Raw genomic sequence first — 57,671 nt, forward strand, 5'->3', positions numbered from 1 at the left:
CCATCCGCGTATCTCACACACTCCGGGATACCTCCACCACACCGGAGCCATCAGGCATTCCAGGACACTTCACCCTGACGAGCCGAAGTCAGTAAAGACCCCGTAGACCGGGCGGCAGCCGCGCCGCTGCGCCGGGGCCGCGCCTGCCAGAACGATCGGCTCAGAACGGGAGACGTACTGCGCGGCCCGTACACCCGGGCGGCTTGCCTCCGCATCCGGCACGAGGCGCCGACAGGAGAACACGTCGCGCGCCCTGGCATTTCGACGCTGCGCGCAGCGACCTCCGCGTCGCGTCCCGGACACCTCTATCGAAGGCGACCAACTGCAGGTGCCAGCCTGAGCCAGGTGCGGGGGGCAGCGGGTAGTTCTCGGGGATGGCGAAGAAGTCGAGGAAGAGGCCGGGCCGGTCGGTCGGGCTGGCTGGCGCGGCTGACGGGGCAGCAGGTGGTCGACGGTTTACCCGGGCCGGACGGTGTGCGGATCCGGTACGCGCGGCCGCAGGACGCGGACATCTATCCGTGCCCAGGGCCCAAGTCGAGGCCCCCAGGAGGGCGTCGTCCACGACGCGTCACCATCGCGCTTCCGGTGACGCTCAGCGGCTCCGGCACGGGAAAGCGATCCGGGACCAACATTCGCGGAGTGTTGCCCCGCGGACTTTCCGACGGCGGGTTGCCGCGACCCCATTGTTGGTTAGGGTGGCCAGTGGGGAGTGATTCCGATGCCCTTGGCCAGGGTGATGGGCAGGCTGGCGAGTTCGGGGCTGCACAGACTGCCAACTCCCGAGCGGGCCAGCCCGTACGTCTGACGATCCCGGCCATGTCGGCGGCCGGCAGCGGGCAGTTCTCCGGGGCGCGGCATCGCGCTGGCGGCGGTTGACATGGCGTCGGTCCCGACGGGAGGGGGAGGTGCATCGCATCCGCCGGATGGTCTGCGACCGTGTGCGCGCCTTTCCCCGTCTTGGCCATGAGCGGGGTGTCCGGTTTGACCACCACCGGGTAGAGGGCCGCGGCGCGGTCGACTTCGGCGATGAAGTGCGGTCTTCCGCTGGGGTTGTAGGCGCGGATGGCGACCGGAGCTCGAATCGCGAAGCGCGCGGCGCGGGCCCGGACCACCAGGTGGGCGGCCAGTTGGCCTTCGGCACGAAACGCCGGCAGAGCACCGCAGGCCGACCGGACGCGGTGGGCGTGTGACCGGGCGGTCGGCGCCAGAGGCGCTGCCCCCGTCGCTGCGCGTGTGGCTCGGGCCGACTGCGGTCCTCGCCGCGCTGGTGGTCGTCGTGCTCGGGGTCCTGTATGCCGACGACAGCAAGCCCGGCACGGTGGACGCGCGGATCTGGGCGGCGGTGTACGGTGTCGGGCCTCCGTGGCAGCACGTCGCTCTGGCCATGGACTTCTTGGGGGAGCCCGTGGGAGCGGCGACGCTGGTCGTGGCCGCGATGACGGGCTGCCTGCTGCTTCGGCGTCCTCGCGCAGCGGTGCTCGTCGTTGCCGGGATCGGCATGACCGTGGGGACGGCGACGCTGCTCAAGTCCCTGGTGGGACGCACCATCCACGACGGGAACCTGTCCTACCCGAGCGGGCACACCGCCTTTGCCACCGCGCTCGCCCTCGTCGTGGCGGTGCTCGCGACCAGCCGGCTCGGCCTCGGCAGGACGGCCGGCACGCTATTCGTGCTCGCCGCGGCGCTGATTGCCGGCACCGCCATGGGCTGGGCGCAGGTCGCCCTGGGCGCGCACTACCCGACCGACGTCCTCGGTGGCTGGTGCACCGCGCTGGCGGTGATACCGGCGACCGCGTGGCTGGTCGACCGAGTGGCTGAACGGCTGGTCGGTCGCATGGCCGACGCCGGTCGGCGGGAGCGTCACTGACGTCACGTCAGGCCAAGCGGCGGAATACGGGCTTCACCGGTCGCCCGACCAACCAAGGGGTGGGGTCAGCGGCGTCCAGTGCCTTCCGGTACACCGCGCAGGCCTGGGCCACCACGTCGACGGTGTGATCGATGTCGGCGTCGTCGAGCGCGCTGCTCACCACGAACGACGGGGCCAGCACCCCGCCCGCGAGGAGTCGGCTCAGGAACAGGGTGCGGTACCGCTGCGACGGCTGACGGTTCTCGTCGAGGGTGGCGAAGACCAGGTTGCTGGCCCGGCCCCGGACGACGATGTGGTCGCCGACGCCCATGGCCGACGCGGCGTCGCGGACCCCGGCGGCCAGCCGCTCGCCGAGGGCGTGCAGCCGCGCGGTGACGCCCTCCTCGGCATAGGTGGTCTGCACGGCCATCGCGGCTGCCAGGGAGTGCGTTTCCGCACCGTGCGTGGTGGACAGCAGGAACACCCGGTCGCCGGAGTGGCGCAACCCGCCCAGCTCCATCAGATCGCGGCACCCGGCCAGGGCGGAGACGGCGAATCCGTTGCCCAGCGCCTTGCCGAACGTGGAGAGGTCGGGGACGACGCCGTACAGGCCCTGGGCGCCCGCTTCCGACCAGCGGAACCCGGTGATCATCTCGTCGAAGATCAGTACGCAGCCGTGCCGGTCGGCCAGCTCGCGCAGGCCGGCGAGGTACCCGGGCGGCGGTTCGGTGTGGGTGGCGGGTTCGAGGATCAGGCAGGCGACCTCGTCCTGGTACCGGGTGAGCAATTCCTCCGTGGCGGCCAGATCCCCGTACGGGAACGTCACAGTGAGCTCGTTGGTCGCCGCCGGGACACCGGCGGACATCGGCGTGGTGCCGATGAACCAGTCGTCGACGGAGAAGAACGGATGGTCGGCGCAGATGGCCACCCGCGGGCGTCCGGTGGCGGCGCGGGCGAGGCGCACCGCGGCCGTGGTGGCGTCGGAGCCGTTCTTCGCGAACTTCACCATCTCGGCGGTCGGCACCGTGGCCAGGAAGCGTTCCGCTGCCTCGACCTCCACGATGGACGGCCGGACGAAGTTGCTGCCGCGGTCGAGTTGCCGCCGCACCGCCTCGATCACGCGTGGGTGGGCGTGGCCGAGGCTGACCGACCGCAGGCCGGAGCCGTACTCGATGTAGCGGTTGCCGTCGATGTCCCACACGTGGGCACCGCGGCCGTGGCTGATGACCGGGGCCAGGTTGTCGGGGTACTGGTCGTCGCCCTTGGCATAGGTGTGCGCGCCCCCCGGGATCATGGCGTGCAGCCGCTCGTTCGCCATCCGCGAGCGGGGGAGGAGGAGTTCTTGGGTGTCTTCGGTGGGCACGCAGACCTCAGCTTTCTCTGTGCTGCAGGACCTTGGCGAGGCTCGGCGCCTCCCGGTCCCGTTGGGACATCGAGGTGACCGGCAGCGGCCAGGGAACGGCGAGCTCCGGGTCGTCGAAGGCGATCGTCACGTCCTCGGCCGGATCGTGCGGGCGGTCGATCTTGTACGAGGTGTCGGCGGTCGCGGTCAGCGCCTGGAAGCCGTGCGCGCACCCCGCCGGGATGTACAGGGTCGCCTGCGTCTCGCCGGACAGCTCGAAGAAGGCCCGGTTGCGGTACGTCGGCGACCCGGGCCTGAGGTCCACGACGACGTCGAAGATCCTCCCGTACGAGCACCGCACCAGCTTGGCCTCGCCGGCCCCGGAGCGCAGGTGCAGGCCGCGCAGCACGCCCCCGGCCGAGCGGGACAGGCTGTCCTGGATGAAGGCGTCCGGGTCGAGGCCCACCGAGCGGACCACGTCGGCGTCGAACGTGCGGCAGAAGAAGCCGCGTTCGTCGGCGTACGGCGTCGGCTCGAAGAGGTACGCGCCGGTGATCTCCGGGACTTCGGTCGCTTTCATGGAGCCTTCCGCGAGGTGTGGGCGTGGCCGGCCGCCGGGAACAGGGCCGCCGTCAAGGAGTTGAACTGGTGGTCGAGTCGCCGGGCGGCGGCCAGGTTCCGCTCGGTGAGCGTCCGCCTCAGGTCGGCCGAACTCTTCTCCAGAGCACGGAACTGTTCGAGCAGCCGGTCGGCGTCGACCTCGCGCGCCGGGTGGCGGTACGCGCCGAGGCCCATCTCCGCCATGAGCGAGTCGCTCTTCGCCGCGTAGCAGAGAGCGAGCACCGGCGTACCGGTCTTCAGCGCGCAGATCAGGTTGTGGTACCGGACCGCCACCACGGTGTCGGCAGCCGCCATCTCCTTCATCAGGTCGGCCAGCGAGGACGGCTCGGCGGCGGTGACCAGCGGCGAGTCCACCGCGCCGAGGATCGCGGCGACCACCGACGCGTCGCACTCGTCACCGGTGAGCAGCCGGACGGTCCTGCCCTCCTCGACCAGCGCGCGGACGAACCGGATCGTCCCGTCGAGGTAGCGCCGGTGTATCTCGTCGGCCCGGGCGCGATCGTCGTTGCCGCCGTGGAAGTCCATGACGCCGACGCAGACCGGGCCCGGCGGGGCCGACGGATCCCAGGCCGCGCTCGCCGGCGGCGTCGGCAGGGAGAACGCGAGGTCCGGGTAGACCTCGTCGCGCGCGGTGTCCACGCCCATCGCCCGCATCGCGTCGCGGGACTGCGCGTCCCGGTACGACCGGTACGCGGCCAGCCGCGCCGACCAGCGCACCAGGGCACGGGTCGGCCGGTTCCCGATCGGCGCGGCCCCGACGCTGACCAGCGCCACCCGGGTGCCCAGCAGCCGGCCACTCGCGCAGAGCAGGAACAGCGAGTACGGGAAGCCCCACGGCCGCAGCGGCAGTGTCGCCTCCAGGACGCCCATGCCCGGCACGATCACCACGTCGTGCCGGCGCACCCAGGCAGCGGTGCGGAAGACGTCGACGAGTTTGCCCAGCCCCTTCGCCGCGACGGCGCCCGCACGGGACGCGGTCCGGTACTCCCCGCGGTACCAGTGGAGCCGCGTCGCGGGGATCCCGAACCGGGTCGTCACGGCCTCGGGTCCGCCGCACAGCGCGTCCACGACCGCTTCCGGGTGTTCGGCGCGGAGGTAGCCGAGCACGGCTTCGAGTGATCCGTCGTTGCCGAGGTTGCCGGAGCCGAGCAGGCCGAACACCCCGACACGCACCGGGGCCCTGTCCGCGGCCGTCACGTCTGCCTCCCCTCACGGCCGGCGACCAGGGCGTCGACCGAGACGGTGACCCGGTCCGGGTCGACCGGGGCGCGGTCCTCGACCCGCTCTCCGGCGCCCGGCCGGACCCGGCTGGTCATCCACGCGGACAGGTGGCGATAGCACGCGCGCCGGTCGGCGGGGGACAACGGCGCCCGCCGGATCGCCGCGACGAAGCCCCACATGTACTCGGCGAGCAGCCGCGGCGTCGGGTGCAGCGGGCCCGCCCGGCGCGGGTCCAGGTTGACGCACCGGGCGCGCTTGCCGGGATTCGCCCGCTCGGCGCGCGTGGGGTGGTCGCGGCGGAAGTACAGCAGCTCCGGCACCTGATGGAAGGCCCCGTGCAGGGTGATCTCGGCGACGAACGTACGGTCCGCGTGGTGGTAGCTGTCGAGCGGCTTCACCCGGCGCAGCATGTCGGCCCGCATCACCCCGTAGAAGTCGTCGCCACCCGGCTCGAACAGCAGACTGCGGAAGCGCTCGGGCGCGTGCGGGGAGTCGGTGGCGAGCGTGTACTCGTAGGGGACCTTCACCTTGCCGTCGCCGTCGATGACCGCCTGGCCGGTGTGCGCGAGGATGATGTCCGGCCGCTCGTCCAGCGCCTGGACGCAGCGCAGCAGCAGGTCCCGGCCGTACAGGTCGTCGTGCGAGGCCCACTTGAACAGTTCGCCGCGGGACTCGGCGAACACATGGTTGTGGTTCGGCGTGGCGCCGATGTTCCGGGGCAGCCGGAGGTACCGGACGCGCGAGTCCCGTGCGGCGTACTTGCGGCAGATCTCCTCGGTCCCGTCGGTCGAGGCGTTGTCGGAGACGACCAGCTCGAAGTCCTCGTACGTCTGGCCGAGCAGGGCGTCGAGCGACTCGGCCAGATACTCCTCGCCGTTGTACACGGGCAGGCCGATGCTCAGCCTGGGTCGGGCGTTCATGAGGTCCTCACTTCGGGGATGGGAGTGCGGTGGCGCTCGTTCAGGGCGGACCGCAGTTGCAGCCACCACACGGCCGAGCCGCTGATGGTCGCGCAGGCGACTCCCCAGGCCGAGCCGACCGTGCCGGCGGCGACCGCCCCGCCGAGCCCCCCGCTGACATAGCAGGCGGAGGCGAACAGTTGGCAGCGCAGGCTGCGCCGGGCCGCGCCGAGCGCGCGCAGCCCGGCCGCCGCGCCGGTGCCGAGGCCCGCGCCCGCGACGCCGAGGGTGATCGGCACGATGAGCTCCGAGGCGGAGTGCCAGACGCCGCCGAGCACCGCCTCGCCGAACCGGCCGGGCATCAGCAGCAGCGCCGCGCCCCAGAGCAGCGCGCCGGCGGCCTGCCCCCCGCCGAGGAGCAGGCAGAACCTGCCCAGTTGATGCGGGGCCTGCCGCAGCACCCGTGCCGCCTCCGGGACGGTGACCAGCGAGAGCCCCATGAGCACCGCCAGGAACGGCCCGAGCAGGAGCTCGGCGCCCCGGACCGCGCCCACCGCGCTCACCCCGACGATCGCGCCGAGCCCGTACGCCCGTAGCTGGCTCGCGCCACTGAGGCTGACGTTCTCGACCAGGTACCGGTAGCCGAGGTCGCGTTGTTCGCGAAGCCAACCGCGCGCCTCGGTCGTCCGGGGCCGGATGCCGGACTGGATGTAGCCGTACCCCGCCGCCACCGTGGCGGACGCGCCCCAGGCGAGCACGAAGGCGGCCACGCTGCCCACCCGGGCCGCCACCACCAGGGCCGGGACGAGTGCGACACCCCACACGACGTCGTTGACGAACGCCTTCCGCCCGGCGCCGGCGGCGAAGAACGAGAACCGCCAGGCGTCCTGGAGCAGCAGCCCCGGCAACATGACACCCAGGGCGGCGAACGCGGGCCCCACGCGGCCGCCGAGGCCGAGCCCGGCCGTGAGACACACCGCGCCGAGGGCGGTACCGACGCCGAGCGCGGTACCCGTCGACCGGCCCACCGCCCCGCGCCAGGAGGCGCCCGGCACGCCGCTGAAGCGCACCACGAGCGGATCGGTGGCCAGCCCGCGGGAGACGTTGAGCACGACGCCGTACGTCACCCAGGCGAGGCTGAACACGCCGAACGCGGTCACCCCCAGCGAGCGGGCCACGTAGATGCCCACCGCGAAGTTGCTCACGCTGGAGGCCGCCTGGTCGGCCAGTCCCCAGGACAGCCGGCCGACCATGGCCCGCTTGGCCGCCCTCCGGGTGTGTCCTGGCGGGGCCGCCGATGCCGTCGTCTTCTCCCCCTCGGTGGTCATCGGCGTCATGCCTTGATCAGTTCGGCGCCGCACAGGGCGTCGGCCGCGGCGGCGACGGTGTCGAACGGCAGCCCGGACCGCTCGGCGACGTCCAGCAGACTGTGTTCGCCGTCGGAGAGGCTGAGCACCCAGAGCATGGCCATCTGGGCCTGCTTGGTGTCGCTGCGGCCGCCGAGAGCGTCGTACAGCCCGCGCCGGCCGAGCTGCGGTTCGCCGTAGGGGCTGAGGTTGACGTACCGCCGGTTGCGGTCGAGGACGGCGAACGCCTCACGGCAGAGGGCGAGCGTGTCCGCCATCGCCTCCGGGGAGACGAAGTCCGGATTGTCCGCCGAGGTGTGGTACTCGGGGTAGCCGGCGTAAGGGGTCCGGCTGAGCGAGCCCACGCCGAGGTCGAACCCGGGTGAGCAGAACTGCCGCTCGTCGTAGCCGTACGGAGTGAACTCGACGACGCGGTGCGGGCGTTCGGAGGCGTCCAGCACATGCCGCAGCACCCGGTCGATCTCCGCGTCGCCGCGCCTGCTCTGCTTGTACGTCAGTTGGCCCGGGTCGCCGGCGCAGGCCAGCACGAGACCGTGCTTGACCCGTTCGATCCGCTCGGCGTTGCGTGCCAGCCAGGTGATCGCCCCGATGGTGCCCGGCGCGTAGATGAACCGGTAGGTGTAGTACGGGGTCTCCCGCGCCAGCGCGTGGGCCAGGAACGTCGCCACCGCGATGCCCGCCAGGTTGTCGTTGGCCAGCGACGGGTGACAGACGTGACAGGAGACGATCACCTCGTCGGCGACCTGTCCGGGGACCACGTGCTCGGCGTAGGTGAGGTGGCCGTCGGCGAGTGTGGAGTCGATCCGCACCTCGTACTCGCCGTCCGGCATGGCGTCCAGGGTCTCCTGGGCCAGGCAGAACCCCCACTCCGGCTTGTAGTAGCTGGTGCGGTACGGCACCCACGACGGCTGGTCCGGCAGGGTGTACAGGTGCGAGCCCAGCTCGGACAGCGGCATGGTCGCCGACACCGGCACGCTGTAGCCGAGCACGTGAAGACTGGACGCGGCGAAGTCGACGACCCGGTTGCCGGCGGGGTCGGCGATGTACGCGTCGCGGATGTTCCACTCCTGCGGCACCGTCCAGTCGAGCACCTGGGTCCCGGTCGGCACCTCGTGCACCTGGAGCGGGATGTACTCGCCGACGATCTCCAGGGTGGCGCGCACACCGTCGCCGGTGATGCTCCGGCACAGCGGGTACAGCCGCTCCACCAGCGCGTGCATCTCATCGCCGGCCGTGGTCATCGGCGCCACCGCAGGGTGTCGTCGACGGTGCCGGCCTCGGTCGCCGCGCGCAGCACGGCAAGGCGGGTGAAGCGTCGCTCGAAGTCCTCCCGGGTCAGCCCGTGCTTCCGGTAGGCGTCGGCGAGTTCGAGCGCGCCCTGCTTCACCGTCCACTCGCAGTCGAAGCCGGGGATCGCCGTGCGGAAGCGGGAGAAGTCCACGCGGTACGACCGGGAGTCGGCACCGTTCTCGCCGGTGATCACCACCTTCGCGCCGGACACCGCCTCTGCGACCTGCTCGGCGATCTCGGCGACCGTGACGTTGTTGACCTCGCTGCCGATGTTGAACGCCCGGTCGTGTACCGCCTCGTGCGGCGCGGTCAGCGCGGCCGTGAAGGCCCGTGCGATGTCGGCGGCGTGCACCAGCGGGCGCCAGGGCGTGCCGTCGGAGAGCACGAGGACCTCGCCGGACAGCAGGGCGTGCCCCACCAGGTTGTTGAGCACGATGTCGGCGCGCAGCCGGGGCGAGAAGCCGAAGGCGGTGGCGTTGCGCATGTACACCGGGGTGAAGTCGTCGTCGGCCAGCGCGTGCAGGTCGTCCTCCACCCGCACCTTGGATTCCGCGTACGGCGTCACCGGGCGCAGCGGAGCGTCCTCGGCCACCAGGTCGCCGCCGCCGGCGGCGCCGTAGACGGAGCAGGTCGACGCGTACAGGAAGCGCCGCACTCCGGCGTCGCGGGCCAGCCGGGCCAGCCGCACGGAGGCGTGGTGGTTGATGTCGTAGGTGAGGTCCGGCGCCAGCGATCCCAGCGGGTCGTTGGACAGCGCGGCCAGGTGGATCACGGCGTCCACCCCGGCCACGTGCTCGGCCGTGACGTCGCGCAGGTCCACCTGCGGCCCGGGCGGGTCCGCGGGCAGCGGGCCAAGGACGCAGTCGGCGAACAGGCCGGCGTCAAGACCGACGACCTCGTGCCCGGCGGCGGCGAGGACCGGGGCCATCACGGTGCCCAGATAGCCCTGGTGTCCGGTCAGCAGTACGCGCAAGGTTCATTCCCCCAGGTCGAGAGTGAGTTTGGTGACGGCGAACGCCTCGGCGTAGCGCGCGTTGCTTTCGATGCCGCGGATCCGGGCCAGCCCGAGGAAGGCCTCCCGGTCGTACCAGGGCCGGTGCTGCTGCGAGGGGTAGTGCTCCTGCAGCAGCCGCACCTTCTGTTCGGCGATCTCCGGCGACAGCGGCTGGTACGCCGCCGGACGACCGAGATCGCCGTCCCACTTGACGATCTCGTAGCCGAGCACGAGATGGTCGCGGAACGCGGTGGTCACCAGCTTCGCCAGACCGCGGTGATCCTGGTGCGCGTCATCGGTACGCGGGGCAAGGACGAGATCCGGATCGGCTTGCCCGCGCAGCTCCTCGACCGCGGCCTTGGCCTCGTCCCAGTGCGCGGGCATCCGGCCGTCCGGCAGCTTGAGCACGGTCAGCCGCAGATCGGCGCCCGGGCAGAAGGCGGTGAGCGCGGCCTGCTCCTCCTGCTCCCGCTCGCCGCCACCGCCGGAGAGCACCAGCGCGTCGACGCGGATGCCCGGCCGCGCGAGGCAGAGCGTCAGCAGCGTGCCACCGGCGCCGATGGCGATGTCGTCGCAGTGCGCGCCCACCGCGACGATCCGGTCCAGGCGCCCCGCGCCGAGCCGGATCACGCCCTCGCTCCGGCGCCGCTCCTGCTGCCGGTCGCGCTCGCCCCCGCGCCGTCCCGTTCCCACACGGCCCACGGCCGGTCGCCCCGGGCGTAGGCGTCGTCGAGCGCGGCCCGCTCCTTCACGGTGTCGGTCGGCTTCCAGAAGCCGCGGTGCTGATGGGCCACCAGCCGTCCGCGCTTGGCCAGTTGGGCACATCCGTCGGCGACCAGGTCCCCGTTCTCCGGTATGTGGTCGAAGACCTCCTGGCGGAGCACGAAATAGCCGCCGTTCTCCCACAGCGGCATGTCGCTCACCGCGGTGATGCCCCCCACCAGGCCGTCCTCGCCCAGGTCCACGCAGTGGAACGAGGACTGCGGCGGCACCACCATCATCGACGCACCGGCGTCACGCCGGGCGAACCGGTCGATCATCTCCGGCAGCGGGGCGTCGGTGAGCACGTCGGCGTAGTTCGCGAGGAACATCTCGTCGCCGTCCAGGTGGTGCCGCACCCGGCGCAGCCGCTCCCCGATCGGCGACTCGATACCGGTCTGCGCGAACGTGATCGTCCAGTCGGCGATGTCGGTGGACAGCAACTCGGTCCGCCCGCCCCGCAGCACGAAGTCGTTGGACGTCGTCTCCTCGTAGTTGAGGAAGAAGTTCTTGATGTGGTCGGCCCCGTACCCGAGGCACAGGATGAACTCCGTGTGCCCGAAGTACGCGTAATAGCGCATGACATGCCAGATCAGCGGGCGCGGGCCGACCATCGCCATCGGCTTGGGCACGTCGTCGGAGGCCCCGTTGCGCATACGTAGCCCGTAACCGCCGCAGAACAGAACGACCTTCACGATGTGACCTCGACAATGCTCAGTTCCGGGATGGGAAAGACCAGTCGGCCGCCCCACTCGTTCACGAAGGACAACTGCTCGGTCAGCTCGGCCCGCAGGTTCCACGGGAGGACGAGGACGTAGTCCGGTTTGTCTGCGGCGATCTGCTCGGGCGGCAGGATCGGGATGCGGGTGCCGGGGGTGAACCTGCCGTGCTTGTAGGGGTTGCGGTCGACCGTGTACGGGAGCAGGTCGGGCCGGATGCCGCAGTGGTTGAGCAGGGTGTTGCCCTTGCCCGGGGCGCCGTAGCCGACGACCGTCTCGCCGCGCTCGGCCGCGTCGATGAGGAACCGCAGCAGGTCCCGGCGCACCTTGGCGACCCGGGCGGAGAACTCGGTGTACCCGGACAGTTCCTGGAGCCCGGCGGCCTTCTCCCGGTCCAGCACGTCGGCCACGCGACCGCTCGGCTCCCCGGCGACCTCGGCAGGCCGGGCCCACAGCCGGATGGAGCCGCCGTGCGTGGGCAGTAACTCGACGTCCACGAGCGTGAGTCCGCCGCTCGCCAGCGCCCGGGCCGCGGACGCGACCGTGTAGTACTGGAAGTGCTCGTGGTAGATCGTGTCGTACTGGTTCTCCTCGATCAGGGTCAGCAGGTGCTGCACCTCGATGGAGACCCAGCCGTCGTCGGCGACCAGGGCGCGCAGCCCCTGCGTGAACCCGACCACGTCGGGGATGTGCGCGTACACGTTGTTGGCCACGACCAGGTCCGCCGGGCCGTGCTCGGCGCGGACGGCCGAGCCGGTGTCGGGGGACAGGAACTCCGTGAGCGTGGGCACACCCGCGTCCCGCGCCGAGGCGCCGACGTTCACCGACGGTTCGATGCCGAGGCAGCGGATCCCGCGGTCCACCACGTGCCTCAGCAGGTACCCGTCGTTGCTCGCGACCTCGACCACGAAGGCGTCGGGGCCGAGCCCCACCCGCTGTACGGCGTCGGCGACGAACGTGCGCGCGTGCTCCACCCAGGAGGTCGAGAAGGAGGAGAAGTACGCGTACTCGCTGAACGTCTCCTCCGGCGTGATCAGCGGAGGGATCTGCGCGAGCCAGCAGTCGGTGCAGACCCGCAGGTGCAGCGGGTACGCCGGTTCCGGCCGGTCCAGTTGGTCCGCGGCGAGAAAGCTCTCGCACGGCGGGGTCGCCCCCAGATCGACGACGCTCGCAAGCGTCGCCGAGCCGCAGAGTCGGCATCGTGTCATCTACTGCCCCCATCCCGCTCGCGCGGTTCTTCCCGCAGCGAGCCAGTGCTGTTGTCCCCCACCGGCGACGGGCCATCCCCGCCGCCGGACCGACCCGCGATCGCGGTGCGGTACCCCTCCACCAGGCGTTCGAGGCCGACGGCCGGGCTGAACCCCTGCTCGTAACGGCGCCGGGCCGCCTGGCCCATTTCCCGGTTGCGGTCCTGTCCGGCCGCGATCCGGCGTATGCAGGACGCGAGCGACGCGGACTCGCCCGGCCGGTGCAGCAGCCCGGTCACCCCGTCCTCGACGAGTTCGACGAAGGCGCCGTGACCGGCGGCGACGACCGGGACCCCCGCCGCCATCGCCTCCACGACCACCAGGCCGAACGCCTCCAGCCACGTGGAGGGAGCCACCACGGCGACCGACCGCGCGATGGCCTGCCGGCACTCCGCCGTGTCATAGAGCCCGACGTACCGGATGTCGTCCCGGCCCGCCGCCCAGGCGGTCACCTCAGGCTCCAGCGGCCCCGTACCGGCGATCACGAGCGGGACGCCCACCCCACCGTCGGCGGCGAGTTCGTCCCAAGCGGCCATGAGCAGCCGCACGCCCTTGGCCTCCGCGAGTCGGCCCAGATAGAGCAGATGCTCGCCCGCGCCCGCACGGCGGGCGCCCGGTTCGGGCACGAAGTTGTGCTTCACCGCCAGGCGCTCGGGCGGCATCCCCGACCGCACCAGGACGTCGCGCTGCGCCGCGGAGATGCAGAAGAACCGCTCCACGCCGGACCACCACCGCCGTCGGTTGACCGACATGCTGACCGCGAGCGGCACCGTCGCCAGCCGGGAGTTCCGGTAGCAGCCGTGCCGGACGGCGGGCAGCGGCGCGGACCCGACGCACTCGGTGCACGGCCGGCCGTCCCGCTGCAGCGTGCCGGGCGGGCAGACCTGGGTGTAGTTGTGCAGTGTGGCGACGGCGGGCACACCGGCGTCGGCGCAGGCGGCCAGCACCGCCGGCGACAGGAGCGGGAAGACGTTGTGGACGTGCACCACGTCCGGGCGCTCGGTGCGAAGGACGGCGGCGAGCTCCGCGCGGACCGCCGGGTTCCACGGCACGAGCAGCGGTATCGCGGCCTTGCCCAGCAGGGACCGGGCGGCGATGTCGTCGCTGCGCCGCTCGAACACCTCGACCTGGTGGCCGGCCCCGCGCAGCAGCGCCACCTCCTGGTCGACGACCTTGTTCTCCCCGCTCGGCTGCGCCGAGGCGTAGCGGTTGTGCACCACGAGGACGCGCATGCTCAGGTCACCTCCGATCTCCGGGCCCAGCGCGGGACGCCTTGTCGGGGGACTTCCGGCGTCGAGAGGGGAGTGGCCGCGGCCGGGGCCGCCAGCAGCGAGGCGGCCACGGCCAGATGCAGCAGATACGGCGAGGCGTCGCCGAGCCCGGCCTCGGTGTACGACGCGATCGCGCAGTAGCTGATCAGGAAGATCGCGCAGGCCCGCGACAGCGACGGCGGCCGCAGCAACGCGACACCGCCCAGCACGATGACGATCGCCGCCACCAGGGCGACGCCGGTCATACCCTGCTCGTTGAACACCGCCAGCCAGCTGTTGTCGATCGGCAGCCCGCCGAACGACTTGTCGCCCAGGCCCACGCCGAGCAGGTACTCCGAGGTCGTTCGGGGTGCTGCCAGCAGGGCGTCCCAGACCTTGGCCCGACCGGTGAGGCTGGAGAAATTCTCCTGGCTCTGTCCGCGCAGGAACCACGCCTGCAGCGCTGAGGCGAACCCCACCGCGGCCACGGCGGCGGACAGCACCGCCCAGGTGAAGAACCGGCGGGCGGCGGCGCTGGTCAGGATGAGCGAGCCGATCGCCAACGCCAGCCCGACGAGCAGGCCGAGCGTGGCCGTCCGGGTATGGGTCAGCGCGAGCAGGACGAGTGACGGCACGATGATCACCGCCGCGCTGGTCCTGTCGGTCCGGCGGCCCAGAACGAGCAGCACGGTAAGCCCGATGATCACCGCGGCGTACTGTCCGATCTGCGGCGGGGTGAGCGGCCACAACGCGCCGACCAGCCGCCCGCCGTAGAGGTCGGGCAGGGCCGCGCCCGGTGAGATGACCAGACCGGCGGCCACCGACCCGAGCACCGCGAAGTACATCCGGATGTGGTGCCGGACGAACGTCGGGCCGCCGTCCCACCAGCGGCTGAGCAGCCACAGCGTGCCGACGAAGAGAGCCAGCCGGGCGCAGCGGAACAGCGCGCCGAACCCGGACTCCAGGTTGGCGCTGGAGATCACGCTCAGCCCCAGCAGCAGGGTGAGCAGGAACAAGAAGGCGCTGGCTCGGATGTGCAGACGGAGATTGACCGCGAGCGCCAGCGTGAACGCGGCGACCAGCGCGCCCATGGTGACCATCTGGATGAGGGAGCGGGGCAGCGGGACGATGGTCCTGGCCCCGGCGGAGCCGAGCGTGTTGAGGATCAGCAGCCCCCAGACTGTCGCGACGATCTTCGACGGGTGGTCCGCGCCCATCTCAATCACCGTCCTGCGCGCGGAAGGCGCTGCCCGCGTCCTGCTGGTACGGCGTGCCCTGCCACTGCCCGGAGTCGAGGATCCGGCTCGGGTCGTGGGCGACGAACATCCATGGTCCGACGTAGACGTTGTCGTGCCAGCGGTTGTGCTGCTCGCGGGTGATCGCCTCGGCCACCCGCTCGCCCTGGTACGGCGACCAGTCCGGATAGGTGCCGTAGTTGGCCAGCACCGCCATTCGGTCGCACTTCACCGTGCAGTCGACGACGGACTTGTCCAGCACGAAGCGGTTGCCGTGGATGTCCACCCGCTGGGTCTTCCACCGGCAGTCGGAGTAGAGCGGTGCGGTGGCGATCGCCGGCTGTACGCAGCGGTCGGTCTTCTTCACCAGCAGCGTGCATTCACCGGACGAGGTGTTGGCCGGGCTGTTGCAGAACCGGTCGGCGTTCTCCCACAGCGTGATCCCGGACCAGTTGTTCTCCAGCACGTTCCGATAGATCTCGATCTTGTCCGTGCGGGCCGGGATCCGTGGTTCGCCGCCGGACTCGGACAGGTAGATGGTCGCGAACGGGAAGTTGTCGCCGCGGTCGGCGTACTTGCGGCCCTCGACCCAGTTGTTCCGCCGGATCGTGTTCTTCCGGATGACCGCGTTGTAGCTGGTCTCGTAGATCAGCGCGGCACCGTCGTTGTCCTCGAGCACGTTGTCCTCGATGAGGAAGTCGTTGTTGTCGGTGTCCGCCCACAACCCGGTTCCGCGGTTGTCGTGCACCCAGTTGCCGCGTACGTCGGCGCCGTTGACGTCCCAGAACTTGACGCCTCCGGTGCAGCCGCAGCCCGGCCGCCGCCGCTCCCAGTCGTCCCTGTTGTTGCCCACGATCTCGTTGCCCTCGACCACCAGACCGGTGATACGGCCGGTGGCCTGGTAAGCGTTCATGCCGTACTGGCCGTTGCCGCGCAGGCAGTCGGCGAGGACCCGCTGGCGGGCACCGGCCATCAGCCCGGCGCCGGAGTTGTTCTGGATCGTCGCGTGCTCGATCACCCACCCGTCGGCCGAGTCGTGGTTGACCACCCCTTCGTCGCGCGGCGCGACGAAACCCTGCACGGTCAGGTAGCGGATGGTGACATCGCGGGCGCTGCCTCCGAACGCGTACTGGTTGGTCTTCCGGCCGTCGAGTACCGCGCCCGGCGCGCCGAGGTAGACGTTCCCCTGCTTGGGGACGACCTGGGCGTAGCGGTCCGGTTCGAGCCTGTGCTTGCCCGGTCGAAGCCAGAACGTGGTGTTCGGGGGGTGGCTCTTGGTTTTCGCGGCCAGGTCGCCGGTCACCGCGGGGTCGACCGTCACCGCGCCCGCCGGCGCCTTCGCCGGCCCGGCCGCGGGCTTGGCGCACACGCGGGCCACGGGCGTGGATGGCGCGGCGGTCGGCTTCGGACGCGCGCTCGGCATGCTCTCACAGCCGGTCGCCGCCAGCAGGGCCAGCGCCAGCAGTGCCGTCGGCAACGCCTGATGCCGCCACTTGATCCCCAAGCGTCCTCCCTAGCCGTGGAACCTGAGTACGGTGGTGAACCCCTGCGTGCCGTCGGCGAAGCCGGTGCCGACGAGCGTTGTGGTGGGTTCCTTGCGCCCGAAGCCGGCGGAGTACCAGCCCAGTGGCGGGTCACTCTCGCCGCGATGGGCCGTCCAGCACAGCTTTTCGGGCAGGTCGAGCGCCGCGGAGCGGTCCTCGCCGTCCCGGGTCCAGATGAGGAGGGCCCGGTTCCCCACCAGGTCCGCGGTGATCGCCGGGCCGAGGTGGAAGGCCAGCTGTACGGCCCGGCGCGGGCCGCGCACCTCGTCGACCACCCTCAGTTCTTGGCTCGCGGCCGTCAGCTCCACTCGGCGGCGGTGCACGGAGTGCTGGTAACCGTCGTGCTCGGCACACCAGCGGGCCGTCCCCCCGTCGGAGGCGTCGGACGGGTCCGCGGTCAGGACGCGGCTGCGGGCTTGCCGGGTCCACAGGAACGGGCCGCCGGAGACGGACTGGTCACCGCCGTCCAGCCGCAGGGTGTTGTGGCCGAGGGTCGACCGGAAGTATTGCCGCCACTCGGGCTGCCCGTGGTAGCAGTACGTCCCCGGGTCGGCGAGCACGTCGACCCCGTCGTGCCGGACTTCCACGGACAGCGCGTCCGCGTGAGCGTGCGCGGCGATGGACAGGAATCCGTGCGGCCCACCGTCGCAGCGGCACCAGATCTCCGCCGGACCGCGCAGGATGCTCATGCCCGCGTCGGGGAAATGCGCCGGTCGGCTTGCCGGACGGGACACGGCCGGTGCCGTTCCGTTCTTCGAGTACGGCCGGATGAGCGCGGCCAGCAGTGGGGTGCGTACATCGGTGCCGGTCACCGTCGGCCACCAGGCGAGCCGGCCGAACACGGCGTCCCCGGTGGCCAGCAGCGAGGCCCAGCGGTCGGTGCCCGCGCCGTCCACGATCAGGCCGTGTCCGTCGTCCGCGTCCCCCTGGCGCGGCGGCCGTAACCGGTTGTCCACGACGGCCGCGAGCGCGTCGGTCATCCGCAGCAGTACCAGCCGGATCGCCGCGGGCACCGGCACGCCGGCGGCATCCGCCTCGGCCACCGCGGCCAGGCCGAGCTCCAGCACCAGTCCGTGATACTCGGTGGCCAGCTCGCGGTTGAGGCCGGAGTCGAAGGTGTTGCCGCGCAGATGCCGCTCCAGCGACCGCAGCGCGCCGGCTCGCCAGCGCGCCGAGGAGGGGAACCACCCGAACGCGCAGGCGGCGGCGAACTGTCCGGCGGCCTCGGCGATGACGTGGTTGTTCGCCGAGGACCCCCGGCTGGGGAAGGCGGCCAGCCAGCGCTGGTGGTGCCAGATCTGGTTCAGCGCCGCCGGGTTGCCCTCGAACAGCCCGGTCGCGCCCGGCCAGTCGTCGAGCAGCCGGCGGATCCACACCCAGGACAGCAGCCGGATGCCCAGCTCGATGCCGCTGATCCAGTGCACGCCGCGCAGCGGTGGGTTGGCCGTCCACCAGGAACGCAGGTGCTCGGCCACTCGCTCGGCGTACCGCTCCTCCCCGGTGATCGCGTAGGCGGCGGCGAGCACGGTGAGGTACTGATGCCGGGACAGCTCCCAGATCTGCTTGATGTCCCCGACCGCGTCCTCGTTCCGGTACGGCACGTCGAAGGCGTAGCCCCAGGGAGCGCGGCGCCCGGTCTTCGGGTCGCACCACCAGTCCGGGTCGTCCAGGTCGTCGCGGACCACCCCGAAATACTCGGCGTGCCCGTACATCAGCCGGTCCGCCTCGGCGATGAGACGTTTCGCGGCGTCCGGAGGTATCGCGGCGATCGCCTGGGCGGGCAGTACCGCGGTGAACCGGGCACCGGTCACGCTCGGGCAGTCCGGCCGCGCCGACCGCCACCGCCGCCTGCGCACCGCGTCGCCCACCCGGCCGCCGACCTCCCGCGGTCCCATCCTGGACAGCCGCCGCAGGTACCAGCCCGCGCTCATGGTCATCGCGCCCTCGCCAACGTCACCGGCACGCCGCCGGCCAGGCCGGCCTGCACGGCGAGGGTGGCCGACGTCGTGGCGACCAGCGACTCCAGCGGCACCGGCATCGGCCCGCCGGTCCGTACGGCCTTGACGAACGCGGCCAGTTCGGCGGACTGGCCCTTGTCCCGGGCCTTGGGCAGCCGCGAACTGACCCACCGCTTGCGGTCGGCCCCGCCGTCGGAATACACGGAGGCGCGGACGAAGTCGTCGAGCCGCAGCACCTTGCCGTCCGCGACGAGGTCCAGCGTCTCCTTGGGGAATCCGGCCGCGCCGTTGGTGACGTAGCTGATGGCGGCGGTGGATCCGTCCGGGTAGCGGAGCACGACCTGGAGGTCCTCGTTGCCGGACGGGGCGACCGCGTACACGGACACCGGGTCGGCCCCGAGCAGCCAGCTCGCCGTGTCGATGAAGTGCCCGCCCTCGCCGGCGAAGCGCGAGCCCTCGGTGCCCTGCTGGAGGTACCAACTGCCGTGTCCAAGACGGCCCGCGTTGACCAGGTAGCGAAGGCTCGCCGGACCGGTCCGGGCGCCGAACCGCTTCCTGGCCTCCTGCAACAGCGGCGCGAACCGGCGGTTGAAGCCCACCTGCAGCCGGTCGTTGCCGGACTCCTCCACCGCCGCGAGCACGCCGGCCAGCTCGTCCTCGCTGAGCGCCAACGGCTTCTCGACGAACACCGTCTTGCCGGCCAGCAGCGCCTTCCGGGTCAGTTCGGCGTGCGAGCTGTGCCGGGTGACGACGAACACCGCGTCGATGGACTTGTCGCCGAGCACGGCGTCGAGATCGGTGGTCGCCTCGGTGAAGCCGAACTTCCGCTGCGCGTTGGCCGCGGACAGCGCCGTCGTGGTGACGACCGTGGCCAACTCGACGCCGTCGCGCTGTCCCAGGTGCGGCAGCAGCATCGACGTCGCGTAGTTTCCCGCACCGACGAACGCCAGCCGCACCGGCGCATGGGCGGACCGGGCCGGGGCGGACGCTCCGCCGCCGCGTCGCACCGCGGGCACGGCCACCGCCGGGGCCTCCGCTTCCCCCGCTTCCGCCTTCTGCTGGGGATACCGGAACAGCACGGCCACGGCCTTCAGTTCACCGTCCTTCATGTGCTGGTACGTCTCGACGGCGTCGTCGAAGTCGGCGACGTGGGAGACCAGGGGCTCCACGTCGACGCGGCCGCGGGCCAGGAGATCGAGGAAACACGCCAGATTGCGGCGCTCCGTCCAGCGCACGTAGCCGATCGGGTAGTCCCGTCCCTCGAGCTCGTACTCCGGGTCGTAGCGCCCGGGGCCGTACGAGCGCGAGAACCGGACGTCGAGCTCCTTCTCGTAGTACGCGTTCCACGGCAGGTCCAGGCGGCACTTGCCGATGTCGACGACCCGGCCTCGGTCCCGGCAGAGCCGCGCGGCCAGCTCGACGGGCTGGTTGCTGCCGCCACCGGCGGCCAGGTACACCTGGTCCACGCCGTGCCCGCCGGTGAGTTCGGCGACGGCGGCCTCCACGGCCGCGGACGCGGGATCGCCGCAGGCCACAGCACCCAGGCTCTCGGCGAGCTTGCAGCGCACCGGGTCGGGGTCGGCCCCGACGACGCGGACCCCCGAGGCGGCAAGCAGTTGCGCCACGAGCTGCCCGATCAGCCCGAGGCCGATGACCAGCGCCACCTCGCCGAGCTGCGGCTCGCCTTGGCGCACGCCCTGCATCGCGATCGACCCGACGGTGCCGAAGGCCGCGTGCCGCGGCGCGAGGCCGTCCGGCACCGGGGCGTAGAGGTTCCTCGGTACCCAGTTCAGCTCGGCGTGCAACGCGTGCTCGTTGCCGGCGCAGGCCACGAGGTCGCCGACCGCCACGTCGTCGATCCCGGTGCCTACCTGCTCGACCACCCCGCACAGCGAGTAGCCCAGCGGCGTGTAGGAGTCCAGCTTGCCCATCACCTTGCGGTAGGTGGCGGGCACCCCGTTGGTGGCCACGCTCTGCATGACCTTGGCCACCTGGTCCGGACGGGAGCGGGCCTTGCCCAGCATCGACATGCCGGCCTCGGACACCTTCATGAGCTCGGTCCCGGTGGATATCAGCGAGTAGGCGCTGCGGACCAGCACGCCGCCCGGCTTGCAGCCCGGCACCGGCACGTCGAGCACCGCCAGCTCGCCGCTCTTGTAGTTCTGAACAACCTGTTTCACCCGAGCTCCTCTTGTTTCAACGCTGTCAAGCCGCTTGGCTCTGGCCGGAGCCGGAGGTCGCGCCGCGATACCAGTACTCGAGCGTCAGCACATGCCACAGATGCTTGGAGAAGTCCCGCTGCCCGGCGGCGTCCTCGGCGACCATGCGCGCCAGCGCGTCGCGGCGCAGGATCCCGGAACGGACGAGCACGCCGTCGTTGACCACCTCACGCACCAGCGGTGCCAGATCCCGGCTCATCCAGGCCCGCAGCGGCGCGCTGAACAGGCCCTTCGGCCGGTACACGATCTCCCGGGGCAGGACCGAGGAGGCCGCCTCCTTGAGGACGGCCTTGCCCTGCCGTCCGACGATCTTGCGATCACCGGGCACGGCGAACGCCGCCCTGACCACCTCGACGTCCACGTACGGCACCCGCACCTCGGTCGAGGCGGCCATGCTCGACCGGTCCGTGTAGGCGAGGTTCAGGCCAGGCAGGAACATCCGGGCGTCGCCCAGGCACATACGGTTGACGAAGTCGTCGAGGTCGTTGTCCTCGTAGATGTCCGCGTGCTCGGTCAGCACGTCCTCGACCGTCCCGGCCAGGTCCGGATCGACCAGGGCGAGCAGCTCGTCCTGGTCGTACATGGTGTAGCTGCGCCGGAACGCGGTCTCCTCCGGCAGATCGGCGAAGGAGAGGAACCGCTTCGCGAAGCGCACCGACCGGTACCCCCGGCGGGCCGTGGCGACCGGCAGCCGGTCCACGGCCGCGGACAGTCCGCGTCGCAGCGGCCGCGGGACGCGCTGGTAGCGCAGCGCGATCAGGTTGGCCAGGTGCTTGCGGTAACCGGCGAACAGCTCGTCGGCACCCATCCCCGAGAGCATCACCTTGACCCCGGCTTCCCGGGCGGCCGAGCAGATCAGGAACGTGTTGATCGCGGCGGGGTCACCGATCGGCTCGTCCAGGTGGTAGGTCATCCGCGGCAGCAGGTCGAGTACGTTCGGAGCGATCTCGATCTCGTGCAGGTCCACGCCGAACCGCTCGGCCACCTGCCGGGCATAGCGCAGGTCGTCCGGCATCGCCTCGAACCTGGCGTCCTCGGCGCGGAACCCGATCGTGTAAGCCGAGATCCCGGGGCGGTCGCGGGCCGCCAGCGCGGTCAGGTAGCTGGAGTCGAGACCGCCGGAGAGGAAGGTCGCCACGGGGACGTCGGAGAGCAGGTGGCGCCGGGTCGACTCCTCGACGACGGCAGCGATATCCGGCTGCTCGCCGTCCTGGGCCCGCTGCCGGCCCTCGGCGGCGACGTCCCTCAGGTTCCAGTACTGGCCCCGCTCCACCCGGCCGTCGGGCCGGCACCGCAGCCAGCTTCCCGGCGGCAGCTTCTCCGCCTCGCGGAACGCGCACCGTGAGTCCGGCACCCAGTAGTACAGCAGCGAGGCCACCAGCGCCGCATGGTCCACCTGGAGCGACCCACCGGTCACGGCGGCGAGCGCCTTGAGTTCGGAGGCGAACACCAGACCTTCGCCGCGTCGGAGCAGGAACAGTGGCTTGATGCCGAGTTGGTCGCGGGCGAGCACCAGCTCACCGGTTCGCTCGTCGAAGATGCCGAACGCGAACATGCCGCGCAGCCGGGGCAAACAGTCCGTGCCCCAGCGCCGCCAGGCCTCCAGCAGCACCTCGGTGTCGGAGGTACCGCGGAAGCGCACCCCGGCGGCTGCCAGCTCGGCACGCAGCTCGGGCGCGTTGTACAGCTCGCCGTTGTACGTCAGGACGAGGCCGCCCGAGGCCATCGGCTGGGCGCCGGTCTCGGACAGGTCGATGATGGCCAGCCGGCGGTGTCCGAGGTGCACTTCGCCGTCACCGACGGGGTGGCTGTACCGGCCCGCCCCGTCCGGACCGCGGTGGGCGAGGGTATCGGTGAGCCGGTCGGCCACGGCCTTTCCGTCCGGCCACCGGTAGGTTCCTGCGATGCCACACATGTCTACCGCGCCTCCTGGTCGCTGTCCGGGACGCGTGCCGCCCACGTCGGCAGCCGCTCAGCCCGCCGCCGGCCCGTCCCGTTCTGCCGGGCCGGCAGCTCGTTCTGGCCGCGCAGCGCGGTGTGCGGCCCGTCCCACAGCGTGCCGTCGGTCCGGTCACGCGGATCGGGGTCGATCAGCACCACACCGATCACCGGAACGCGCTGGTCGGCGAGCTGCCGCGCCACGGTGTGCAGCCATGCGGCACTGCCGTGCCCGGCACGCACGACGAGCACGGTCTGTGTGCCGAGGTACTGGAGGTCGGTCCACGCCGTGCCGGGCGCCACCGAGCCGACGCCGAGCCGGCGCTCCTGATGGGACACGGCCGCGGCATGCCCGGCGCTTACCACGGCCGGGTCTCCTGGTTTCGGGCGGCGCTTGGCGAGCTGCTGGCCGGGCAGATCATCGACGATGACCACCGGCCCGTCCGCCGCCAGTGCCCTGGCGAGGTCCAGGGCGATCACGCTCGCGTTGCGCGCACAGCCCAGTTCCAGCAGTGACACCGGTTCCGTGGAGCTGTGCACGCGGGCCAGTGACGCGGTGAGCCGTTCGCGTGCCGCCCGGATCCGTCGGCGTCGCCACAGCCTGGCCGGCCGACGGGGCAGCTCTGCGATGACCGAGGCGCCGAGGTTCGCCGCGATGTCCCGGCGGAGCACGGGGCGGTCCGCCACCACCGTGCCGACCGCGGCCACCGCGAGCCCGAGGACGAGCCCGAGGACGAGCCCGATCGCGGCGTTGGCGGCAGCGGTTCTGGGCAGAGAGTGCCGCACCGCGCGCGGTGCGTCCACGACCTGCGTGCCGACGATGAGCTGGGGTGTGCCGATGCGCGCCTCCGCGGCGCGCTGGCTGAAATCGGTGATCCGCGAGGTGAGTTCGGCCCGGCTGGCGAAGAGGGACTCCAGGTCCGCCGACGCCTTCGGCCCGCTCTGCGACGATCCGTCCCCGATCGCCTTGTTGACCTGGGCGAGTTCGGCCTGCATCCGGTCACGCTGGTCGAGCAGGGCCTTGGCCTCGGCGTTGGTGGTGTTCTTTATCCGCGTCACATGGTCGGCGACGAACGCGTCGGCCAGCGCCTTCGCGCGGGCCACCGCCTCCGCGTCGCTTTTACCGGTCACAGTGATCTGCAGCAGGTTGTTGGTCAGGCCGACAGCCCCGTACTCCCGCAGGAAGTCCTGAGGGTCTTCCGGGGACCCGAGGGACCGCAGGGCTTCGGCGGCGATCCGCGTGGTCTGCAGCAGTCCGACGTCGGTGCGGATCAGCGTTCCGGGATCGTTCGGCTGGTCCTCCTGATGCGCGACCAGCACTTTGGCCACGGCGGTCGGCGGTGGCGGCAGCAGGACCGCCGCCGCGGTGCCGACGAGCAGCCCCAGCAGTGCCATGGAGCACCAGAGACGGCGCCGCCTCCGCACCGCCACCACCAGCGCCTGCAGGTCGAGCAGCGGAGCGGCGGCCGACGACTCCGGAGTCGTACTCGTCGTCACCCTGCACTTCCCTTCGCGTCGTTGCGCACCGCGAGCACCGGCGTGGCGGCATCCCGAGGACGGTCGGCGGATTTCGTCGCACGGGCCCGGACCGGGCCGGCGAGGACGATGCCGACGACCTCGTGCTTGGCGTCCGTACAGGCCTCGGCGATGCCGGCGAGCTCAACTGCGGTCCAGGCGCCCGCGCTGAGCACGACCAGGACACCGGACTCGTTGTCGCGGTCCGGCACCAGCGGTTGGGACGCCGAGACCCCCGCCACCCGCAGCATCGGATCGTTCCCGGCCTCGGCGACGAGCTGCCCGGCGGCCCGGCGGGCGATCTCGTCGCCGTCCGGGACGACGACCAACAGCCGTCGAGGGGAGGGCAGTTGGTCCCGGAGACGGGTGGAAACCCGCCGGTAGCGGATCTGTCTGCTGGCCTCGTCGCCGGATGTCAGCGGGGTCGGCATGTCCCACCGGGTGTCGACGCCCAGCAGCCGGCGGATCCGGGCCCGAGTGCCACGGCGCTCCGGCCGGTGCCCGGAGCGTTCACCAGGTACGTCGACGGTGCCCAACAGCGTCGAGCCCAGCGCCGCGGCGATCTCCGGTTCGGTGCGCAGTCGGCGGCTCATCCGTGCGGCGCTGAGATGTCCGACGACCGCGAGCAGGAAGGAGAGCAGCGCCCCGCCTACGATGAGCTGAATCCTCGTCGGCGGTGCCTCGCCGGTCGGTCGGGCGGCCGACCCCATGACGACCATGTTGGCCTTGTTCGCGGCCGGGCCGGCCTGGTCCAGCTTGGTGATGGCCTCCTGCAGCGAGGTGCGCAGCTTCTCGAGTTCGGTGCGGGTCTGCACGCTCTCCACGGTCTGGCCCGGATCGGTCGCATCGGCGAGGTCGGTGATGCGGCGGTTGGTCTGCACCACCATCTGCTGCAGTGCCTCGAGCTGAGCCGCCGCCTCGGGGTCGGTGTTGTCGTCCACGATCCGCGCGGCGAACGCGACGAACTGCTGGGCCACCTGGTCCGAGAGCTGCTGTGCGCGCTCGGGGGTGTCGGCCGTGCCCGAGATCTTGATGATGTTCGCGTCGGCGGCCTTGGCACTCACCTGATCCCGCAGCTCGCTGCCGCTGACCCCATGCCAGTGAAGCGTGGCGGCCGCGCGGTCGACCACCACCGAACTGGTCGCGATCTCCGCCTGGGTCAGCAGCTCGCGCTCCTCCCACGCACCTGGCAGCAGTACCGATGCCGACGTCGTGTAGCGCGGCGGAAACAGCAGGGAGGCGCCGTACCCGATGAGCGCTCCCACCAAGGCGAGGATGGTGAGAAGCCGCCAGCGCCGACGGATGATCCGCCCGATCGTGGCCAGCCGTATCGTGTCATCGCTCAACGGTGCGGCCTCCGTCTTGCACGGTCCGGGTCGCCCTCCGACACCGGAGCGTCGTCATGGCAGGCGGCGGTGTAGGCGGCGAGCAGCGATCGCTGGGAGTTCCGCCAGGAGAGCGCCCCGCTGATCCGCTCCTGGCCGATCTTGCCCATCAGGGCCCGTTTCTCCGGATCGTCCAGCAGCAGCGCGATGAGCCCCGCGAACTCGGCCTCGTCGTTGGCGGGTGCGTAGAGGGCGGCGTCACCGGCGGAGACTCGCGCCTCCCGGAGGTCGAACGAGACGATCGGCCGGCCCATCACCATGTACTCCAGGACCTTGTTCATGGTCGACACGTCGTTGAGCGGATTGCGCGGGTCGGGGGAGAGGCACACGTCCGCGGTGGACAGGTAGCGCACCAGATCGGCGTCCGGAATCCGCCCCGTGAACTGCACCTGCTCCGAGAGCCCGAGTTCCCGGGACAGCTCCACCATCGCGTCGAAGGTGTCGCCGGCGCCGACGAACACCGCGTGCCAGTCGGTCCGTCCGAGCTCGTCGCGCAGTTTCGTGAGGGCCCGCAAGGCGTAGTCGACGCCGTCCTGTGGGCCCATGACGCCGAGGTAGCACAGCAGATGAGGCTTGCCGCGCTTCAGCTCCGGCTCGGGCGGTACGGGGTGGAACCGGTCGATGTCGGGCGCGCTGCGGACCACGAACACGTCCGACGGCCGCCGACCGCCACGGCGCACCGCGACATCCCGGTAGCTCTCGTTCGTGGCGAGCACGACGTCCGCGGCCCGGTAGGTCCGCCGTTCGAGCGCGCACACGGCGCGGTAGAGCAGATCCTCGCCGCGGCCGAAGCGGGAGAGGTACAGCTCGGGTACCAGGTCGTGCTGGTCGAAGACGAACCGCGCTCCGCGCCGCTTCAGCCACAGCGCCGGCAGGAACAGCAGGTCAGGCGGGTTGCAGGCGTGGACCACGTCGACCGGCCCGACCTTCCGGGCCAGCCGGACCGTATGCCACAACGCCGATCCGTACTCCCGCAGATAGCCGGCCGGACCTCCGGTGGCCGCACGTAAGGGATAGCGGTGGATCCGCACCCCGTCGATCTCCGCCTCCGGCTCGGTGTCCCGCTTACTGCCCTGGGGACAGATGACGTGCACCTTCCAGCCCGCGTCGCGCAGTGTCGTGCACTCCTGCCACACCCGTCGGTCGAAGGGCACCGACAGGTTCTCCACAAGGATCAGCGCACGCCGGTCCGGCCGGTCGCCGCTGGTCGTGTTACCAAGCAAGGCCCATGTATCCCGGTTCGGCCCGGCGCGCATCGGCGTCGGGAAGGTGGATGAGGTCGACAATCACCGGGCCGGCGCCGCCATGGGGCAGGGCCGACAGCACGGCCGGATCCCTGGTCCCGACGAGGCACACCTCGGCGTGATCGAGTACCTCCTCGACGGAATCCGCGAGCAGCTGCGCGAGGTGCGGCAGCCGGGTCTCGATGTACTCGCGGTTCGCGCCGAGCAGTCGGGAGAGGCTCACGTTGGCGTCGTGGATCCGCAGGTCGTAACCCTTGCCGAAGAGCCTCTCCGCCAGCTCGACGAGCGGGCTCTCGCGGAGGTCGTCGGTGCCGGGTTTGAAGGACAACCCGAACAGGCCCACCCGGCGCTTGCCGGTGCGCTCGACCAGTTCCACCGCGCGCTGCAGATGATCGGAGTTGGAGGGGAGCACATGGGCGAGGATGGGCACCGAGACATCGGCCCGCTGCGCCGCGTGGACCAGGCTGCGCAGGTCCTTGGGCAGGCAGGAACCACCGAAGGCGAAGCCGGGCCGCAGGTAGGCGGGGCTGATGTTCAGCTTGCGGTCGGCCAGGAACACGTCCATCACCTGGTGCGAGTCCACCCCGAGCGCCTGGCACACCGCGCCCAGCTCGTTCGCGAAGCCGATCTTGAGGCCGTGGAACGCGTTGTCCGCGTATTTGATGGCCTCGGCCGTCGGGACCGGAACCCGGAACACCTCGCCGGGCAAGCCGTCGTACAGCGCTCCCACCACATCGCCGCTTGCCGGGTCGAGTTCGCCGATGACTGTCTTGGGCGGGTCGAAGAAGTCACGCACGCTCGTGCCCTCGCGCAGGAACTCCGGGTTGACCGCGACCCCGATGTCCACCCCGGCTGTTCCGCCGACGTACTTCTCCAGGATCGGTACCAGCAGGTTGAGGCAGGTGCCCGGGAGCATGGTGCTGCGGAACACGACGGTGTGCCGCCCGCCCCGCTCGGCCAGCGCGGCGCCGATCTGCTCGGTGACCCGCTCCAAGTACGTGGTGCACAGGCTGCCGTTGGGCTCCGACGGTGTACCCACGCAGACCAGCGACACCTCGCTGCCGCGGATCGCCTCGCGGACGTCGTCGGTGGCGCGTAACGCTCCCGTCCCCACGACCTCGGCGATGAGCTCGCCGATCCCCTCCTCGACCACCGGGGCCTTGCCTTCGTTGACCAGGTCGACCTTCACCTGGTTCACGTCCACCCCGATGATCTCGTGACCCATGCTGGCCAGGCACGCGGCCGACACACAGCCCACGTAGCCGAGCCCGAAAACGCTGACTCTCATGACCCGTTCCTCCCCCCAGGCAGGCCCTGCCGGCCCGCGGTCCGCGCGTCGGCCGGACGACGACTTCCTCGCATCAGTAGGCCCCCTGCCCGTAGAGCACCGCACGCAGCGTCTTCCACAAGATCACTGTGTCCAGGGCGAGCGACCAGTCCTCCACGTACCGCAGGTCCAGCCGGACCGCCTCCTCCCACGACAGGTCGCTGCGTCCGCTGATCTGCCACAGGCCGGTGAGCCCGGGCTTGACCAGCAGTCGCCGACGGATCTCCGGGCCGTACGCGGCGGACTCCTCCGGTAACGGAGGCCGCGGACCGACGAGCGACATCGATCCGGTGAGCACGTTGAACAGTTGCGGGAGCTCATCGACCGAGTACCGGCGCAACACTGCTCCCACCCGGGTCACCCGTGGATCCCGGCGGAGCTTGAACAGCAGGCCGGCGCCCTCGTTGCGGTCGGCCAGTTCGGCACGTGCCCCGTCGGCCCCGGTGACCATGGTGCGGAACTTGAGAATCGTGAACTCGCGGCCGTCCTTGCCGACCCTGCGCTGGCGATAGAACGCCCCACCCCGACTGTCCGCCAGCACGAGCAGCCCGACGAACACCATCAGCGGCGCGAACAGCATCAGCAGAATCGTTGCGCCTATGCGGTCGACGACCCCTTTGATCGCCCGGCGGCCCCCGGTGAAGGTCGGCATACTGACCCGCAGCAGCGGGATCCCGAGCACCGCGTCGATGTGCAGCCGCGGGCCGGCCACCTCCATCAGCACGGGGGCCACGACCATCTCGGCGTCGCTGCCTTCGAGGTTCCAGGCCAGCCGCTGCAGCCGGTCCGGTGACCAGTGCGGGTCCGGTGTGACCGCGACGACACGGTAGCCCTCGCGCTGGACATGCCCCGCGACGTCCGACAGCCGGCCGACGACCGGCACTCCGTCCAGGTGGTCACCGTCGAGCCCGAGACCGTCCGTCGTGCACACCGCGTCCACCCGCCAGCCGAGGTGCGGGAACTTACGGGTTCGGGTGATCAGGTCGCGCACGGTGGCCACGCTTCCGGCAGCGAGCACAGGTCGCAGGCACCGGCCTTCCTTTCGCTGCTTGTGCAGCCGGAGGCGCAGCAGATACCGCGCGGTCATGGTGGTGAGCGCGATCGCGGGGATCGCGACGAAGATCCATAACTTGATGTTGCGCGAGGTGAGGGCGATCCCGCCGAGCGCCAGTACGACGGTCGCCGCGAACAGCGAGCGTCCGAGCCGGCGGAATTCCTCGGCGCCCTGGCCGAGCACGGCCGGAGCCCATGACCGGCTCACCGCGAGCGCGCCCAGCACCAGCAGTTCGGTGCCGAACGCGAGAATCCCCCACTTCTCGTGCCAGTTGGCCGCGTCACGGGCCCCGAAGAAGTTGCCGATCGCCGCCACCACGAACGCGGTCGCCACCGTATCGCTGGTGATCACGGCACGGCGATACCGCTGCTCCCACTCGATCGCGGGCTGGTTGATCGCCCCGCTCGCCAGACGCTCGCGCGCAGACGGAAACGGGCTGACTAGTCCCCCTTGCCGCACAGAACCCCCCAGGTTCCCAGTGGTTCGACGTGGTCGCCTAACACTGTTCCGGGAGGTCCCCGCCTCCCGCGCCGCGCTGTTCCTCCCCCGGGAGGCCCCGCCTCCCGCGCATGGCATATCGGCTATTTCAGATCAACTCGAACAACTCAACCTGGCGACAGCGGACTCGAATGCCCTGCCAGACTCTCGAAGTGCGCGGGAACCCGTCGAAACCTCGGGTGCTCCCCGCACCCAGGGCCACCTTCGGAGTCCAGGAACTGATCACCCCCACGTCTGGCGCCGGAAACGCGAATGGCCGCTTCCCGCAGCACCGGACCTATAGATCATTAACGGTCGCCTCGTGTCCGAACAGCTGAAGCACGGTCAATCTAGACCATCGGGGCCAGTATGAAGAGAGGGATGTGTGTAATTTGTGATCGAGCTTTGAGGCTGGATGCACCGATCGGTGACCGACTATGGATGCCTTCACGCCATCGCGCGATCCAGCAGCGCACTCGGCCTTCCGGGTGCGGCTTCGACGCGGCAGTGATCGGCGGGCTGCGGCGGGCCTTCCGCTGCGCCCGGTTCGGCAACAGCTTCCCGCTGTTCACACATTCCTCACCAACGCCTACCAGGAGGCGACGAACACCCCTGACTGCGCCGCAGTCAGAACTACAACAGCGCCTCCGGTCCGTCCCCAGGGCACCTTCTTCCCGCCGTCGTAGGCCGCGTGCGGCGACCAACACCTTCGCGGTGGCTTGAACCCTGCGCGTCGATGACTCCCACGGTGGGCGCGGCCTCACGGCCTCACCAAGGCCGGGATGCCACGGAGTCCGAAGCCGCCCATCGCGACGGTGGCGCCGCCGGGGATGTCTGCCACGGTAGCGGCAGCCGAACCCGCGACCTTGTCCGTCAGCTTTCTCCTTCGGCGAGCATTTCGTCGAGCGGAAACGGCGGGGACGGATGCCATTCGCGATCAGCCTGCGGGCCCGGGTGCGGCACCACGAAGCGATGCCTGCCGCATTCGATCTCCCTGGGTTCGAGACCCGGCAGGACGACTGTCGCGACCGACCCGGTCGGCACGGTGACGTCGACGCGGAGTTCGCCCTCGGCTCGCTCCCACGCGACCTCGGCCAGGCCGTAGGGAGTGCGGTGCGCCGTGCGGGCCCACGAGATCCGTCCCCCGGGTCGCGGCTCGATCCGCAGCGACCGGTACCCCGGCGAGCCGGGCCGGAGCCCGGCGACCACGCGATGCATCCAGTCGGCCACCGAGCCCAGGGCGTAGTGGTTGAACGACGTCATCTCCCCGGGGTTGACCGAACCGTCGGGGAGCATGGAGTCCCAGCGTTCCCAGATCGTGGTGGCCCCCATCGTCACCGGATACAGCCAGGAGGGGCACTCGGTCTGGAGCAGCATCTGGTAGGCGTCGTCGATCGCCCCCGCGGACGTGAGGGCGTCGCAGATCACCGGGGTACCGAGGAAGCCCGTGGCGACCTTGTGGCCCTTCTCCCGTACCAGCCGGACCAGTTGCCGGGCCGCCCGCGCGCGTTGCCCGGCGTCGGGCAGCAAGGCGAACTCGAGCGCCAGGGCATAGCCGGTCTGCCCGGAGTCGGCGATCCGGCCCCCCGGTGTCACGAACTCGTCGTGGAACGCCTGGCGGACCCCGTTGGCGAGGTCGGCGTACTTGGCGGCGTCCGCTTCCTCGCCGATCACCGCGGCGATCCGGGACAGCAGGCCGGCGACGTGCGCACGGTAGGCGGTGGCCACCAGGTGCGCGTCGGTCTCGGCCTGCCAGGGCGCGTCCGGAGGTGCCGCCGGGTCGAGCCAGTCGCCGAGCTGCAACGCCGGCTCGTCGAAGAGGCCGGCCGGCCCAAGCGACGCGGTCACGCCGTCGACCCAGGCCCGCATGCTCGCGTACTGGCGACGGAGCAGCCCCGCATCGCCGAACCGCTGGTAGAGCACCCAGGGGACGATCACCGCGGCGTCACTCCAGCCGGCCGTCGGAGACGGTTCCGCGAACGGGCCCGGGAAGTCGATCCTTGGCACGAACAGCGGGACGACGCCCTCCGCGGTCTGGTCCGCGGCCAGATCGGCCAGCCAGGAGGTGAGCAGGCCGGCGCAGTCGAAGAGGTAGGCGGCCGTGGGCGCGAAGATCTGGATGTCACCGGTCCAGCCCAGGCGCTCGTCACGTTGCGGGCAGTCGGTGGGGACGTCGACGAAGTTGCCGCGCATCCCCCACACGACGTTCTCGTGCAGACGGTTGAGCAAGGGGTCGGAGCATTCGAACCAGCCGGTGCGGCGCATGTCCGAGTGGTAGACGACCGCCGTCGCCTCCAGTTCGTCGTAGTCGCCGCTCACCTCGGCGTAGCGAAAGCCGTGACAGGTGAAGGACGGCTCCCAGCCCTCGCCGACGGCGTCCCCGGCGAGCACGTACCGGTCCGTGGCCGTGGCCGTGCGCAGCGGCCGCACCCCGAGCTCGCCGCCCTCCAGCACCTCTGCATGGCGCAGGGTGACGGTCGCGCCGCGGCGGCCGCGCACCCGGATGCGGAGTCGTCCCACCAGGTTCTGGCCGAAGTCGAGGACGGTACGGCCCGAGGGGGTGGTGATCGTGTCGACCGGCACGCGCTCCTCGACCGCCCGGACGGGCGGCCCCGACGGCGCCACCAGGGTGGCGGGGTCGCGCTCGCCGCGGTGCACACCGCCCCACTCCTGGTCGTCGAATCGGGGACTCGACCAGCCGGGTACGGCCATCGTCGCGTCGTGGGTCTCGCCCTCGTAGAGATCCGCGGACCGGATCGGCCCGGTCGAGGAGCGCCAGCCCTCGTCGGTGGGGATGACCTGACGCCTGCCGTCGGCGTAGTCGATCTCGAGTTGGGCGAGCAGGCCCAGCGAGCTGCCGTAGGTGTCGCGCCACCCGGGCACGAACCCGAGCCGGCCTCGCCACCAGCCGTCGGCGACCTGCACCCCGATCGCGTTCTCACCGGCGCGCACCTGCCCGGTGACGTCGTAGGTCTGGTAGCGCAGCCGGTGGTGGTAGCTGGTCCATCCCGGGGCGAGGGTGTCGTCGCCGACCCGCTCGCCGTTGAGTTCGGCCACGTAGAGCCCGTGCGCCGTGATGTAGAGGCGGGCGCGGGCGATCTCGCCGTCGGCGAGGAAGGAGCGTCGCAGCAGTGCCGCCGGCCCCCGCTCGTCCCCGGCCGGCTCGATCAGCGCGGCCTCCCAGTCGTCGGCGATGAGACCGCGTTCCACGCCGACCGGGTCGCTCCAGTCGGAGACCTCGCCGTCGGTGCCGATGACACGGACCCTGACCTCGCGCGCTTCGCGGGACGCCAGCGGTCTCGCGGGCCACGGCACCAGCACGGAGTCGGCCGAGTCGACGTGGAAGAACTCGTCGCCGATGGTCAGCTCGTAGGCGGCCTGGCGTCTGCCGTGCCGGCTCGCGACCTGCCAGGAGAGTCGCGGGCGGTCCTCCCCGACGCCGAGCGGATCGTCGCGATGTTCGAAGCGGACGGCGGAGACCTCATCCACGGCGCAGCTCCGCGACCAGGTCGCCGTAGCGGCCCGCGCTCGGTTTCGGCGTGCGCTCGAAGGTGACGGGGTCGAAGCTGTGCAGCCCGAGCTTGGGCCCGAAGCCGAAGATCCACTCGAAGTTGTCCACAAGAGTCCAGTGGAAGTAGCCGAGCACCGGGACGCCGCCGTCCATCGCCTGCTGCAGACCTGCCAGCGACGGCTCGATGAAAGCGGCGCGCTTCGTGTCGTCGTCCGCCTGCATGCCGTGCTCGGTGACCAGGACCGGCACGCCGCTCACCGAATGGGCGTACTCCGCGCAACTGCCGAGCGACGCCGGGTCGGTACGGTTCATCACCCCGCCCTCGGCAGGCGTGCCGTCGGCGTTCACCGCACGCTTCGCGTCGTAGTGGTGCCGCTCGTAGTTCTGGACGCCGATGAAGTCGTCCTCGCGGGCGAGTTCGAGCCAGGGCTGGTAGACCTCGGCGCGCTTGCGGTCGCGCAGGGTGGGGTCCGGGCCGTGGACGAGGTCGTCCACGACCGCGATCGACAGGCCGACGGGAAGATCCGCGCGACGCGCCTTGATCGCCGCACGGGCCGCACGGTGCCCCGCGGCCTGGCCCGCGAGCAGGGCGCCGGACTCCTCGGCGAGCGTGATGTTGGTGAGGCGGTAGCGCTCGACGCCGGCCGCCCGGGTGCAGGCCTCCAGCGTCGCGCGCTCCAGGTCCCGGACGAAGTCGGGCAGCCCGGCCCAGGCGAGCATCGGCGGCAGGTTGGGTTCGTTCATCGTCACCGCCACCGCGATCCGGTCACCGAAGGCCGTCATGATCCGGTCGCAGAAGCGCGCGAACCGTTCCGGGGCCTCGGCGTCGAGCCACCCGCCGCGCGCGGCGAACCAGTGCGGGGCGACGAAGTGGTGGAACGTGACGACCGGCGCCAGACCCCGCTCGACGCAGTGGTCGACGATCGCCTCGTAGTGGGCCAGCGCGGTGGCGGAGAACTCGCCTTCCACGGGCTCGACGCGCGCCCACTCGACGGAGAAGCGGTAGGCGTTGAGGTTCAGGGCGGCGGCCAGGTCGACGTCCTCGCGCCAGCGTTCCCAGCCGTCGCAGGCCTTGCCCGACCGCTCCTTGAAGACGGTCGGTGTCACGTTCTCGGCGAACCAGCAGTCACTGTCGACGTTGTCGCCCTCGGTCTGGTGGCCGGCGCTGGCCACCCCCCAGAGGAAGTCGGCGGGGAACTGGTGCATGGGATCTCCCTAGGTGGTGCGGGGGTCAGCGGGTTTCAGTGGGTCGCACGAAGCGCGGCGACCTCGTCGAGGCGGTGGCAGGCCGCAGAGGTGTCACCGGTGCGGGTGAGCGGCGGGCGCTCGGTGCGGCAGAGGTCCCCCGCGAGCGGGCACCGGTTCACGAACGGACAGCCCGTCGGCGCCGCCGCGGCCGTCCCGGCCGCGCCGATGCCCAGTGCTTCGCGCGCGGCGCGACGGCGCGCCTGCTCGGCCGGATCGGGCACGGGTGCCGCCGCGGTCAGCGCCACGGTGTACGGGTGACGCGGTTCCTGGGTCACCGACTCGACAGCGCCCTGCTCCATCACCTGGCCGCGGTAGAGGACGACGACCCGCTGGGAGAGGAACCGGACGACACCCAAGTCGTGGGCGATGAAGAGCAGGGCGAGTTGCCGCTGGTCACGCAGATCGGCCAGCAGGTTCAGCACATGCGCCTGGGTCGAGAGATCGAGGGCGCTGACCGGCTCGTCGAGCACGATCACCCTCGGGTCGCAGACCAGGGCTCGGGCGATCGCCACTCGCTGACGCTGACCACCGGAGAACTGCGCCGGAGAGCGGTCGATCGCGTCGCTCGGGAGCCCGACCGCCTCAAGGGCGTCCCGGGCGCGCTGCCCCTGCTCCTGCTTCGGTACGCGCAGCACCCGGAGCGGCTCCACCAGGGTCTGGCCGATGGTCTGGGCCGGGTTGAGGGAGGAGTAGGGGTCCTGGAAGACCGCGCGCAGGTCGATCGCGCTGACCCGCCGCTGTCGCAGCGAGGCCGTGGTGATGTCCGTCCCGTTCAGCGTGATCGACCCGGAGCTCGCCGCCTGGAGTCCCAGGATCGCCTTGCCGATGGTCGACTTGCCGGAGCCGGACTCACCGACCAGCCCGAGCGTCTCGCCCGGCGCGATGTCGAAGCCGACCCCGTTCACGGCGGGAGGGGTCCTGTGACGACGTCCGTAGTGAACGACGAGATCCCGCACACGGAGCGCTGACTGGTTCATCGGACGACTCCGGATTCGTTCGGCGTGGCCGTGCTCGGCGCCAGGGCCAGTGGATGGATACAGCGCGCGGTTCCCGCGCCGTGCGCCGGCGCCGCGGCGATCGGCTCGTGGCATTCGGGGGTGACCAGAGGGCACCGGCTCGCGAACCGGCAGCCGGTGGGCCAGTCCTTCGGCGCCGGCACCGTGCCGGGAATCGAGGGCAGCCGGTCCGGGACCGCCTCCCCCTGCGGGATGTGGGGGTTCGCGCCCAGCAGCGCGCCCGTGTAGGGATGCGCGGCCTGGCCCAGGACCTCGGACACGGTCCCGGACTCGACCACTTGACCGGCGTACATGACGGCGACGTCGTCGCACAGGTCCGCCACCACCCCGAGGTCGTGACTGACCAGGACGACCGACAGGCCGGTGCCGCGCACCAGTGAACGCAGCAGGCTGAGGATCTCCGCCTGCACCGTCACGTCCAGAGCGGTGGTCGGCTCGTCGGCGATCAGGAGCTTCGGCGAGCCGGTGAGCGCGAGGGCGATGCAGACGCGCTGGGCCATGCCGCCGGACAGTGTGTGAGCGTGGCTGCGCAGAATCCGCTCGGGGTCGACGATGCCGACCTGGGCGAGCAGGTCGAGCGCGATGCGGCGGGCCTCGGTGCGGCCGACTCCGCGGAAGCGGCGGATGGGCCGGGTGAGCTGGTGGCCGATGGAGAACATCGGGTCGAGCGCGACCATCGGCTCCTGCGAGATCATCGCGATGTCCCGCCCGCGGACGGCCTGGTACTGCTTGTCGGGGAGCCCGACGAGCTCTCGCCCCTCGAAGAGGATGGAGCCGCCGCTGACCTCGACGCCGTCGGGCAGCAGTCCCATCAGTGACCGCGCGGTCATCGTCTTGCCGCACCCGGACTCGCCGACCAGGCCGAGCACGGTGCCGGACCGGACCGACACCGAGACACCGGTGACCAGTTCCGTGCCCTCCACGACGCCGACGTGCAGGTCGCGCACCTGGAGCAGGGCTCCATCGGTCCGAGCGGTCGCCTCGCCCGCGGCCGGAGCCGCCGCCCGGGGTCGGCCCGCTCGTCGCACGGGGCGGCGGGCAGGGGCGGTCCGCTCCCGCTCACCGGCCAGGGCGTCGGCGATCTGGTTGGCCGCGATCACGGTCAGCGCGAGCACGACGCCGGTGGGAACCATCATCCAGGCGTCGTCGTAGATGTGCTGCTGAGCGTCGCCGATGAGGCCGCCCCAGCTCGGCGCCGGTATGGCAGGCCCGTAGCCCATGAAGGCCAGGCCGGCCTCGATCAGGATGCCGAGCGCGAAGAGCTGCGCCGCCTGGACGGCGATCGTCGTCGCCATGCCCGGCAGTACGTGACGCACGTTCACCAGGAGGGAGCCGACGCCGTTCACCTTCGCCGCGTCGACATGGAGGCGGGTGCGCAGCGACTGCGCCAGCGCGAGCAGGATCCGGTACACCGGCGCGGCGAGCAGCAGCCCGAGGACGGCCATGATGGCCCAGACGTGGACGCCCACCGCGCCGACGAAGGCGAGCAGGATCACGGTGGTCGGCAGGGCCAGGAGCAGTTCGGCGACGCGGCTGAGGGTCCCTTCGACCCTGCGACCGTGCTCGGCGGCGAGCAGCGCCATCGGCACGCCGACGCAGAAGGCCACCGCGACGGACAGCAGGGCCGGGCCGATCGAGATCCAGCCACCGGTGACGATCCGGGAGAAGATGTCGCGGCCCAGTTCGTCGGTGCCGAGCCAGTGCCGGCCCGATGGGCCCGCCAGGGCGTGCGCGAGGTCCTGCCGGCCGACCTGGAACGGCACCCACCAGCGCGCGGTCGCCGAGGCGATCACGATCGCGGCCAGCCATGCGGTCGCCAGCACGGTGACGGGGCGGCGCAGCGAGGCCGGCAGTCGGCGCCTGCCGGACGTCGGCGCGGGCGCCACGGGCACCTGGACGGGTTCGGTGAAGACGGTCACGCGGCACGAACCTTCGGGTCGAGGGCGGCGAGGACGAGGTCGAGGAGCAGATTGGTGACGACCACGACCACGGTGGCGATGACGACGACGCCCTGGACCGCGGGGAAGTCGTGGGTGTTGATCGCGCCCTGTGCGGCCTGGCCGAGACCGGGCAGCGCGAAGAGCTGCTCGATGATGACCGAGCCGCCGAAGAGGGCGATGAACTGGATGCCGATCACCGACACGACCGGCGCGCCGGCGAAGCGCAGCGCGTGCAGGTAGCGGATCCGCCAGAGCGGCGTGCCGAGGGCCCGCAGGGTGCGGATGTGCTCCTGCCGCAGCGCGTTGGCCATGCCGGCCCTGGTCGTGCGCGCGATGATCGCGGCTCCGGTCAGACCCAGCGCGAGCACCGGGAGGACCAGGCTCTGGACGTACTGCGCCGGCGAGATCGTGAAACCGACATAGCCGGTGGCGGGCAGCAGGTGCGCCTTCACCGAGAGCAGATACACCAGCAGGATGCCGAGCCAGAACTGCGGCAGGGAGAGCATGATCCCGCTGGTCACGGTGATCAGGCGATCGAGTCTGCCGCCGCGCACCGCCGCCACGACTCCGGCCAGGATCCCCAGGATCGCGCTGAACAGGGTCGCGAGGACGGCCATCGAAGCGGTGACCGGTACGCGCTGCATGAGGTCCGGCCAGATGCCGTGACCGTCGATCAGCGAGACCCCGAGGTCGCTGCGGACGGCGTGTCCGAGCCAGCTCGCGTACTGGGCGACGAGCGGACGGTCCCAGCCGAGCCGGACGTTCTCCGCCGCGATCTGGGCCTTGGTCGCTCCTTCCCCGGCGGTGATGGCTCCTGGGCTGCCGCCGGAGGCGTGCACCAGGAGGAAACTCAGGGCGGACGCCACCAGGACGGTGACGGCACCGAGCCCGATACGACGGGCGACGTAGGTGAACATGGCATGAGTTCCTTTCCGTGATCACGGCACCGTGCGCGCTGTCCCGTCGGTCGGCCGACGATCCCGAGGGCCGCCGGCCGACCGCGGGGAACGGTCAGGCGACCGGCTTGAAAGAGCTCAGCAGCGGGTAGCCGTCGGTGCCGGGATAGGTCGGCGCCTTGAGCACCTTGGCGTTGTAGCCGGCGTACGCGTACTGCTCCGCGACCGGGATCAGCCAGCCCTCGTCGATCAGCGCGCCGTTCAGCTTCTTCAGCGCGGCGGCGTGGTCCGTGCCGGAGGCGTTCGACGCAGCCCCGAGCGCGGCGCCGATCACCGGGTCCTGTGCCTTGTGCGGGTTGGCGAAGCCGCCCACGAGAACCCCCGCGGTGACGCCGATCTCGTTGCTCATCGTCAGCGGGAGGAAGCCGAGGGGCTGGGTGTTGACCGCGGCGAAGAGCTGTCCGGTCGAGGTGGTGACGTCGATCTTCATGTCGACGCCGATCGCCTTGAACTGGTTCTGGAGGAACTCCAGCGCGGCCTGATCGGTCGGGCTGGCGGTGACGGTGAACGAGAACCCGTTCGGGTGGCCGGCCTTCTTCAGCGTCTGCTTCGCCTTGGCGATGTCGTACGCGTACTTGGTGTTCAGCGCGGGGTCGTAGCCGGGCGAGGACTTGGGGAAGGCGTTGGCCGTCGCCTCGGCGCCCTTCGCCACGGTCTTGACGAAGGCGTCCCGGTCGATCGCGTAGCTCAGTGCCAGGCGAACGTCCTTGTCGGCGAACGGCTTAGCGCTGACCCCGGTCTTGTCGAAGACCAGCAGGTCCAGCATCGTGCCGCCGTTCTTGGCCAGCGAGACGCCGTTGGACGCCGCCGTCCGCTCCGTGGACGTGTCGATGAGCGACGCGTCGCTCTGGCCGGAGATCTGGGCGTTCAGACGGGCGTTCTTGTCCAGGTAGGGCTTGTAGACGACGGTCTGGAACGGGTAGGTGCCCTTGTCCGTGCCGGGCCGGCGGCTCATCGTGTAGCTGCTGCCCTTGACCGCGGTCCGCATCTTGTAGGGGCCCGAGCCGTCCGGGCCCTGGTTGAGCAGGCTCGGGTCGCTGATCGCCTTCGCTCCGACGATCGCCCCGGGGACGCCCGCGAGGTTCGTCTGGAACGAGCCCTGCGCGGTGGGGAAGGTGAGCACCACGGTGTCCGCGCTCGGGGCCGTGACGTCCTTGATCTCGGTCGAGCCGCCCTTGGCGAAGCCGGAGTAGGCCTGGAGCTTGGAGTTGCTGCGACGGTCGAGGTTCGCCTTGACCAACTGAGCGGTGAGCTTGGAGCCGTCGGTGAAGGTGACACCGGACTTGAGCTTCAGCGTCATCCGGGTCTTGGCCTTGTTGTAGCTGAAGGCCGAGACGAGCTCCGGGACGGGCTGACCGTCGGCGCCCTCCGCGAAGAGCGACTGGTAGGCCGACTCGTAGAAGAGCCGCTGGCCGCCGCCGTAGAGCAGCGGGTCGTAGCCCTGCGGTGCCGGGTCGGAGTCGTAGCCGATGGTGAGTGTGGTGCTCGAAGAGCGACCAGCGCTGTTCGTCGAAGAGCCGCACGCCGCCAGAGAGACGGTGGCTACCGCCAGAGCCAGCGTGCTGACTCCCAGACGCTTGAAGGTGAAGCCGGTCATCGAAGCCTCTCGGGTTGTCCAGGTCGGGGTCTTGGCCCGACTTGGGGAGAACAATGAGTGGCGCCAGTCACACAAGTCAGCAATGATTGCCATTGATTGAAACGCGCGCTTAATCGGAAGGTGTTATTCGTGAGCGAGACGGCTGCCGCCACGGCCCCACGCCGGGGCAAGCGCCCACCGCAGGGAGAACCCGTCATCGACCGGGCACTGTCGCTGCTCGAGGCGTTCGACGCGACGCGGCGGCATCTGACGTTGCGCGAGCTGAGCGGGCTCAGCGACATTCCGGTCAGCACGACGCTGCGGCTGGCCAACCGGCTGCTCGCCTGGGGTGCTCTCGAGCGGGACGAAGCCGGCCGCTACTCGATCGGCCTGCGGCTGCTGGAAGTTGCCTCACTCGCCCCGCGCGGTCACGGTCTGCGCCAGACGGCTCTGCCCTTCATGAGCGACCTGGGAGCGGTCACGCATCAGCATGTGCAGCTCGCGGTCCGCGACGGTCTGGAGGCGACGCTGGTCGAGCGGCTCTCGGCGCACAAGGCGGTGCAGGTGCGGTACCGGGTGGGCGGCAAGATGCCGCTGCACGCAACCGGCATGGGGCTGGCGCTCCTCGCCTTCGCACCGGCCGAGGTGCAGGACGAACTGCTCGCTCGGCCGCTGCACAGCGAGCCGGACAAGCGGTTGATTCCGGCCTCGGCGATGCGGCGCACGCTTGCCGAGGTGCGCAGGGAGCGGGTGGCCATCTTCCGCCGCACCGAGCTGGAGACGCTGGTGGCGGTGGCGGCGCCGATCTTCGACGAGCGCGACGAGGCGGTTGCCGCGATCGGCGTGCTGCTCCCCGAACGCGAGGCGCAGCCACGCCGTCTCACCTACGCGGTGAGAATCGCCGCGCAGGGCATCTCGCGTGCCCTCGGCGCCCCCAGCGCGGCCCTGCCGCCGACGGCGCTCAGTTCGTGAAGGTGTGCCGGCCGGGGCCGACCACCTCCACCTCACCGTTCGGCAGCACGACCTCGGCGGTCGTGCCCGGGGGCACGACGACCTCCAGAAGCAACCGGCCGCCACTGAGCCGCCAGGCCGACTCGATGCGCCCATAGGGCGAGTCGAACGCCGCGGAGGCCCGGGTGAGACCGCCGCCCGGGAGCGGGGCCACCCGGAAGCGGCGGTAGGCCGGATCGAGCGGCTTCAGCCCCGCGGTGTGACGGTGGAGGAAGCTGATCACCGCCCCCTTCGAGTAGTGGTTGAGCGACTCGTGGGGCGTGCCGTCGTCCGCGATCCCGTTCCAGCGCTCCCACATCGTGGTCGCGCCTCGATCGATCATCTGCAGCCAGGACGGCGGACCGTCCTGGAACAGGAGCTCGTAGGCAAGACCCACCTCGCCGTGTCCGGCCAGTACCGGCAGGAGGAAGGGCGTCGCCAGGAAGCCGGTGCCGACATGGGTACCCGCGGCCCGGACGAGGCCGACGAGCTGCGCCACGGCGTTCGGCACGGCCTCCTCGGGGACGAGCCCGAAGGTCAGCGCTCGCGCGAGGTTGGCCTGGGTGGCCGGGCGCACCGTGCCGTCGGCGGTGAGGAACTCGGTGCGCCAGGCGGCGGTGACGCGGTCGGCGAGCTCGGCGTAGCGCGCCGACTCCACCGGTTTGCCGAGCACCTCGGCGATACGGGCCATCAGCCCCGCCGAATGCGCGAAGTACGCCGTGGCGACATCGCTCTTGTCGGCGGCGACGAAGGCGCCGAAGTCGTCGACCTCGTTGCCCGGCTCCAGCCACTCGCCCCAGTGGAAGCCCGTGTCCCACAGGTAGCGTTCGTGCGGCGCCTCGGGGCCGGTGCGACCGGGGTGCCGGCAGGTGGCGGCCATCCGCTCGGACCGGCCGACCCAGCGCACCATGTTCGGCCACAGATCGGCCAGGATCCGCTTGTCGCCGTACGCGCGGTACAGCTCCCAGGGCACGATGACGACGGCGTCGCCCCAGCCGGCCGAACCCTGCAACTGTGCGGTGGGACCGTCCGGTCCCTCCGCCGGGCCGTGCGGCGAGATGTTGGCGATCGTGCCGTCGGGCCACTGCTCGATCGCGACGTCGCCCAGCCATTTGGCCGAGAATCCGGCGACGTCGTACAGGAACGCGGCCGTCGGCGCGTAGAGCTGCCAGTCGCCGGTCCACCCCGCCCGCTCCCGGTGGGGACAGTCGGTGGGGATCTCGCAGGCGTTGTCGCGGAAGCTCCACACGGCGGCCTCGTGGAGCCGGTTGATCCGCTCGTCGCTGCACGAGAACCATCCCGTGCGGCGCAGATCGCTGTGCACCACGACGCCCGTGACGTCCTCCGGCGTCAGATCGTCGGGATGGCCCTCGACGGCGACGTACCGGAAGCCGTGGGTCGTGTGCCGCGGCTCGAACACGTCACCGGGCCGGCCGCCGGAGACGACGCGGTCGGCCTGCCCGGCGGGAAGGGGCGCGGGCAGGAACGGCACCGCGGGTCCGAGGTGGTCGGTGGTGAGGTCACCGTCCTTGTCGAGCGCCTCCCCGTGGACGAGCGTCACCTCGCCGCCCGCCGGGCCGAGGTTGCTCAACCGGACCCAGCCGTTGATGTTCTGGCCCAGGTCGACCAGTTGCCTGTCGTCGCCGCGTCGTACCACCGACCTCGGCCGTAGCTCTTCGATGCGACGCGTCGGTGGCGCCGGGGACCAGAACAGCGTCTCGTACCCCAGGCCGGCCGGCTCCACCGGGCGCCATCCGGCCGCGTCGGTGGCCCGCCGGTCGTCGGACACCCCGTCGATCAGGTCGGCGCGGAGGAGGCTCGACGGCCGTGACTCCCAATCCGCGTCGGTGCCGAACACCTCGGTGGTGCCGTTGGTGTACTCCACGTGCAACTGTGCGAGGAACGCCGTGCGTTCGCCCCACTGATCGACCGCGCGGAAGATCCCGACCTGACCGCGGAACCAGCCGTCGCTGAGCAGCGCCGTCCAGGTGACCGGCCCCGGCCGGAGCAGCGGGGTGGCGTCATAGGCCTGCACCGGGACCCGGGCGGTGTAGTGCGTGTACCCGGGGGTCAGTTCGAGGTCGCCGACCCGGACCCCGTCGAGGAAGGTCTCGTAGAGACCGTGCGCCGTCGCGTACAGCCGGGCGCGCCAAACCGGCTGACGGATGGTCAGGTGACCGCTCAACTCGTAGGCGGGGCGCGGGGCTTGTGGGAGGGGCTCCGGTTCACCGGGCCGGATCCACGAAGCGGTCCAGTCGCCCGCGGCGAGCAGGCCCGTCTCGAAGCCCGCCGCGGCCGACCAGCCGGACTCCCCTCGATCGGTCCGCACCCGCACCCGCCAGCTCACCGGCTGCGCCGATCCGACCGGATCGAACGGCCATGGCCGAAGGACACTTTCGGCGGAATCGACCCAGTCCGAGTCGTGCACCACGCCACCGAACTCCGCCCGGATCCGGTACGCGCTCTGGGTGCGCGTGCCCTCCGGGAGCCGCCACGACAGCCGGGGCTCGGGTTCACCGAGTCCGAGCGGAGAACCGAGGTGCTCGACGGCCAGCGCAGCGGGCGGGGTCGGCGCGCTCATGCGCCGGCCGGCACGGGTCGGCCGACCGTGGCCGCGATCAGGTCCAGCGCGTCGGCGGTCGGCCCCAGCGTGGCCGGGAGATTGAGGTAGCCGTGAGTCATCGAGCGCACCATCACCTGGCGCACGTCCACGCCCGTGGCAGCGAGCGCCGCCGCGAAGGCCTCGCCGGATACCCTCAGGTCGTCGTACTCGGCGTTGAGCACCAGCGTCGGGCACATCCCTCGCAGGTCGGCGAGGATCGGGAAGGCGTAGCCGTCTGCCTTGCTGAGCGGGCCGCCGAGGTAGTTCTGGTTGAGGAAGCCGTGTGCCTCCGGCGGGAAGTGGAGCACCTGGGGCACGTGGCTCATCAGCTCGGCCAGCTCGGGACCGAGCGGCGGGAGCACCGCGTGCGCGACGCCGTAGGCGAAGATCAGGTGGGCAGGGGGCCGGCGGTCCTCGTCGCGCAGCTTCAGGGCGGCTCCCGCCGCGAGGTTGGCGCCGGCACTGGCCCCGCCGACCGAGATCCACTCGGGATCGACACCCAGTTCGGCCGCGTTCTCGCGGACCCAGCGCACCGCGGCCACGACGTCGTCGTGGGGCACCGGGTAGTGCACGCCGTTCTGGCACAGCCGGTAGTCGACCGAGACCACGACCGCGTCGGCGCGCCGCGCCACCTCCCGCGAGGTCCAGTCCGCCTCGGGCATGTCCAGGTCGCCCATCACGAAAGCGCCGCCGTGCATCCACACGAGTGCGGGCCGTCCGGTCGCTCCTGGACGCTCGCCGTAGATCCGTACCGGCACCGGACCGTGCGGCCCGGGCGTCTGTGCCGCGCGCACCGCGACGTCGGGGACTTCGTAGTCCGGCCAGGACTCGAACGCGACCCGCCGCTCGGCGTACTGCGGGTCCTCGAAGAAGGCTTGCATGCTGGGAACACCCTCGATGTGCGCGAAGCGCTGGAGGGTCTCAGGATGAATCGGCATGCGTCGCAGCGTTCCGGTCGCGCTGATCCACGTCACCTGGCCGCTCCATTGAATGGAACGCCAGGACCGACTGAACGGAACGTCAGGACCGGCCCGAGTACCGGAGCCGGCGGACCCGGACCGCGCCCTCGGTCGCGAACGGCCCGACGACCCGGCCCGTGAACGCCTTGGCGGTCTCGAAGCACCAGTGCCGGCCGTCCAGTTCGGCAAGCGTCACGTCCTCGTCGCCCACCCTGGCCGTCAACCGGATCCGGTCGCCCCCGACCGCACCGGCGGAGAAGCCGGAGGGCGGCGGCGCCGACGCGATGGTGAACTCGACGTCCCCGCACGGCAGGGTGGCGTGCCAGGTCCGATCGAATCCCGCCACCACCACCCGCGCCTCGACCTCGACCCCGGCTCCGGTGGCGCGGGCCCTCGGGGGAGTAGCCGCCGCTGCCGGCCCAGAGCGCACGGGGTGTGTCGATGGCCCGGCCGGTCGTCAGGTCGACGCGGACCTGCTGGATCGGGTCGGGATGGCGGGCGAACGTGACGATGGCGGTGCCGTCGTCGTCCCAGGCGAGATCGGGGTCGATCCCGTCGACGGCGGGGATGCTCACGCCGTCGCTCCACGGGCCGGCCGGATCGGTCGCCGTGAAGACGACGCAGCCCCGGCCGCCGAGGAAGACGGTGACGATGAGGTGGAAGAGGCCGTCGCGGTGGCGCAGTGTCGGGGCCCAGACTCCGCCGGGCGTCGGAATCCGATCGAGCTCGACCTGCTCCGGCCTGGTCGCCACATGACCGATCTGACGCCAGTCCCGCAGATCGGTGCTGTGGTAGACCGGCAGCCCCGGCAGGTATTCGAACGACGAGGTGACGAGGTAGTAGTCGTCACCCACCCGCACCACGCTGGGGTCCGGGTTGAACCCCGGAATCAGCGGACGGGTCATGGCGTGACGAGGGTCCGCAGGAACGCGAGCGACTGCTGTTGCAGGGCGGTCACGTCCTCGGCGCCGTCCCAGAAATGGCTCGCGCCGGGCACCAGCACCAACCGCGCGGAGCCTCCCGCCGCGGTCAGGGCCGCGGTGAAGTCGACGCTCTGCGCGGTCGGCACCATCGTGTCGCTGTCGCCGTGCATGACCAGCACGGGCGGCGCGTCGGCACGCACGTGACTGATCGGGCCGGCCTCGCGGGCGAGGTCCGGGACCTTCGCGGCGGGTGCTCCCAGGAAGAGCGCCTCGCGCGTCCGCGGATCGTCGGGGTCGGGCATGGCGGTCAGGTCGGTGACCGGGAACCACGCGACCGTTCCGGCCACGGGGGAGCCGGTCAGTGCGGCCAGCAGGGCGAGGTGCCCGCCGGCGGAGTCGCCCCAGAGGAACACCTGCCCCGCGCCGACCCCGTGGGACGCCATGATCCCGGCGACGGCAGCGACCGCGGCGCGGACGTCGTCGGCCGCGGCCGGGTAGGTCGCCTCGCCACTGAGCCGGTAGTCGATCGCCGCCACCGCGAAGCCCGCCCGCACCATCGTGGGGTAGAAGTCCTCACCCAGGCGCGGCAGCGGGTGACGGCGCGAACCGCGTCGCCACCCACCGCCGTGCACGTGGACGATGACCGGCACCTCGACGGCATCCGCCGCGGACACCGCGTCGGGCAGGTACAGGTCGAGTTCGAGCGGACGGAAGCCCGGGATCACGGCGTACTCGACGTCGTCGAACCGCCTCACGCCGCACCGCTCGTGAGCTGCTCGGCACCCTTGTGGAACCGGCCGCCCTGCACGATGGCGACGAGGTTCCCGGCGTCCTGCAGCACGGTCACGTCCTTCGTCGGGTCGCCGTCCACGACGAGGATGTCGGCCAGGTACTCCGGCGCCAGGAGGCCGACCGGGAGGTCGAGGACCTGACCGCCGTGGAAGGTGGCCGCCTTGAGTGCCTCGAGCGGGCTGTAGCCGAAGAGCCTGACGAAGAGTTCGAGGTCGCGGGCGTTGCGGCCTATGGGGTTGTTGGGGAAGCCGTAGTCGCCGCCCGGCAGCACGCGCAGGCCGCGCCTGCGGAGCTCGGGGTAGAGCTTCGTCATCGCGTCGAGCGCCTTCACCGAGCCCATCTTCCGGGCCATCGCGGTGTCGATCCCGAACTCCTCGCCTTCGTGGACGTTGGCCCACATGATGCCGACGGCGGGCGAGAGGAAGATCGAGTCCTTCGCCTCGTCGAGCAGGTCGATGGCCTCCTGGTCGGCGTAGGAGCAGTGATAGATCGAGCGGAAGCCGCTGGTGACCGCCCGCTTGATCGACTCGGGGTTCTGGGCATGGCAGTTGAGCCAGACACCGGACTCGCGCGCCTGCTCTCCGGCGGCCCGCGCCTCCTCGGCGCTGTACTGCGTCACCATCGACCCGCCCTCGAAGAAGACGTCGTCGTTGCTCATCAGCAGCTTGACGCTGTCGAAGCCGATCGCGGCCTGCTCGCGGATGAACGCGCGCACCGCGTCCGGCCCCGTCTTCTGCTCACGGGGGCCGTCGGGGCCCATCTGCACCGGGTTGTTGTCGCGCTCGAACGACGCGGCACGCATCCGCGGTCCCACCGCGGCGCCTGCCTCGATCTGGTCGCGGAGGATCACCTCGGTCGGTACGGGGGTCAGCGAGCCGGCCGAGTAGGCGCTGGTGAATCCCTGGTCGAGGAGGATGCGCGCGTTGCGCTTCGCGATCTCCAGGTGCTCGTCCGGCGTCGGCATGTGATGGAAGAAGCTGACGTCCAGCGGCGGGTTGAAGGAGGTGTCGATGTGACCGACGGCCGAGGGGAAGGTCAGATGGCAGTGCGACTCGGTCATGCCCGGCATGACCGTCCTGCCGGTGCAGTCGACGACCTGGTCGCCGGGTTGCGTCCGTACGCCACCGCCGACGACGACCGCCTCGATCGTCTCACCGCGGACGACCACATCGGCACGGACGGCCGGGGCGCCCGAGCCGTCGAAGACATTGCCGTTGACGAAGAGGATGCGCCGCTCGGACATCTCAGGCCCCGATCATGTTGTAGCCGCCGTCGGCGACGAAGTAACTGCCGGTGATGTGCTGGGCGTCCGCGGTCGCGAGGAGGAGCGCCGTGCCGGCGACCTCCTCGGGCTTCGGGATGTGGTGCATCGGGGTCATCTCCCGCAGCTTCTCGCCGCGTCCGTTCTTGTAGTCCTCACGGTTGAGCATGCGCTCGGTCTCCATGAATCCGGGCGCGAAGGTGTTCACCCGGACCTTGGGCGCGAACGCCTGGGCGTAGGACTTGGTGATGCCGAGGATGCCGTACTTCGCGGCCGCGTACTGCGGAGCCCGTGCGCTGCCGCGGACCACGACCGTGGAGCCCACGTTGACGATCGAGCCGCCGTCGGGCTGCTCCAGCATCCTGGAGCCGAACTCGTGGGTGCACACCAGGGTGCCCTTGAGGTCGACGGCGAGTGTGTGGTCGACCGCCTCTTCGGTGATCTCACGCCACGACATCTGGTCGCTGGCCATGTCGCCCACGTTGTTGATCGCCACGTCGACCCGGCCGAAGTGGCCCCACACCTCGTCGGCCATGCGCGTGATCTGAGCCCATTCGATGATGTCGGCCTGGACGAGGAAGGCCTTGCGCCCCTCGGCCTCGACCCGGTCGGCCGTACGGCGTGCGCCCGCCTTCGAGCTGCGGTAGTGGATCGCCACGTCGGCCCCCTCCTGGGCCGCCCGGACGGCGATCTCGGCGCCGAGGCCGGTGCCGGCTCCGGTGACCAGGACGACCTTGTCGGTGAATCGCTGCGGAAGATTCATGGGTCTGGGGTCTGCCTTTCAGACGAGGGTGCGACCGCCGTCGACGTACATGACGTGACCCGTCACGAACGCGGACTGCGGGGAGCAGAGGAAGAGCAGGGGTGCGACGACGTCGTCGGCGGTGCCGAGCCGGCCGGCCGGAACGAGACCGACCATGCCTTCGCGCATGCCGGGCTTGTCGAGGTAGGCGCGCGTCAGGTCGGTCTCGGTGTAACCGGGCGCGACGGCGTTGACCGTGACGCCGTGCGGCGCCCATTCGCGTGCCATGACGCGGCAGAGCTGGTTGACCCCGCCCTTGGTGGCGGCGTACGGGGCGTGGTTGGCGTGCGCCAGCAGTCCGGAGACCGAGGACAGCAGGACGATCCGGCCGTAGCCGCCGGACACCATCAGGGCGCCGGCGGCCTGGGCGCTCCACACGGCGCTCTTGAGGTTGACGTCGATGATCCGCTCCCAGACGTCGTCGGGCGTCTCCAGCACCGGGCGGCGGTCGTTGATGCCGACCGCGTGCACGAAGACGTCGAGGCCGCCCATCGTCGCGGCGCTCTCGTCGACCGCGGAACGAGCGCTCCCCGGGTTAGTGAGGTCGGCCGCGCGGGTCGCGATCGAGAGTCCTGCCTCCACGGCCTGCTCGGCGAGGGTGGCGAGTCGCTCCTCGTCGACGTCCGTGACGGTCACGCGGGCACCGTGCCGGGCGAGGCCGAGGGCCGCGGCCGCGCCGATGCCGCCGGCACCGGCCACCAGGGCCGCGCGATGATCAAGTCCGAGCCAGTCATCCATGCTCGGGATGAAAGGCGATGGCGTGTGATCCGCACTACGTTCGTTTCAATCATTGGAACGTGCGGAAGGGCGATGCCATTGCTCGGCACAGCACCGCCTACGTTCCGGCGCGCGCACGACACTCGGCGCCATGACTCGGTTGCCCCGCCTCACCCCAGGTGAACTCGACCTCGACCAACGTCCCCTCTACGACGCGATCGCCGGCGGGCCCCGCGCCGGCGGTCGCCAGCTCTTCGCCCTCACCGACGCGCAGGGAAGACTCAACGGCCCCTTCAACGCGATGCTGTTCGCACCCAGGGTCGGAGCGGCGCTCCAGGAGCTGGGCTCGGCGATCCGCTACCGGACCTCGCTCAGCGGCCGGATCCGCGAACTCGCCATCCTCGCGGTCGCGGCCCAGTGGGATTCGGCCTTCGAGCGCTACGCCCACGAGCCGATCGGCCGGGCAGCGGGTCTGACCGACGCGGAGATCGCCGCGGTGAGCGCCGGCACGGCACCTGAACTCTCGGACCCCGCCGAAGCCGCCGCCCTCGAACTGGTGCGGGTCCTGGTCGCGAGTGGTGACGCCGACGACGGCGTCTTCGACCGGGCCGTTTCATTGAACGGCATCGAGGCGGTGGTGGAGCTCACCACCCTGGTGGGCTACTACGTGACGCTCGCGCTGCAGTTGCGCGTCTTCCGCGTCGGACTGCCAGGAGACTCCGCATGAAACTCGTGACCTTCAACGACGGTCAGGTCGGGTACATCGACGGCGAGGCCGTCGTCGAGCTCGACGTCCCGTCGATGCGCGACTACTTCGAACAGGAAGGGAAGGTCGAGGAGACCGGGCGGCGATTCCCCCTCGGGGAGGTCACCCTGCGGGCGCCGATCGTGCCGAAGAAGTTCTTCCACACCGCCGGCAACTTCACCGACCACCACGACGAGCTGACCGCCGTCGACTGGTCGCACCCGGTGCACAAGGGGATCGTCTTCTTCCAGAACGTCGACGCGATCATCGGTCCCGACCAGCCGATCGTGTACCCCGAGGGGCTCACGAAGGAGCTCGACTACGAACTCGAACTGGCCATCGTGATCGGCAAGAGCGGAAAGTTCTTCGGCCCGGAGGAGGCCGAGGACTACATCGCCGGCTACACGGTCTTCAACGACATCACCGCGCGTGACATCCAGCGCCGCGAGATGCAGTCGGGCGTCTTCTCCTTCTCGAAGGGGATCGACACCTTCTGCCCCATCGGTCCCTGGATCGTCACGAAGGACGAGGTTCCCGACCCGCACGCGCTCGCGATGGAGCTCCGGGTCAACGGCGAGCGGCGGCAGACCGGCAACACCCAGAAGATGATCATCTCGATCCCGCACCTGGTCGCCTACCACTCGGCCCAGGGCTACACGGCCGGCGACATCATCACCACCGGCACGATCTCGGGCGTCGCCGCCGTGCAGCCGAACCCGTTCGACTTCTACCTCCAGCCCGGAGACCGCATCGAGGCGGAGATCGAGGGCGTCGGCACGCTGCGCAACCACGTGGTCGGCTGGAAGGACGCGCACGACACCGAGCCGTTCTCCATCGACCTCTACGGCCCGGCGAACTGAGGCGGAACAGATGCGACTGGCCACGCTTTCCGACCGGGCCGTCCTGCTCACCGAGGACGGCGCGGTCGACATCGCCCACGCCTCCTCGGGGCGCTTCGGCCCGGACCCCATGGACGTCCTGACCGACTGGACCGGGTTCCGGGCCTGGGCCGCGAGCGCCGAGCTGCCCGCGGCGAGCCCGTACCGGACCGCCGATCTGGACGCGCCGGTCCCGCGACCGCGCCAGGTCTTCGCGGTGGCGCTGAACTACCGTCCGCACGCCGCCGAAGCGGGCTACGTCCCGCCCGAGATCCCTCTGCTCTTCACCAAGTTCCCGAGCTGCGTCGTCGGCCCGGCCGCGGAGGTCGAACTGCCCAAGGGCAATGTCGACTGGGAGCTGGAGATGGTCGCCGTCATCGGTGCGCCCTGCCATCGGGTGCCGGCGAGCAAGGGCTGGGAGGTCGTGGCCGGGCTCACCGTGGGGCAGGACCTCTCCGAACGCGTCCTCCAACTCACCGGCAAACCATCGCAGTTCTCGCTGGGCAAGTCGTATCCGGGCTTCGGCCCGACCGGTCCGGCGCTGGTGACCCCCGACGAGCTGCCGGACCGGGACGACATCGCGATCGAGTGCCTGCTGAACGGCGAGAGCGTCCAGGCGGCACGCACCAGCGAGATGATCTTCTCCGTTCCGCGGTTGGTCGAGTTCATCAGTGCGGTGTGCCCGCTCTACCCCGGCGACCTCATCTTCACCGGGACCCCGGCCGGGGTGGGCAACCGTCGCGTTCCGCAGCGGTTCCTCGGCCCCGACGACGTCCTGGTCAGCCGGATCGACGGCCTGGGCGAGATGCGCCAGACCTTCCGATGAACGCGGCCTGCGCCGGCCGCCACCCAGGAGGCCGGCGCAGGTCCGCTTGGCCCGGACTGCGGCTGGTCACATCGCGTGTGACCAGGATCGGTGGTTGGCACACGTGGGCACACCTGACCTGTTGGCCGTGGCCAGAGGGCTCAGCTTCCAGAGCGGCGTCTCTTGGCGGCACGTAATTCAATTATCTCGGCGGCGGGTGTACCTGGGCCCAGACCACCGCGCCGATCGGCCTGGCTCTGCTTCGAGGACGAAGCAGAGCCAGGGGTCTGAGGCCGCCCAAGGGCCGCACCTGGGACCGACGGGGCCGCAAGCGCATCGAAAATCCACCTGGTCACGGACCGGAACGGACTGCCCCTGTCACTGGGCATCTTGGGCGCCAACATGAAAGGACATCGTCCTGGCTGGCCGGCTGCCGTCGACCGCATTGCCGATACGAGCGCGAGGACGGGCACTTCCCGGCCTTCGTCGGCATAGCCGCGGCCCTCATCGCCTACCGCCGACTCACCAAGTGAAACGATGTCCAAGGCGGGCTTGGACGGAATGGTGAGCACGACGCGACGGCCGTAGTGCCAGGGCCTTCGCTGGATGGGGAACCCCTGGAGGCAAAGGTCGTCATCGATGTGGGTCTTCTCGACCGAGAGGGTCATCTTCAGCCTGCGGGCCGGCAGTTCACCGATCTCCGCCTTGGCTGTCTCAGCCGCGGACTTGGCGCCGTGCACCAGCACGACGAAGTCGTCGGCGTACCGCACCGGACGGTGGTTCGGCAGCCCTTTGCGCCGTCGGGCCCGCCAACGTGCTCCAGGGCTCATCGCGGTGTTCCAGATCCGCGAGAAATGCCGGTCCAGGACAGAGAGCGCGGAGTGTGGGGAACCGACGCCGAAATGATCCGACGAGTGGGAGATTCTCACCTCTCTCCATTCCGGAACCGCACCTAAGGTGGCGTTCGGCCCGTAACGGATGCTGGGTCAACGAGACACTCATGAACAGGCATCCACCTGCCGTCACTCGACGGTTTTCCTATCCCCGAAACAGGCCGGCGCGACCATGGCCGGCTTTGGTTCTCCGATACGCACACCAGCCAGATCCTCCGCGTCGGTCCGGGGCGCGAACGAGGTGCCGGTGACGGGCATGCGTAGCGACGGCCAAGGCGATCCGAATCGGAATTCCCGGCCCGCGCCGCCCGCCGGTCCGGACCCTTCGCACACCTCTCGACCTGTGCCCGTCTTCTGGGGGCCCGGACCCGACGACCGAAGGAGAAGACACATGTCTGATCAGTCCCGCGTCCCGACCGTGGGCGGAGCCGCTGGTGGCAAGCGGTCGGGCCCTTTACCCGAAGAGGCACTTCCGGGGCGGGGCGCGGCCGGGGCCGTCGACGTCATGGACGGGCTGATGCAGCCCCGGCCGCTCACCATCGCCCACATTCTGGAGCGTGCCGAGCGTCTCCACGCGCACAAGCACGTCACAACGGCCGGTGCCGAGCGCCTCACCTACGCTGACGTGGCCGACCATGCCCGGCGCCTCGCCACCGCACTGGACCGCCTCGGTGTCCCGGCGGGCGCCCGTGTCGGAACGTTCGCCGGCAACAACCGGCGCCATCTCACGCTCTGTCTCGCGGTCCCGGCCACCAAGAGGGTGCTGCACACGATCAACATCCGGCTCTCCTCGGAGCACCTCGAATACATCGTCAACCACGCTGAGGACGACGTGGTGTTCGTCGATCGCGGGCTGCTCCCGCGGATCTGGCCCAGCGTCGAACGGCTACCTGGGGTGCGGCACTGGGTCGTGCTGCCCGACGGGAGCGACGCGGTGATCCCCGCGGACGAGCGCATCCTGGACCACGACGAGCTGATCTCCAGTGGTGAACCGTTCGCGGGCTCGTTCGAGGACGCGTTCACGCACGCGGACGAGAACCTGGCCTCCGGACTGTGCTACACCTCTGGGACGACCGGGCCGCCCAAGGGGGTGCTCTACAGTCACCGGTCGACGGTCCTGCACTGCCTGGGAACGCTGGCGGCCGGCCTCATCGGTCTCGGCGAGAGCGATGTCGTGATGCCGATCGTGCCCCTGTTCCACGCCACCGCCTGGGGCCTTCCGTACGGCGCGATGATGGCGGGGGCCTCCTTGGTCCTGCCCGGCAGCTCCGCGGAACCGGCTCACCTGCTGCGGTTGATGGAAACCGAGCGGGTGACTGTCGCCGGTGCGGTTCCCACGGTGTGGACGAGCCTGGTTCCCGAGTTGGGGTCCTACGACCTGAGCGCCACGCGGATCCTGCTCGGAGGCGGCTCCGCCGTTTCCCCGACGCTGTCCGAGGCCTACCGCGCGGCGATCGGTGTACCCATCACCCATTCATGGGGAATGACGGAGGTCAGCCCCGTCGGAGCCATCGGCGGCACGCGCACCCGACACCGGGCGGCGACCGCGGAGCAGCAGGTGGCGGTGCGGGCCGCCCAGGGCCAGCCCATGCCACTGGTGAACGTGCGGATCGCCGATGTCGAGACAGGCCGGGAGCTGCCACGCGACGGACACGCCGTCGGCGAGCTCCAGGTGGCGGGTCCCTGGGTGGCGGGTGGCTACTTCCGGGACGACGGGAGGGACAGTTTCACCGGCGACGGCTGGCTGCGCACCGGCGACCTGGCCACCATCGACGCCGACGGCTACCTGCGGCTGGTGGACCGTATGAAGGATCTGATCAAGTCGGGCGGCGAGTGGATCTCCTCGATCGAGCTCGAAGCCGTCATCGCCTCACACCCCGATGTCGTCGAAGCCGCCGTGATCGCCCGCCCCGATCCACGATGGGCGGAGCGTCCTGTCGCCTACGTCGTCCTGCGTGACGGCAGTGCCACCACGGCGGAAGAGCTGCTGCGGCACATCACGCCGATGGTCGCCAAGTGGTGGCTTCCCGACGAGTTCGTCTTCATGACCGCACTGCCCAGGACGGGCACCGGCAAGCTCTCGAAGAGCGCCCTGCGGGACTCGACGCGTACCGCCTGAGCCACGATCCGGGGCGCGTGCTGCTGCGCCGGGCCGCCTGCGAGACCGCGGTCACCTGCGACACCCGTACCCCGTGAGCGGCGCCACGCGGAAGGTGACCCAAACGGTGAAGCACCCCACATGACTCACGTCACCTACTAAGGGCGGCAGTAGGAGCATAAGGGACATATGGTCGCGCGCGCACCACCTCTGACCTGGGGTTTGAGACCCGGCTCACAGAGAGTGCCGGGTTGTCCGGTGCGACCACAACTAGTAAAAGGGGTCATTGCGGACACCGTTTCGACCTGTTTGTCTTGGGGACGTCGCCAGGCACCACACCCCCCGGGGTCTCGGTGCCCACGTATGCCGGACCCGGCACCGCACGGTTCCCGGCAGGCAGGCGGCTCCCTGTCCCCGAAGAATGAGGCTCTCCGTGTCCGTCTCCGTCATCCGTCGCATCGCCAGCCCGAAGAAGGCCCTCACCGCCGCCGCCGTGGCCGCCGCCACCGCGGGCCTGGCCCTGGCCGCGGCCCCCGCCCAGGCCGCCGACGGTGCCTCCTCCTCGCCCCAGGCGATCGCGCACCAGATGATCCCGGACGCCTCGCAGTACAACGCCTTCAGCAACATCGTCGAGCACGAGAGCGGCTGGAACATCAGCGCCACGAACTCCTCGTCCGGCGCGTACGGCCTGGTCCAGGCTCTGCCCGGTTCCAAGATGGCCTCCGCCGGTTCCGACTGGAAGACCAACCCCAAGACGCAGATCAAGTGGGGCCTGGACTACATGAACTCCCGCTACGGCAGCCCGGCCGGCGCGTGGAACTTCTGGCAGGCCAACGGCTGGTACTAAAAGAGGGTCCGTCGGCGCGGGGAAAGATCGTTCCAGCGCCGAAACGGATTCCGGCGCTTGCCGGGGAACCCGGCACCCGCCGCCGGCCGACAGCGCTTCGGCGGCAGAGGACGGGGCAGCCGGACACGGTGGGCGCGGTGTCTCACGGCGAGGCGTTCGTGATCGCCCTGAGCTGGTGCAGCCTGAGTCCGAGCTGCAGTTCCAGGTCGTTCTCGCGGCGCCGGTCGAGGCCGAGGACGGTGTCGGCACGGTCCAGTCGCTTGAGCAGTGTGTTGACGTGTACGAACAGGGCCCGGGCGGTCGCCGCGACGTTGGTGCGGTGGAAGTAGTAGGCGCTGAGGGTGTCCACGAGATCGGTTCCACGCCGCTGGTCGTATGCGAGCAGCGGGCCTATGGAGTCGGAGATGAAACGGTCCAGCTCGCAGACCCGTTCGGTGTCGAAGAGCAGGGCGTAGAGCGCGTATCGGCCCGTCGTGGCACCCAGGTCGGTGTGCCCGATGGCTCGCATCACGGCGCCGCAGCGGCTGGCCAGGGAGAAGGCGCGTGACCAGTCATGGTGGACGACCCGTTCCCCGATGACGGCGACGGGGCCGCCCAGCGAGCGACGCAGCCGGCGGTGGACCTCCTCGACGGTGTGGTCGGCGTCGGCGCTCGGCAGGATCACTGTGGCTCTGCCCAGATGTTCGCCGGCGAGTCCGCGGCAGTCCTGGGCGATGTAGTGCAGGTGGCGCGAGAGATCGGTTGACGACAGCGCGGGGGAGTCCGCGACGAGGACCAGATCCAGGCGGTCGGCGTCGATGTTGCGGGCCCGGGTGCGGGCGCGCTGGGCAGAGCTGATCCCTGGGCCGCCGACCATGAGCTCGGTCAGGAGCTCACCGCTCGATCGCTCGCCGGCCTCCGCGACAGCCCGTTCCTTGAGGATGAGCGGCCCCAGGATGTGGGTCGCACGTTCGAGGGTTCGCAGGTCCGCGTCGTTCGGGACGCCCTGTCCGGCGGTTGCCTCCCGGCTCCACGCCAGCGCGCCGAGGTAACTGTCGCCCGCCTGGATCGAAGCCAGACTGCGCGCGACCCCGATAGTGTCGACCGAGGTCGTGCAGCGGCCCGAGCGGCGGGCCATCCCGATCGCATCGGCCAGGTCGGCTTCCGATGGAGCAGGGCACGGGCTGGACGCCGAGTCCCGGCGAAAGAGAGCGTCCCCTGCTCTGTCGATGAGCGTGACGCTTCCGCCCAGTTGATCGGCGAGAAGCTGCGTGACATCGCCCGGTGTCCCACCCCCCAGGACAACCCCGGTCAGGGCTTCGTGGATCGCTTGCGCCCGCTCCACGACGGCCACGTGTTCCTCGATCTTCCGGTACGCGATCCGCAGTTCGTGCAGAGCGGTCCGGCTGGCCTCGTAGAGACGGGCATTGTCGAGGGCGACCGCGGCATGATCGGCGAATGCGCGCAGGAGCGCGATCTCGTCGGCCTGGAAGGACCATTCGGAGCGGTCCGCGGCGAACAGGGCGCCCACGGCTTCACCTCGGATGACCAGCGGCACGCCGAGCAGCGCGACGAGTCCTTCGGCGGTGACCAGGCGGTCGAAGTCCGGATCGTGGTCTATGAGGGTCGTGGCGGCGTAGTCGCGCACCCAGTGCGGGCTCCGGGAGGCCAGCACCTTGCCGCCGAGCCCCACGTCGGCCGGTATGCACGCCGCGAGGAAGGAGGCGGATATCGTCCCCTCCGACGCCCTGACGGACAGTCTGCCGTCCGAGCCGACCAGCGAGAGATACGTGAAGTCCGTGCGGATCAGATCGTGGGCGTGCCGGACGATCGACCGCAGTACCTCATCGAGCTCGCCCAGCGCGGTGAGCGACTTGGCCGTCGTGTACAACGACGCCAGTTCGCGCTGGCGGCGCGCGAGCGAGCGTAACCTCGCCCCTCCACCGAGGCTGCTGACCACAGCGCCATCCCTCCTCGGCATCCTGCCGGTGCTCCAGGTGGGAAGAAGCCCCACCGAATCGACGCGAGGTGTGGGTGATGCACACCTCAACCTCACAGCAACGGCGCCTTAATGTAACCGCCATCACCTGCCTGCGCTATGGACGAAGGCGGCATCTATGGCAACTCCGCTCGCTCAGCCCGAAGGACAGTCCGGCAGCCGTATCGGCACCGACCCGTCCCCGACCCGGCATCGATCCTCCCGCAGACTCATGGCCGCGGGGCTCGTCGCAAGTTCGCTCGAGTGGTACGACTTCTTCCTCTACGGCACCGCAGCGGCCCTGGTGTTCCCTCATGTGTTCTTTCCGCACGCCTCCGCTCTGACAGGAACCCTCCTGGCCTTCAGCACGTTCTGGGCGGGCTTCGTGGCGCGTCCCATCGGCGGGGTGATCGCCGGACATCTCGGTGACACCTACGGACGCAAACCGGTCGTCATCACCTGCCTGGCGCTCATGGGCGCCGCGACCTTCCTGATCGGCTGCCTTCCCAGCGCATCGACGGTCGGCGGGCTGGCCCCGACGCTGCTGGTCGTACTGCGCTTCGTGCAGGGGCTCGCGGCCGGCGGCCAGTGGGGCGGCATCATGCTCCTGCTCACCGAGTCCGCCAGCCCCAAACGGCGCGGCTTCGCCGGAACCTTCGGCCAGACCAGCGTTCCCGTCGCCGTGATCGTCTCGAACCTGATCT

At 70.8% G+C, this 57,671-nt stretch carries 43 protein-coding genes and 1 pseudogene (1 of these 44 running past the window's edge); 8 read left to right on the forward strand and 36 right to left on the reverse strand.

The window, feature by feature from the left end; translation table 11 throughout:
- The first annotated feature begins 1,186 nt into the window (after positions 1–1,186).
- Positions 1,187–1,867 (forward strand): phosphatase PAP2 family protein, encoded by a 681-nt coding sequence (locus ACZ6KY_RS34415; RefSeq protein WP_469314173.1) that lies wholly within the window; start codon positions 1,187–1,189, stop codon positions 1,865–1,867.
- A 7-nt stretch (positions 1,868–1,874) separates the two neighbouring features.
- Here ACZ6KY_RS34415 and ACZ6KY_RS34420 read toward each other — a convergent pair whose 3' ends face one another.
- The 27 genes from ACZ6KY_RS34420 to ACZ6KY_RS34550 all read right to left on the reverse strand — a co-directional run bounded on the left by ACZ6KY_RS34420 (position 1,875) and on the right by ACZ6KY_RS34550 (position 39,719).
- On the reverse strand, positions 1,875–3,209 hold the full coding sequence (locus ACZ6KY_RS34420) for a glutamate-1-semialdehyde 2,1-aminomutase (RefSeq protein WP_469314174.1): 1,335 nt from the start codon (positions 3,207–3,209) through the stop codon (positions 1,875–1,877).
- A 7-nt stretch (positions 3,210–3,216) separates the two neighbouring features.
- A complete protein-coding gene (locus ACZ6KY_RS34425) occupies positions 3,217–3,768 on the reverse strand; it encodes a dTDP-4-dehydrorhamnose 3,5-epimerase family protein (protein WP_469314175.1) in 552 nt (183 codons plus the stop codon).
- On the reverse strand, positions 3,765–5,006 hold the full coding sequence (locus ACZ6KY_RS34430; RefSeq protein WP_469314176.1) for a polysaccharide pyruvyl transferase family protein: 1,242 nt from the start codon (positions 5,004–5,006) through the stop codon (positions 3,765–3,767). Before ACZ6KY_RS34430 ends, ACZ6KY_RS34425 begins: the two co-directional genes overlap by 4 nt.
- Entirely contained in the window at positions 5,003–5,950 is a 948-nt protein-coding gene (locus ACZ6KY_RS34435) for a glycosyltransferase family 2 protein (RefSeq protein ID WP_469314177.1), read from the reverse strand. Before ACZ6KY_RS34435 ends, ACZ6KY_RS34430 begins: the two co-directional genes overlap by 4 nt.
- Positions 5,947–7,257: a hypothetical protein gene (locus tag ACZ6KY_RS34440; RefSeq protein WP_469314235.1), complete on the reverse strand. Its 1,311-nt coding sequence runs from the start codon at positions 7,255–7,257 to the stop codon at positions 5,947–5,949. The genes ACZ6KY_RS34435 and ACZ6KY_RS34440 overlap by 4 nt, the downstream gene beginning before the upstream one ends.
- 5 nt (positions 7,258–7,262) lie before the next feature.
- Positions 7,263–8,537 carry a DUF4910 domain-containing protein gene (locus ACZ6KY_RS34445; RefSeq protein WP_469314178.1) on the reverse strand — a complete coding sequence of 425 codons (1,275 nt, stop codon included), beginning with the start codon at positions 8,535–8,537 and terminating at the stop codon, positions 7,263–7,265.
- Positions 8,534–9,559 carry an NAD-dependent epimerase/dehydratase family protein gene (locus ACZ6KY_RS34450; RefSeq protein WP_469314179.1) on the reverse strand — a complete coding sequence of 342 codons (1,026 nt, stop codon included), beginning with the start codon at positions 9,557–9,559 and terminating at the stop codon, positions 8,534–8,536. Before ACZ6KY_RS34450 ends, ACZ6KY_RS34445 begins: the two co-directional genes overlap by 4 nt.
- Before the next feature lie 3 nt (positions 9,560–9,562).
- A complete protein-coding gene (locus ACZ6KY_RS34455) occupies positions 9,563–10,210 on the reverse strand; it encodes a PIG-L deacetylase family protein (protein WP_469314180.1) in 648 nt (215 codons plus the stop codon).
- Positions 10,207–11,034, reverse strand: coding sequence for a glycosyltransferase family protein (locus ACZ6KY_RS34460; protein WP_469314181.1), 828 nt, complete (start codon positions 11,032–11,034; stop codon positions 10,207–10,209). Before ACZ6KY_RS34460 ends, ACZ6KY_RS34455 begins: the two co-directional genes overlap by 4 nt.
- The gene (locus ACZ6KY_RS34465) at positions 11,031–12,266 is read right to left on the reverse strand and encodes a class I SAM-dependent methyltransferase (protein WP_469314182.1); all 1,236 of its coding nucleotides are present in this window, start codon (positions 12,264–12,266) and stop codon (positions 11,031–11,033) included. Before ACZ6KY_RS34465 ends, ACZ6KY_RS34460 begins: the two co-directional genes overlap by 4 nt.
- On the reverse strand, positions 12,263–13,537 hold the full coding sequence (locus ACZ6KY_RS34470; RefSeq protein WP_469314183.1) for a glycosyltransferase: 1,275 nt from the start codon (positions 13,535–13,537) through the stop codon (positions 12,263–12,265). The genes ACZ6KY_RS34465 and ACZ6KY_RS34470 overlap by 4 nt, the downstream gene beginning before the upstream one ends.
- Positions 13,538–13,539: 2 nt before the next feature.
- A complete protein-coding gene (locus tag ACZ6KY_RS34475; RefSeq protein ID WP_469314184.1) occupies positions 13,540–14,772 on the reverse strand; it encodes an O-antigen ligase domain-containing protein in 1,233 nt (410 codons plus the stop codon).
- Position 14,773: 1 nt separating this feature from the next.
- Complete coding sequence (locus ACZ6KY_RS34480) at positions 14,774–16,294, reverse strand: right-handed parallel beta-helix repeat-containing protein (RefSeq protein ID WP_469314185.1); 1,521 nt, start codon at positions 16,292–16,294, stop codon at positions 14,774–14,776.
- Between the two features lie 9 nt (positions 16,295–16,303).
- Positions 16,304–18,271: an alginate lyase family protein gene (locus ACZ6KY_RS34485; protein WP_469314186.1), complete on the reverse strand. Its 1,968-nt coding sequence runs from the start codon at positions 18,269–18,271 to the stop codon at positions 16,304–16,306.
- On the reverse strand, positions 18,268–20,472 hold the full coding sequence (locus tag ACZ6KY_RS34490; RefSeq protein ID WP_469314187.1) for a bi-domain-containing oxidoreductase: 2,205 nt from the start codon (positions 20,470–20,472) through the stop codon (positions 18,268–18,270). The genes ACZ6KY_RS34485 and ACZ6KY_RS34490 overlap by 4 nt, the downstream gene beginning before the upstream one ends.
- A gap of 25 nt (positions 20,473–20,497) precedes the next feature.
- On the reverse strand, positions 20,498–22,426 hold the full coding sequence (gene asnB, locus ACZ6KY_RS34495; RefSeq protein WP_469314188.1) for an asparagine synthase (glutamine-hydrolyzing): 1,929 nt from the start codon (positions 22,424–22,426) through the stop codon (positions 20,498–20,500).
- Positions 22,427–22,428: 2 nt separating this feature from the next.
- Positions 22,429–23,946, reverse strand: coding sequence for a Wzz/FepE/Etk N-terminal domain-containing protein (locus ACZ6KY_RS34500; RefSeq protein ID WP_469314189.1), 1,518 nt, complete (start codon positions 23,944–23,946; stop codon positions 22,429–22,431).
- Positions 23,943–25,310: a Wzz/FepE/Etk N-terminal domain-containing protein gene (locus tag ACZ6KY_RS34505; protein WP_469314190.1), complete on the reverse strand. Its 1,368-nt coding sequence runs from the start codon at positions 25,308–25,310 to the stop codon at positions 23,943–23,945. Before ACZ6KY_RS34505 ends, ACZ6KY_RS34500 begins: the two co-directional genes overlap by 4 nt.
- Complete coding sequence (locus ACZ6KY_RS34510; RefSeq protein ID WP_469314191.1) at positions 25,307–26,605, reverse strand: glycosyltransferase family 4 protein; 1,299 nt, start codon at positions 26,603–26,605, stop codon at positions 25,307–25,309. Before ACZ6KY_RS34510 ends, ACZ6KY_RS34505 begins: the two co-directional genes overlap by 4 nt.
- Positions 26,562–27,881 carry a nucleotide sugar dehydrogenase gene (locus tag ACZ6KY_RS34515; RefSeq protein WP_469314192.1) on the reverse strand — a complete coding sequence of 440 codons (1,320 nt, stop codon included), beginning with the start codon at positions 27,879–27,881 and terminating at the stop codon, positions 26,562–26,564. The genes ACZ6KY_RS34510 and ACZ6KY_RS34515 overlap by 44 nt, the downstream gene beginning before the upstream one ends.
- 73 nt (positions 27,882–27,954) lie before the next feature.
- A complete protein-coding gene (locus ACZ6KY_RS34520) occupies positions 27,955–29,433 on the reverse strand; it encodes a sugar transferase (RefSeq protein WP_469314193.1) in 1,479 nt (492 codons plus the stop codon).
- Between the two features lie 891 nt (positions 29,434–30,324).
- The gene (locus ACZ6KY_RS34525) at positions 30,325–32,940 is read right to left on the reverse strand and encodes a glycoside hydrolase family 78 protein (protein WP_469314194.1); all 2,616 of its coding nucleotides are present in this window, start codon (positions 32,938–32,940) and stop codon (positions 30,325–30,327) included.
- Positions 32,933–34,168 (reverse strand): family 1 glycosylhydrolase, encoded by a 1,236-nt coding sequence (locus ACZ6KY_RS34530; RefSeq protein WP_469314195.1) that lies wholly within the window; start codon positions 34,166–34,168, stop codon positions 32,933–32,935. Before ACZ6KY_RS34530 ends, ACZ6KY_RS34525 begins: the two co-directional genes overlap by 8 nt.
- A 35-nt stretch (positions 34,169–34,203) precedes the next feature.
- Entirely contained in the window at positions 34,204–35,115 is a 912-nt protein-coding gene (locus tag ACZ6KY_RS34535; protein WP_469314196.1) for an oligopeptide/dipeptide ABC transporter ATP-binding protein, read from the reverse strand.
- A 68-nt stretch (positions 35,116–35,183) separates the two neighbouring features.
- A complete protein-coding gene (locus ACZ6KY_RS34540) occupies positions 35,184–37,145 on the reverse strand; it encodes a dipeptide/oligopeptide/nickel ABC transporter permease/ATP-binding protein (RefSeq protein ID WP_469314197.1) in 1,962 nt (653 codons plus the stop codon).
- Positions 37,142–38,083 (reverse strand): ABC transporter permease, encoded by a 942-nt coding sequence (locus tag ACZ6KY_RS34545; protein ID WP_469314198.1) that lies wholly within the window; start codon positions 38,081–38,083, stop codon positions 37,142–37,144. Before ACZ6KY_RS34545 ends, ACZ6KY_RS34540 begins: the two co-directional genes overlap by 4 nt.
- Before the next feature lie 94 nt (positions 38,084–38,177).
- Positions 38,178–39,719, reverse strand: coding sequence for an ABC transporter substrate-binding protein (locus ACZ6KY_RS34550; RefSeq protein ID WP_469314199.1), 1,542 nt, complete (start codon positions 39,717–39,719; stop codon positions 38,178–38,180).
- A 129-nt stretch (positions 39,720–39,848) separates the two neighbouring features.
- On the opposite strand from ACZ6KY_RS34550, the gene ACZ6KY_RS34555 reads away from it, so the two are divergent.
- Positions 39,849–40,670 carry an IclR family transcriptional regulator gene (locus tag ACZ6KY_RS34555; protein WP_469314200.1) on the forward strand — a complete coding sequence of 274 codons (822 nt, stop codon included), beginning with the start codon at positions 39,849–39,851 and terminating at the stop codon, positions 40,668–40,670.
- Here the strand turns inward: ACZ6KY_RS34555 and ACZ6KY_RS34560 are convergent.
- The 8 genes and pseudogenes from ACZ6KY_RS34560 to ACZ6KY_RS34595 form a co-directional block, all read right to left on the reverse strand.
- Positions 40,660–43,269 carry a family 78 glycoside hydrolase catalytic domain gene (locus ACZ6KY_RS34560; protein WP_469314201.1) on the reverse strand — a complete coding sequence of 870 codons (2,610 nt, stop codon included), beginning with the start codon at positions 43,267–43,269 and terminating at the stop codon, positions 40,660–40,662. The two genes, ACZ6KY_RS34555 and ACZ6KY_RS34560, sit on opposite strands and share 11 nt — an antisense overlap.
- Positions 43,266–44,228, reverse strand: coding sequence for an alpha/beta hydrolase (locus ACZ6KY_RS34565; RefSeq protein WP_469314202.1), 963 nt, complete (start codon positions 44,226–44,228; stop codon positions 43,266–43,268). The genes ACZ6KY_RS34560 and ACZ6KY_RS34565 overlap by 4 nt, the downstream gene beginning before the upstream one ends.
- A gap of 82 nt (positions 44,229–44,310) precedes the next feature.
- Complete coding sequence (locus ACZ6KY_RS34570) at positions 44,311–44,679, reverse strand: hypothetical protein (RefSeq protein WP_469314237.1); 369 nt, start codon at positions 44,677–44,679, stop codon at positions 44,311–44,313.
- Between the two features lie 7 nt (positions 44,680–44,686).
- Positions 44,687–45,154 (reverse strand): annotated as a pseudogene (locus ACZ6KY_RS34575) (family 43 glycosylhydrolase); the annotation flags it as partial.
- The gene (locus ACZ6KY_RS34580; RefSeq protein ID WP_469314203.1) at positions 45,151–45,927 is read right to left on the reverse strand and encodes an alpha/beta hydrolase fold domain-containing protein; all 777 of its coding nucleotides are present in this window, start codon (positions 45,925–45,927) and stop codon (positions 45,151–45,153) included. The gene ACZ6KY_RS34580 and the pseudogene ACZ6KY_RS34575, both read right to left, overlap by 4 nt.
- The gene (locus ACZ6KY_RS34585; RefSeq protein ID WP_469314204.1) at positions 45,924–47,207 is read right to left on the reverse strand and encodes an amidohydrolase family protein; all 1,284 of its coding nucleotides are present in this window, start codon (positions 47,205–47,207) and stop codon (positions 45,924–45,926) included. The genes ACZ6KY_RS34580 and ACZ6KY_RS34585 overlap by 4 nt, the downstream gene beginning before the upstream one ends.
- A 1-nt stretch (position 47,208) precedes the next feature.
- On the reverse strand, positions 47,209–47,988 hold the full coding sequence (locus ACZ6KY_RS34590; RefSeq protein ID WP_469314205.1) for an SDR family NAD(P)-dependent oxidoreductase: 780 nt from the start codon (positions 47,986–47,988) through the stop codon (positions 47,209–47,211).
- An 18-nt stretch (positions 47,989–48,006) separates the two neighbouring features.
- Positions 48,007–48,765, reverse strand: a complete 759-nt coding sequence (locus ACZ6KY_RS34595; protein ID WP_469314206.1) for an SDR family NAD(P)-dependent oxidoreductase — start codon at positions 48,763–48,765, stop codon at positions 48,007–48,009.
- Between the two features lie 130 nt (positions 48,766–48,895).
- Here ACZ6KY_RS34595 and ACZ6KY_RS34600 point away from each other — a divergent pair, with 130 nt between their 5' ends.
- From ACZ6KY_RS34600 to ACZ6KY_RS34620, 5 genes are all read left to right on the forward strand, one after another.
- The gene (locus ACZ6KY_RS34600) at positions 48,896–49,471 is read left to right on the forward strand and encodes a carboxymuconolactone decarboxylase family protein (protein ID WP_469314207.1); all 576 of its coding nucleotides are present in this window, start codon (positions 48,896–48,898) and stop codon (positions 49,469–49,471) included.
- Positions 49,468–50,349 carry a fumarylacetoacetate hydrolase family protein gene (locus tag ACZ6KY_RS34605; protein ID WP_469314208.1) on the forward strand — a complete coding sequence of 294 codons (882 nt, stop codon included), beginning with the start codon at positions 49,468–49,470 and terminating at the stop codon, positions 50,347–50,349. Before ACZ6KY_RS34600 ends, ACZ6KY_RS34605 begins: the two co-directional genes overlap by 4 nt.
- 10 nt (positions 50,350–50,359) lie before the next feature.
- Positions 50,360–51,193, forward strand: a complete 834-nt coding sequence (locus ACZ6KY_RS34610; RefSeq protein ID WP_469314209.1) for a fumarylacetoacetate hydrolase family protein — start codon at positions 50,360–50,362, stop codon at positions 51,191–51,193.
- A 1,377-nt stretch (positions 51,194–52,570) separates the two neighbouring features.
- Positions 52,571–54,184 (forward strand): long-chain fatty acid--CoA ligase, encoded by a 1,614-nt coding sequence (locus ACZ6KY_RS34615; RefSeq protein WP_469314210.1) that lies wholly within the window; start codon positions 52,571–52,573, stop codon positions 54,182–54,184.
- Positions 54,185–54,596: 412 nt separating this feature from the next.
- Positions 54,597–55,010 (forward strand): aggregation-promoting factor C-terminal-like domain-containing protein, encoded by a 414-nt coding sequence (locus ACZ6KY_RS34620; protein ID WP_469314211.1) that lies wholly within the window; start codon positions 54,597–54,599, stop codon positions 55,008–55,010.
- A gap of 142 nt (positions 55,011–55,152) precedes the next feature.
- Here ACZ6KY_RS34620 and ACZ6KY_RS34625 read toward each other — a convergent pair whose 3' ends face one another.
- Positions 55,153–56,949 (reverse strand): helix-turn-helix domain-containing protein, encoded by a 1,797-nt coding sequence (locus ACZ6KY_RS34625; protein WP_469314212.1) that lies wholly within the window; start codon positions 56,947–56,949, stop codon positions 55,153–55,155.
- Between the two features lie 157 nt (positions 56,950–57,106).
- Between ACZ6KY_RS34625 and ACZ6KY_RS34630 the strand changes: the two genes are divergently transcribed.
- Positions 57,107–57,671 carry the start of an MFS transporter gene (locus ACZ6KY_RS34630; protein WP_469314213.1) on the forward strand. The gene runs 827 nt beyond the window's last position, so the window shows 565 of its 1,392 coding nt (coding positions 1–565); it begins with the start codon at positions 57,107–57,109; the stop codon falls past the right edge of the window.

The sequence above is a fragment of the Streptomyces sp. NPDC042002 genome (assembly GCF_055588305.1).

What these genes read in the sequence shown, in the direction of transcription:
- asnB (WP_469314188.1), bottom strand. Translation starts at nt 22,426, where the DNA reads ATGTGTGGCATCGCAGGAACCTACCGGTGGCCGGACGGAAAGGCCGTG.
- ACZ6KY_RS34605 (WP_469314208.1), top strand. Translation starts at nt 49,468, where the DNA reads ATGAAACTCGTGACCTTCAACGACGGTCAGGTCGGGTACATCGACGGC.
- ACZ6KY_RS34515 (WP_469314192.1), bottom strand. Translation starts at nt 27,881, where the DNA reads ATGAGAGTCAGCGTTTTCGGGCTCGGCTACGTGGGCTGTGTGTCGGCC.
- ACZ6KY_RS34590 (WP_469314205.1), bottom strand. Translation starts at nt 47,988, where the DNA reads ATGAATCTTCCGCAGCGATTCACCGACAAGGTCGTCCTGGTCACCGGA.
- ACZ6KY_RS34485 (WP_469314186.1), bottom strand. Translation starts at nt 18,271, where the DNA reads ATGACCATGAGCGCGGGCTGGTACCTGCGGCGGCTGTCCAGGATGGGA.
- ACZ6KY_RS34595 (WP_469314206.1), bottom strand. Translation starts at nt 48,765, where the DNA reads ATGGATGACTGGCTCGGACTTGATCATCGCGCGGCCCTGGTGGCCGGT.
- ACZ6KY_RS34585 (WP_469314204.1), bottom strand. Translation starts at nt 47,207, where the DNA reads ATGTCCGAGCGGCGCATCCTCTTCGTCAACGGCAATGTCTTCGACGGC.
- ACZ6KY_RS34565 (WP_469314202.1), bottom strand. Translation starts at nt 44,228, where the DNA reads ATGCCGATTCATCCTGAGACCCTCCAGCGCTTCGCGCACATCGAGGGT.
- ACZ6KY_RS34600 (WP_469314207.1), top strand. Translation starts at nt 48,896, where the DNA reads ATGACTCGGTTGCCCCGCCTCACCCCAGGTGAACTCGACCTCGACCAA.
- ACZ6KY_RS34425 (WP_469314175.1), bottom strand. Translation starts at nt 3,768, where the DNA reads ATGAAAGCGACCGAAGTCCCGGAGATCACCGGCGCGTACCTCTTCGAG.
- ACZ6KY_RS34435 (WP_469314177.1), bottom strand. Translation starts at nt 5,950, where the DNA reads ATGAACGCCCGACCCAGGCTGAGCATCGGCCTGCCCGTGTACAACGGC.
- ACZ6KY_RS34510 (WP_469314191.1), bottom strand. Translation starts at nt 26,605, where the DNA reads ATGCGCGCCGGGCCGAACCGGGATACATGGGCCTTGCTTGGTAACACG.
- ACZ6KY_RS34440 (WP_469314235.1), bottom strand. Translation starts at nt 7,257, where the DNA reads ATGACCACCGAGGGGGAGAAGACGACGGCATCGGCGGCCCCGCCAGGA.
- ACZ6KY_RS34465 (WP_469314182.1), bottom strand. Translation starts at nt 12,266, where the DNA reads ATGACACGATGCCGACTCTGCGGCTCGGCGACGCTTGCGAGCGTCGTC.
- ACZ6KY_RS34550 (WP_469314199.1), bottom strand. Translation starts at nt 39,719, where the DNA reads ATGACCGGCTTCACCTTCAAGCGTCTGGGAGTCAGCACGCTGGCTCTG.
- ACZ6KY_RS34470 (WP_469314183.1), bottom strand. Translation starts at nt 13,537, where the DNA reads ATGCGCGTCCTCGTGGTGCACAACCGCTACGCCTCGGCGCAGCCGAGC.
- ACZ6KY_RS34610 (WP_469314209.1), top strand. Translation starts at nt 50,360, where the DNA reads ATGCGACTGGCCACGCTTTCCGACCGGGCCGTCCTGCTCACCGAGGAC.
- ACZ6KY_RS34475 (WP_469314184.1), bottom strand. Translation starts at nt 14,772, where the DNA reads ATGGGCGCGGACCACCCGTCGAAGATCGTCGCGACAGTCTGGGGGCTG.
- ACZ6KY_RS34530 (WP_469314195.1), bottom strand. Translation starts at nt 34,168, where the DNA reads ATGCACCAGTTCCCCGCCGACTTCCTCTGGGGGGTGGCCAGCGCCGGC.
- ACZ6KY_RS34615 (WP_469314210.1), top strand. Translation starts at nt 52,571, where the DNA reads ATGGACGGGCTGATGCAGCCCCGGCCGCTCACCATCGCCCACATTCTG.
- ACZ6KY_RS34560 (WP_469314201.1), bottom strand. Translation starts at nt 43,269, where the DNA reads ATGAGCGCGCCGACCCCGCCCGCTGCGCTGGCCGTCGAGCACCTCGGT.
- ACZ6KY_RS34545 (WP_469314198.1), bottom strand. Translation starts at nt 38,083, where the DNA reads ATGTTCACCTACGTCGCCCGTCGTATCGGGCTCGGTGCCGTCACCGTC.
- ACZ6KY_RS34445 (WP_469314178.1), bottom strand. Translation starts at nt 8,537, where the DNA reads ATGACCACGGCCGGCGATGAGATGCACGCGCTGGTGGAGCGGCTGTAC.